We start from the raw sequence: 42,731 nt of genomic DNA on the forward strand, positions 1-42,731 counted from the left end.
TAATGTTTGTCGCCCACCCGCATAGCGGGTGGTTTTTTGTTTCGCACACTCGCTTCACTCGCGCACTCAACTAGGCCTAAAGGCACTAATAAAAGCCGCCGTAACCTCACCAAGTGAAGTTACGACGGTTTATTTATGACCCATTATTTAACTTCCATTCGCTTAAACATCAGGCCGGGAACCGCGTTGAGGTCCATACCAGCATGATCACCGTGCTGATAGTCAACGTAACCAGCAGCCCCAATCATGGCGGCGTTGTCCCCACACAGCTTCAGTGGGGCCTGGAGCATTCCCACTTCGGGATGGTACTTGGCCATGTCGTGGTCAAGCCGGGTCCGCAGGCCATGGTTAGCGGCCACCCCACCGGCCAGAATCAGCTGCTTGACCGGGTAGCGATCGAGAGCCCGCATCGTCTTCTCCGCCAGGACATCGACGACACTCTGCTGGAAGCTGGCGGCCAGGTCATACTTGTTCAGCTGCTCGCCCCGCTGGTCGGCATTGTGGACCGTATTAATGAAAGCACTCTTCAACCCGCTGAAGCTAAAGTCGTAATTGGCCTCCTTTTCCATTGCCCGGGGAAAGTGGAAAGTGTCATGACCCTGGGCTGCCCACTCGTCGATTGTCTTCCCAGCCGGGTAGTTGACCCCCAGCACCCGACCGATCTTGTCGTAAGCCTCACCGGCCGCATCGTCGCGCGTCTCCCCAATGATCTCATACTCATGTTCCTTAGGCATGTAAACAAGTTCCGTGTGCCCGCCGGAAACCAGCAGAGCCATCTGGGGATACATGAATTCACCGACGTAGCGTGCCGCATACAGGTGACCAGCCATGTGGTTAACCGGAATCAGCGGCAAGTGGTGGGCCCAGGCGACCACCTTGGCAGCGGTGACCCCGACCAGCAGGGAGCCGACCAGACCAGGACCATAGGTAACGGCCACGGCTGCGATGTCACCGTAGCCGACCCCGGCCTCTTCCAGAGACTGGTCAACACACCGGGTGATCCACTCGATATGGTGCCGACTGGCAACCTCGGGAACCACCCCACCGAAACGCTGGTGGCTGTCAATTTGGGTGGCCACCACATTGCTGAGGATCTTGGTGCCGTTTTCGACCACGGCCACGCTGGTTTCATCGCAACTGGTTTCAAACGCTAAAATGAGCGTACGTTCTGCCATAACTATCTCTGCTCTCCTTTACTCAATAGGTCCGCTTCCATGTCCACCGCGTCCTCATGGTTATCGAGGTAGTAGCGGTGTTTGATCTCTCGCTCCCGAAAGCCCAGCTGTTCGTACAGCTTCCGGGCAACCAGGTTGTGTACCCGCACCTCCAGACTCACCGAGTGCAGCTGGGTATGACGGGCGTAATTAAGGGCGGTACTGATCAGGTAAGTACCAATCCCCTTATGCTGGTAGCCAGGGGTAACACCGATATTGGTGATGTGCAGGTCGAGACGGTACCAATCGACCGCCATCCCGATGAAGCCGACGACCCGACCATCGTCGACGATCACCAGATAGAGGCGGTCGTGGGGTCGGCGTAATTCAATCTGAAAGGCGGCGTAGCTCCACGGTGCAGTCCCGTAGATGGCCCGTTCGATCTCAACCATTGTCTTGATGTCCTGCTCCGCTGCCATCCGAACGACGTACTGGTGACGCTTGATCATCACCACCCGGCGCGCGAAGTCCAGCATCGGCCACTTCCGACCGTTGATGTTAACCCGGCACCAGCTCTTAAACTTCTCGAACATAATTCTTCCTGGTAACTCCCGGGTGGAGCTTTTGCCAGTTAGCCTCCGCCTCAGTAATCCTTAGGTAATGTGGCACAAACGGGTCAATCTCCTTAACGGCCGGCTGGTCTACCCCCACTAACGCCAACTGGTAGGTCGATGGAATCCCGTAGGCCCGTGGTGCCAGGCTGACGTTTTGCGGCAGCTTTTCAAACTGATCGGCCAGCTTCTTCGTCACGTGCCCCACCATGATCACCTGCTGGTCAATCTTAGCTAACTGAGTGAGCAGGTCGCTCATCGCCAGGTGCTGGTCAGCAATCTGGCTGGTTAGCTGACCATCCTTCCACTGGTAGGCCCCCGCAAAGACGTTTCCTCGCCGGGTATCAAAGAACGGTACGATGATTGCCGTAGTCATCGGCAGGACGTTACGGGCAACCACCTCAAGGCTGGAGACCCCAACCAGGTCGATGTTGAGGGTGTCGGCCAGGACCTTAGCCGTGGTGGCCGCGATCCGAATTCCAGTATAGGATCCCGGTCCCTGGGCTACGACGACCCGGTCCAGGTCGGTCGGGGACCACTTAACCAGTTGACAGAGGCGATCGATCGTCGGCATCAGGTAGATGCTGTGGTTGCACACCATGTTAAGCGTGGTCGTCGCCAGGAGCTGGTCATCCTCGACCAGGGCCACACTCATCGGGTGGTTTGACGTATCAATTGCTAATACTTTCATTTTCCGTCCATCCTTTCAAATCACAACTAACATCTTATCACAACCGGTCCCATTAGTCCCGGGCATGAACCTATTGAACCTATTCATCGCGGTTCTGCACACCCAGCATCCGCCCTAGGGCCGCATAGTCGATCGGGGTCGCCTGGTTGAAGGCATCCACCAGCTGGTCCTGGTGACGAGGAAAATTGATGTACTGGTGATGCTGAATCGCCAAGAGCTGAAGAAATGTCTTAGTACTGCGCCCGTTACCCTCGCGGAAAGGGTGGTACTCGTTGATGTTGTCCAATAATTCAGCATAGGCGCTGGCGGGCGGACCTCCTGGTTGGCCTTAGATAGCAAGATATTAATCCACCGGGTCGTCTCACGGAAAGTATGGAAGTCCTGAAAGACGTGCCCGGCCTTGGCCAGGTTATAATTGCGGACCTCCCCCGCCCAGGCGTAGAGGTCGTCAAACAGGAAGCGGTGCACCACCGTCAGCTGATCAATCGTCTCAATCCGTGGAAACTGAGCCGCGTGCTGGAGAAGGGCGACCATGTTGGCATTGACCATTTGAAACTCAAGCCGGGCCAGCTCGGTCGCATCGGTAATCCCCCGCTTGTTCTTCAGGGTGCCGTTAGGGTACTTGAAACGGTCAAACAGTTCCTGGTCAGTCATTGAAACTCCTCCTTAAACTTCCGGTTGGCACGGCTAGCCGCGTCCTGGGCCTCCTGGGCTGCCCGTTGGACATCGCTGACGGTTGGCCGCCAGTCTTCGTAGACATTGAACAGCATCGCATCCCGCACACAACGGTAGCACTGCCGATCAGCAATAGCGACCCCCATGATCGTCTGTTGCTGGTTATCAAAACTAAACTGCACCTGCATTCCCCTCCTTACCATAAACAGCCCCATTATAGCAGGGATCCATACAAATAAAAATCTACCGGCTAACATTGTCAGCACGGTAGATTTACCAAATTAATTATCGTTGATTAGTCGCGATCATCATAGCCCTTTGGATGGGTTGAGTGCCACTTCCAGGCCGTGGCGATGATGTCGTGAACGTCGTCGTACTTCGGATCCCAGCCCAGAATCGTCCGGGCCTTGTCACTGGCGGCAACCAGTGAGTCGGGGTCACCGGGACGCCGTGGGGCCATCTTGGCCGGAATTGGCTTGCCGGTAACTTCCCGAGCAGCTTCCAACATCTGCTTGTTGGAGAAGCCAGTGGAGGAACCAAGGTTGAAGGCGTTGGACTTGTTGCCAGCCTTCAGGTACTTGATGGCCAGAATGTGAGCATCGGCTAGGTCCATGACGTGAACATAGTCACGAACGTTGGTACCATCTGGTGTGTTGTAGTCGTCACCGAAGATGCTCAGTTCCTTACGCTTACCCTGGGCAACCTGCAGGATAATTGGAACCAGGTGGGTTTCTGGACCGTGATCCTCACCAATCGTACCATCAGGAGCGGCACCGGCAACGTTGAAGTAGCGCAGGGCAACGAACTTGATGCCGTAAGCCTTATCCGCCCAGGCCATCATCTTCTCCATCATCAGCTTACTCAGGCCGTATGGGTTGATTGGCTTCTGTGGGTCAGTTTCCTTAATTGGCATGTGCTCAGGAACCCCATAGGTAGCAGCGGTCGAACTGAAGACGATGTACTTGATGTTGTGATCACGCATTTCCTCCAGGAGGGTGATCATACCACCAGTGTTGTTGTCAAAGTACTTCAGTGGCTTGCTCATTGATTCAGGAACAATTGAGAAGGCCGCAAAGTGAACCACGGCGGTGATGTCCTCGTTGTCAAAGACCTTGTCCAAGAACTTCCGGTCCCGGATATCCCCTTCGTAGAACTTTGCCTTCGGGTTAATGGCGTCCCGGTGACCTGTTGACAGGTTATCGGCCACGACCACGTCCTCACCGTGTTCGATTAAATCCTTGACCATGTGAGAGCCGATGTATCCGGCACCACCAGCAACTAAAATTGCCATACCAAATTCCTCCTTGTGTCGACTAGCTAAGCGCGAAATCGTTTACTTGATTTATCTTTCAATTGGCATTGTAGCACAGTTTACCCACCAGGGCGAGTAAATTTTAGTAAAAATTACGTAAAAATGAAACCGCTTCACTTGTGATCCTTATTGGGTGTCAGATCAAGAAGGTCCATCGCGTGTTCAAGGTACTTGACGAGGACCCCCTCCCGCAGGCCGCTATTACTGAAGCTAACCTCGTCGATGGCCAACTGGCGCATCAGAGCCAACAGGGGTAGTAGACCGCCGATTACAACGTCAGCCCGTTCCTTCATGACCCCGCGAATGCTGGCCCGGGTTGCCCGGTCGGCCTCAAGCAGCTGGTGCATGATGGCGAAGGCCGTTTCCGAACGCAGGGTCAGCCCCTGGACCGGTGCCGCCTTGCCATCAACCGCGTTACGCCAACGGTAGATCTTCGCTAGGGCCCGGTTACTACCGCCCAGGGCGATGATCTTGCTCCGCTGGAAACGGTTTAGCCAGCGTTGGTGGGAGAGGACCTCATCGACCTCAACCATAGCGTCAAACAGGTCGGCAGCATCGACTTGGTCCCCCAGGTGGTAACGCTGGGAGAGGGTCACCGAGCCGAGGGGAATACTGACCGTTTCCTCGGCAGCCCCATCCTCAACGGCGATCAGCTCCATGCTGGCGCCCCCGGTGTCAATGATGATCCCCCGCTTCAACGGCAGGGTGCTGGTAACCCCAACATAGTCCAGGTAGGCCTCCTGCTCACCGGAGATTACCTGGATGTCAAAGCCGCTCTCCTCCTTAACCTGCTGGAGAAATTCCTGCTGGTTCTTGGCTTGCCGGACCGCGGCCGTAGCCACCGCTACTACCTTTTTATCTTCATACTGATCACAGATCTGGCGGAACTCGCGCAGGGCGCTGAGGGTCCGCTGCATTGGCTCCTCCTTTAAGACCTTCTCCGTCCCCATCCCTGAAGACAGGCGAACATAGCGTTTCTCGTAGTGTTTGGTCACCGTCTGACCATCCGGCTGGAGCTCACTGATCTTGAGGCGGATCGAGTTGGATCCCAGGTCAATTACCACTAGGTGCTTATTCATGCGAATCACTCTTCTCGTCATTGAGGTGCAGGGACGGCACATGCTTGGACAGGGTCTCAAAGACCGAGGCCAGGTGGCGCTGGCTCTTGTGCTGGTGCCGCGTTTGGCGGTTCAACTTCTCCGCCTCCGCTACGAAGTACTCCTGGGCATTGAACGGAGCCGCGTCACCACGGTCAATCCGCTCGTAATGGTCGCCCTCCAGGATCCGGGCCTTGGTGTTATCCCTCCACATGATGTTAAAAATCTGAATGGCCCGGGCTTTGGTATCGGCCTGCTTGACCGGGTAAAGCTCCTCGACCCGCCGGTTAAGATTCCGGGTCATCATGTCGGCACTGGCCAGGTAGATTTCCTCGTTGCCATTACCCTTGAAGTAGTAAATCCGAGAGTGTTCCAGAAAGCGGCCGACGATCGAATGGACCTCGATGTTACCGTGGAGTTCCGGCAGGTCGTTGCGCAGGCAGGTGATCCCCCGGATAATCAGTTGGATTTTGACCCCGTTTGCTGCCGCATCATATAGGCGGGCGATGATCTGCTTATCGGACAAGGAGTTCATCTTCATCCGGATCAGGGCGGGCCCGCCGTTTTTTGTCACTGCGATCTGCTCATCAATCTTCTTGTTGATAAACTCCCGGATCCCATTTGGTGAAACCCGGAGCTGGTGGAAGTATGGCGGCCGGGCGAACCCGGACAGCATATTGAAGAGATTGGTCATGTCAATTCCTAGTTCGTGATCGCAGGTGAAGAGGCCCATGTCAGTGTAGAAGTGCGCCGTGACGTCGTTGTAGTTCCCGGTCCCCAGGTGCATGTAACGCCGGAGACCATCCTCATCCCGCCGAATGACCAGGGCAACCTTACAGTGGGTCTTCAGGCCAACCAAGCCGTAGATGACGTGGCAGCCCATCCGTTCCAGCCGTTGGGCCCAACGGACGTTGTTCTGCTCATCAAAGCGGGCCTTGACCTCGACCAGGACGGTGACCTGCTTGCCACGCTGGGCCGCCATCCCCAGGTACTTGATGATCGGGGAGTTCCCGGAAACCCGGTAGAGGGTCATCTTAATCGCCAGGACCTCGGGATCGACGGCCGCCTGGTGGATAAAGTTAACCACGGCGTTGAAGTTATCATAAGGGTGCTGGACCAGGTAGTCCTTCTCCCGGATCGACTGGAAAATATTATGATCCATGTCCAGTTTCGGGTTGAGGTAGGGCTTGAACGGCTTGTAACGCAGGTCGTCGTGGCCATCGACCATCCCCGACAGTTTCTTTAGGAAGGTCAGGTCGACCGGCCCGTCCACCCGGTAGAGGGAGCGTTCGTTGACGTGCAGGTTGTCGATCAGCTGGTCCTCCAGCCAGGGATCAATATCGTGCTCGACCTCTAGCCGCATAACCTGACCGTGTTCACGTTCACGAAGCTGGTGCTTAACTGCCCGGAGCAGGTCGGAGGTATCCTCCTCGGCCACGTCGAGGTCCATGTCCCGCATGACCCGGTAGGTGGCCGTCTCGATGATCTGATAGCCCGGGAAGAGCAGCGACAGAAACTCCTTGATCAGCTCGTCGATCAGGATGAAGTTATTCTCCCCCGGTAACCGGACCAGGCGTTTATAGATCTCCGGGACCCGGACCGTGGCGAATTTAATGTCGGCTTCCTTGGAGTCGTCGTGGGGCTCGTTCTGGTGGCGTTCCACCTCTTGGTCCCCCTCCAGGATCTCCTTGGTCTTCATCGACATGGCCCGCTGGGTAGGGTCACGCCGTAATTGGACCGCGATGTTTAGGGAATTGTTGGAGATAAACGGGAATGGCCGGGAGCTGTCATCAGCCATCGGGGTCAGGACCGGCATCAGCTCATCATTGAAGTAGCGGCGAATAAACTCGTACTGCTTGTCGTCGAGGTCCTTAACATGAAGGATCTTGATTCGCTGCTCAGCCAACTGGGGAATGATCTGCTGGTTATAGACCGTGTAGCGCTCCTCCACCATCCGGTGCTCCTTCTCGTTGACCGCATCCAGCTGTTCCTGCGGAGTCAGCCCGGACGCATCGGTCGTGGTGACGTTTGCCGCCGCCAGCTTGTGCAATGAAGCCACCCGGACCATGAAGAACTCGTCAACGTTACTCTGGGTGATCCCCAGGAAGTTGGCCCGTTCTAACAGCGGATTATCCATGTCCGTCGCCTCACCGAGGACCCGGCCGTTGAAGTCAATCCAACTGAGTTCCCGGTTCACATAATTTTCTGGCTTATAGAAATCCTTATACATAATATTAGTGTCCGCCCCTTTCAATCAATACTGGCTTGATGCCGAATACGTCGTTAAATAGCTGTGACTTCTTGCTAAACGACCACTTCTCAAGGACCAGGTCGTCGTTAGCACTCGCCTTGATCTTGAGGAGGTGATCGTCGGTCAGCTTGAGCTTGATCACCGAAATCTTCTGCTGGCGTGAGTCATCCAGGGAGTCGACCAGGCGGAGAATCGCCGCCAGCTTGGCCACAACCAGCTGGATATCATCATCCATTTGCCGGTAGTGTTCCTGGGCTGCCGTCGGGCTCTCAGCACTGTGGTACCGGGCCACCTCAGCAATGATCTGGTTGTCATCATCGGAGAGGCCAATCAGTGGGTTGGACTTCAGAATGTAGGCCGAGTGCCGGTAGTGGCTCTCCTGGTTGATAAAGTTCCCAATATCGTCGACCTTGCTAGCAATCTCCAGCAGGAGGCGGGCATGGTTGTCCAGCCGATGAATCGGCCGCAATTGGTCGAAAAACTGGAGGGCGAACCTGGTCACAAAGTCCTTGTGGGCCGGATCAACCCCGTAACGCTGGGCAAGATCATCGGCGGAGGTTCGGATCATCGTGTTGATCTGGCTCTGAGCCCGGTTATCCGCAAAGCCGTTGACCAGACCATCCATCATTGAGATGTCGGTTACGTAGATGCTCAATGGATGAACCAGGTAGGCCGTCCGGGCGATCACCAGGTAGTTGGGCACGACTAGGCGTTGCTCTTGTTCGGTGGTGACATCCTGCGCCCACGGCTGCTGGTCATTGATCTTGATCCCCAGGGTCTGGTTGGCTCGTTTCAGCGGCTCCTGAGGAATTTCCGCCAGGTGCTCCCCCTCCTTGATGTAGTGGTTGCTCAATACCGGAGCATTTTGGATCAGCAGGACGGTCCGCTTCTTACGCTTCAGCTCGGGTGAGATGTATTCCAGCTTGCTCGAGATGTAATCCTGGATAATTTCCTGGGGATTGGTGGTCGTCTGGCGCAGCCGCTGGACCAGCCGGCTGATCTTGGCCCCACCGAGGTCAATCTCCCACTGTTTCTCGAAATTGCCATGGTGGAAGAAGGCCAGGGTCATCGAGTCTAGCCCCAGCGTCAGCAGGTACAGGCAGTGCTTGCTCAATGCCTTGAACTCGGTCAGGTGGTTAACAACGCAGCCCATCGTCTTGGCCATCAGCTGGTTGTTGTTCAGCCAGTGAATTGTGAACCCAGTGCGGACCTCAAGCTGGTCGGCAACGTAGCGGGCATCAATCGGGGCCAGGTCCTCGATTGCCCCGTAGAAGTGCACGTCTTGGACCTGGTAGTCCTTCAGCTGCTGTTTGAACCCGTCGAGGTTGTTGACGATTGCGGCCATATTCTGGGCATAGTTGGCAATCTTGCCACTGCCTAGCGCCAGCGCTCCGGAATGAACGTCATTGATCACGCGGCCCTTTGGCAGTTCGATTATCCGCAGACTAACTTGGTCAGGCTCCAAATAGATCACTGCAGTCAATGAATTCTTCACACTAATCACTCCTCTTCTTCATAATTCTTTACTCATTGATAATTATAAAGCATTTGTCTAATGGTCAATAGTTAAAAAGAAAAAAATATGACTGGGAGAAATCATTTCTCCCCAGCCATTTATTGAATATTGTAATGCGGTTGCCAAAAGCCTAATCGACCTCGCATTAAGCACCCGGGCACCACGGAGCCTAGCCGTCTTAATTGTCGCCATCATTCATTTCGCGGACCCGGCCAGGATGACCATAAGCATAGCCCTGCCGAAGGTTAATCCCGAGCTGGTTAGCAAGTTCCACCTGTGTGTTATCCTCAACCTTACCGACAACTGGTACCACCCGATGTTCCTGGGCCCGCCACTGCCATTGGGCAATGGTAACGTCGATCCAGTGGTCAGCAGACTTATTGAAGGCCGAAGCATCAAACTTAAGGTAATCAATATACGGTAAGAAGCCCCTTAGGCGTCGCCACATCCGCTTTGACGAATCCACGTTTTCAATTGCTACCTGGATGCGTGCATGGTCGAGCCGCTTCAGGACGATCCGCATTCGTTGACGCTGGAGGAATCGCGCGCGACAGATATCCACGGCATTAAGTTCAACTGACAGGCGCCAGTCACCAACCATCCCCTGGGCCCATTTGAAAAAGTATTCCGCCCGGAAGTCACTAATCTGGTTAACCGTCATGTTTAGGGCTAACACCTTGATTGTCGAGGTAATATAGGGATCAATCTCACTGACCGCGTAAACCATCCTGCTTAACGGGAAGTCGATGACATCCGTCGGTAGGTACCAGCGATGATTTTGTGAGTCAAATGCCCGCAACAGTAGTTCATAGCCGTAAACTTTCCCCCGCTGATCATAGACCGGTTGACCAAAATATTCATACCGACTGTCAAAGCCCTGATCATCATCAATCCCACGCTTGGTCCGGTAACGAACGTGGGCCTCAATGCAAAAGGCAAGACAGATAATGGTGAAGGCCACGAAGACCCACCAGAGAAAAATCCGCAACTCAGTCATTGCTACCAGCCTTCCTTTCCGTGCTAACCCACTTACCATTTCCGTAACCCGCCACGGCCTTAACCGCCCTGAGGAAGGTCGTAACGATCGTCAGGGGGTTGACGATCCAGGTGAAGAGCAGGTAGATCGGCGAAAACATCAGGTAACGCAGCTTGGCACCGTTGAAGTCGAGGAGCAGTGCCGCCAGGACCTGAAACAGCCCCGCCACGAGCTGGAAGGTGACGAAGATCATACTCATCACGATCCCGTGCCAAATCCGCTCGTAATTGCCGACGACGGCAAAGTGAATCATCAGCAGGACAAAGATAATACTCGTAATCCAAAAGAAAAATGACCAGATGATCGAAAGAGTCGTGTCGGTAAGCATCGGGATGATGAAGCGGTATCGCCAAGGATGACGCAACACCTTGGTAAAGTTAGTTAGCCAGACTTCGGTTCCACCCTGTGCCCAGCGTTTACGCTGCTTATAGAGGTCGGCAAAGGATTCCGGCACATTCATATGGAAGACAATGTCGGGGGCAAACTTAGGGGTCACGTTCATGAAGGTATGATCCCAGGCAATGCTGATGTCCTCCGTCGCCCGATCCTGCCGAAAACCGCCGACGTTGATCAAAAAGTCACGGCGATACATCGTGTTGGCCCCACTATAGGCATACATGGTATTGTTGAGGGCCGTCTGACTGCGCTTGATGATCCCCACGATACTCGAAAATTCGACGGTCTGCGGCTTTCCCCAGAGGGTGGACCGGTTATAGACGTCCATATTAGCCGTGATGGCGGCGTAGTTGATCCCCTCCGGACTCGTGAAGTAGCGCATGTACTTCGTTAGGGCATCACGTTCAGGGATCGTGTCCGCATCGTTGCTCAGGATGTAGTCACCCTTAGCAAAGAAGATTCCGATGTTAAAGGCATGGGCCTTCCCCTGGTTTTCCTCAATCCGGATGGTCCGCAGACGGGGATATTTCTCCTGGAGCTCATGGATAATCTGCGGGGTGGCATCGGTACTGCCATCGTCCATCACCAGGATCTCGTAATTATGGTAGGTGAGCTCATTTAGGAGGTACTCTAGGGTCCCCTGGATAACGACCTCCTCATTGTGGGCCGGAATCATAATCGTGACCAATGGTTCCGTCGTCAGCTGGTTGTCTGTTGGTGCCAGCTCCTCATCGTGGCGAAAGGTCATGTAGGAGAGGGCCCCAAAGAACCAGAATAGGGCCCCGAGAATCGGGTAGAGACAGAGGATTAAGTTAATAACCAGTAGGAAGGCCATCCACGGTGATCTAGTCTGAAAGACCGTACTCATAATGTTAGAAACCATTATTCAGCCTCCTCACCATTGACAACCTGTTTCAACTGATTTTCCTTAGGTTCTGGTTGGCCTTAACCGTATAGTTTCGGCGGGCCCGGCGTTTCGCCTCACTATCAAAACGGGCCGTCATAAATAGCTCATCTCGTTCTCGCTCATGCCGATTTTTCGCCATATCAAACATCGGCCACTTCGTCATCAGCCCATGTGCCCGCTGCAACTGGATATAGCCCATGGCAAAGCAAAACACCGCAATAACCCCGAGTGCAAAGCTCAGGAAGATCATTAGAAAGTTTAGCTCCTGAAAGCCCTCAGCGTAGTGCCAGAAGAAGTGGCCATGCCGGCCATGTGTACGGTAAGCAACGTAGCTAGCAACCGTGATCGTGATGGGGACGATTAAGACCAACCAGCTCAGCACGACCACCACCGTCTGCCAAATCTTGGTCCCCCAGTGACCACGCATGAAGTAGCGATCTCGATAGCTTTTAGTTGTCGTATTTTTCATTTTTATCAATCTAATAATAGGGTCATATCCATCCCCTATTGTTTCTCCTTACTTTGCATATAAACAAATAATCTAAAAAAGTATAACATAAAAAAGCGTCATAACGAATCTTATCGGTAATTCGTTATTTTCTCACCCATCTTCATCCAGCTACTAATAACACCCCAATAATTTGTCAATTTACGACTGGATTTAATTCCCAATTGGCTGTAAAATTTGAAAGCCATTGCAAAATATATTGACGAGAAGGTGAAACTACTTTGGCCGCTAAAATATTTGACGCCGTTATCTATCTACCAATCATTGTAATCACAATGATTATCGCCCAGATTTACTTTGAAGACTACCGCAAAACGGTCCGCAGCCGCCGTCAGATTATCCTGACCCTGATCGTGGCCGTCAGTTACTTTGTCCAGGAGTACTGCCTCCTCCAGATCTCCCTGATCAATATCAACGAGGTGGCCTTCATGATGGTGGTCCCCTTCACGATGCTTTTCCGAAATAACCACGATAAGATTTGGTGGGGACTGCTCATCTAGACCCCGCTGTTCGCCAACACCGTCGAGGTCCTGACTAGAATCGAACCCCTGCACAACTGGTGGGTCGGCTGCCCGAGTCCGCCGTCTTCCTTATCATCTGTGCGGCTTTGACCACTTGGCAGTACTGGTCACTCCAGGTCCGCTATATTATGGCCATCAGCAGCCTGGGCCTAGTTGAGTTGGTCTCTCTGGCCATCAACAACCGTTTCACGATTGCCAATATCGCCGCGGCCACGTTTGGCCTGCTCCTCATTCTTATCTTCGAGGGCCAACGTTACAAAAACGAGATCAAGAACCAGCAACGCATCAACCTTCTACGTAGGGAAAGTGAACGTGATGACCTGACGGGACTTCTCAACTATCGGGCCCTCAGTCAGGAGATCAAGGCCCTAACCCAAAACCGGTCAATTCATAATATAGTGATCGGTGGGCTCGACATTGACCACTTCAAGAAGATTAACGATACGTATGGACACTTTGTGGGTAATGAAGTCTTAAACCATTTCTCGACCGTTCTTCGTAACCGAACCCACACCGCCTTTCCCAATCATGGCTACGTCTACCGCTTCGGGGGTGAGGAATTCTCGATTGTCGTCTCCAACCACTCCATCAAAGAGGTCTACAGCGGTCTCCAACTAATTGAGGAGGAGATGGCTGGACAGCCGATCACTACCAAGGAGGGTATCACTGTTTTCATCAGTTTCTCCGCCAGTTTGACTAATCATTTGAATGGTGAGCAGCTAGACGATACCTTGAAATGGGCAGATAAAATGTTGTATAGTGTAAAGAACAGCGGTCGTGGCTGGATCGTCACTGATCACCATACATCGGTAAAAAAAGTCCACCGAATTGATCGCTAACACGGGACCATAATTGAAAAAGAATTGTGTGAAGACAATCCTTAATGAGCAATTACAATTACACAATATTTTTCAACCCATTCTCCGGGTTGACCAGCAGCTCCACGCAACGGTCGACACTTACGAAATGCTAATGCGTGATGCGGCGGGAAACTTTCCAGGAACCGATTTTCTGACTAGTCTCACGACCCCCGGGGGGAATGAACGCTGGATCACAATTAGTCAGGCCTCCCTTAAGAATACCCTGATGGGCCACTCCCAACGGAAGATCTACATTAACATCGAACCCTGTCAGCTGGACTTTGCTAGTACCTGGAAATTTTTAAGTAACATTCACCAACAGTACGGCGCTCAGGTTGCCATTGAGCTAACCGAACGTCGTGAAACGCTTCATGATCCGGAATACCTGGATCATGAAATTACCCGCCTCCGTCGAATTGGCTTTGAGCTGGCAATCGACGACGTCTGTGCCGGTAGCAACAGCTACGCGTTCGTCGCCCGCCAACTTGGTACGATTCACCGCATCAAGCTATCCCTCCTCCTGTTTAAGAACGAGGACCAAACAACTAGGCAACACTTTGTCGATGCCTGGCTTACCTTCGCGGCTGAACACCAACTGGACTTTGTTATCGAAGAAATTGCCGATCGCAAGCTCGCCCGCCGCTTTGCCGGTAACCCCACCATCCTTCAACAGGGCTTCTACTGGGGAAGAGGCACCGCTAACATTTGAGTGCAAAAAAGAAGCTTCATAAGTCAATGACTTGTGAGGCTTCTTTTATTTACCCTATTTAATTGGTGTCCAGGTCAACTCCGCCGTCGCGCAATCCTGGCCGTCGACAACGATCACATGCCGACTATGCAGGCCGTTATCATCGACCAGCTGGTACTGACTAGTAACGCTCGCCCCCGCCTGAACCTCGTGCTCGTATTTAATCACCAGCTTAACCGGTCGATGGTGGCGAAGGAATTCACCACCGAGGGGGTCGAGTAACCAATCGAGGTAGCGGGCGTTATTCACGTGGTGGTTGACGTCAATGTCAAAGTAACGAACCCGGTACTGCTGACTCACTGGCGCTTCCGCCGTGATCGACCCGGGCCGCCCCAACCGGGGAAGCCGCTTTTCTTCCGGTGACTCAAAGGGGGTGATCAAAGCCGGTGGGATCGACATCAGCCGCCGCTTCTTTAGGTTCATGAAGACGAAGGTTGCACGCAGGTGGAGGTAACGGTGTGTGTGGTTGGCGTCATCCATCCAGAACTCCCGTAACGCGAAGAAACGATTATAAGCAACTGCTCGTGTTCCCAAGATAACCTGATCACCAAAGGTCGGTTGTTCAGGTGACAGGCGCCCATCGTATTCAGTAATCACCCAGGCTTCTCCAGTTGCCTGGATGGTGGCGGTATCCATCCCCAGAGCGATACTGTGGGCGTCGGAGACCATCGTCATCATACTAAGCAACATGCTCATGGTCGGGTGACCAGTATCGTCGCACTCATAGTAGGTCAGCCGGTGGGCGATCTCGTATACCTGCTTATCTTGCTGTAAGTCCATCCCGTGCCTCCTATAGGTTATGGTACTGCTTGTAAAGTTCCTGGCGCTTGATGTGGTTACGCTTGGCAACCAGTTTGATGGCCGCATTGGTGGAAAGGCCGTTGACAATCGCCTTGTCCACCTGTTCGGTCAGCGAAAGACCTTCATCGTTATCAACTGCCGCGGCCTGCGGGTTGGGGTTGCCAGCCACCAAAACGACAAACTCACCCCGGGCTTGGTGGTCGGTAAACCAGTCGCGCAGTTCACCCAGGTGTCCCCGGCTAAACTCCTCATAACGCTTCGTCAGTTCCCGGGCAAGGACGGCGGGCCGGTCATCGCCGAACGCCTCCGCCATCGTCGCCAGGGTCTTCTTCAGTCGGTGCGGAGCCTCATAGAAGATCATTGTCTCCGGTCGATTCACCAATTCCTGAAGGGCCGTCACCTGCTGCTGGTGCTTGCGTTCCAAAAAGCCGTAGAAGTAAAACGGCTGCGGAACCAGGCCCGAGGCAATCAGGGCAGTCAGCCCCGCGTTGGCTCCTGGCAGCGGGATAACTGGAATACCAGCCTGGACTGCCGCCGCCACCAGTTCCTTTCCGGGGTCAGAGATGGAGGGCATCCCCGCATCGCTGCACTGGGCAATGTCCATCCCGTCCTGGAGTTTGGCCAATAATTCGGGAATCCGCTGCTCGGTATTGTGCTCATGAAAGCTAATCTGACGAGTATCAATCTCGAAGTGGTTCAGCAACTGCTGGGTGTGGCGGGTGTCCTCCGCCGCAATCAGGTCAACATCACGGAGGGTCTTAATCGCCCGAAAGGTCATGTCATCAAGGTTGCCAATCGGGGTTGGCACCAGGTAGAGGTGTCCCACCTGCTGATTATTAAAACTGCTAATCTGTTGCATCATTTCACCTACTTTGCTTTGTCGGGATCATGGCCGAAGATGACGTCCGTACAAAAGGCACAGGATTCACCCGGGGCCAGACGCTTACCAAAGTACTCACTGCAAACGTGGAAGCCCTGCTGGTAGAGCTCCTTCAGGTTCTGCCGCGAGCCAGACAGCTTGGCCTCACCACTTTGATCCTTCATCTTCTTAATTGCCTTACGGAGGTGGTCATTCTCAATCGACAGTTCGGCGTTTTGTTCCAACACCTCCGTGATCTGGGCCTGAAGCTGCTCCATGTTAGCAACCAGTTCCCGGGTCTGTTTCATCACCTGGGCAAAACGGTCATAGATATTCTCATTTGCTTGTTTCTCACTCATTATTCTGCCCCCACTGCACGCAATGTCTGAACAATCCTGATGGTCAGCTGCTCGACGATGTTTTGGAAGTTAACGTTTTGACCGAGTAGGTGCCTGATCTCCAGGGTCAGCTGACTGACCGTCAACAGCTGGGCCATCGAATACTGGCCCGCCAGCGCCTGCATCTGTCCCTGCTCGTTGACGAAGTGCAGTCGATCCGGATCGCTGATGCCGTTGGCCACCAGTAAGGCGTCGCGCCAAATCAGGGTAATCAGGTCGAGTAAGACCTGCTGCTTATCACGGTCAGTGGCCAACTTGACTAGCTTGGTCTGGACCTCGACAAAGGCCAACATGTTCCCCTGACTGACACTATTGAACCACTGACTGACCCCAGTGACCGCCTGTGCGAACCAGCCGTCAGCACACCACTCCTGAACCTGCTGAACGGAATCGGTGAGGCCAATCGCCACCAGCCGTTGCCCCTTGGGAATTTCCAGGGCGGCCAACTGATCAAGCAGGTCAGCGCGCCTTAGCGGTTGCATCTCGATCACCTGGGTCCGTGACCGGATTGTCGGTAGAACTGCGCTCTTGTTGGTAGTCAGCATCAGGATGTAGACTCCGGGACCGGGCTCCTCAATGAACTTCAAAAGGCTGTTAGCCGCCCCGGTAGTCATCTTATCGGCATCCTGGATGATGAAGAGCTTCTGGCTCCCCTCCATGGCACTCTTGGTAAACTCGGCCTTCAGATGGCGAATCTCGTCCACCTTAATTTGCCGTCCTTCCGCCGCGGCAGTCACAATGTCCGGGTGGTTACCGGACAGAATCCGCTGACACTCGGCACAGGTCAGATCCGGCTCACCATCCTGCGGGTGCAGGCAAAAGAGGCGGAGGGCCAGCCAACGGGCCACCTCAAGCTTGCCGGATCCATCAGGGCCAACGAACAGGTAGGCATGGGCCAGTTCGTGCTTGTCCAAGATCCGCTTGAGCCGGGCAACAATCCGTGGTTGGAGCCTTTCGGCACGTTCTTGTGGTTCCTCAGCCAAATTGATCCCCCACTTACTTAAAACTTGATGAAGTCATCAACGGGCAGGACAAAGACCGTTGCCCCGCCGACCTTAACGTTAACCGGGAAGGCCGAGCCGCCTTCCACGTCCATGTGCATCTGTGATGTAATGTATTGCTCCCGTGACTTGGCATTCTTCTTGATGACGTTTAAGACGTCCTGAACCCGGTCATCCTGGATTCCGATCAGAAAGGTCGCGTTCCCCTCACGCAGGAAGCCCCCAGTGGTGGAGAGCTGGGTCACCTGAATGCTGGCAGCCGTGAATGCCTTCCGCAGACGGCTGCTATCCTTTGCTTGAACAATGGCCACAATCATCTTCATTATAATCACCTCTGTGTTTCGTTTGCGAATAGTTCTGGGTAGCGCTGGTTGATCACCCGTTTGACGTTGGCAACCACCTGGTCGAGGGGCTGGCTGGCGTCAACCAGCTTGATCCGGTCCGGGTCGTCCTTCTGGAGGTCCAGGAAGGCGTGGCGAACCATATGGTGGAAGGATAGCTTTTCCTTGTCCAGACGATTTACTTGGTCAGCACGGTGCTCGGCGATCCGACGCAGGCCGACCTCCGAAGGCACGTCCAGGTCAATCGTCAATCCCGGCATCAGGCCGTCAATCGCGTACTGGTTGAGCTTCCAGATGGTCTCCTCTCCCAGCTGACGTCCGGCACCCTGATAGACCAGCGAGCTGTCAACATAGCGATCACACAGGATCACCTTGCCGGCCGCCAGTGCGGGGCGCAGGGTGGAAACGACGTGTTGGCGCCGGGATGCGGCAAAAAGTAGGGCCTCGGTACGGGCGTCCATGTCCTTGTTCTCCGGGGCGAAGAGCACCTGCCGGATCTGCTCGGCAATCGGGCTGCCGCCCGGCTCCCGTGAGTATAACACCTGGTTTTCCCCCAGTTGAGCTATTAGGTCAGCCTTGATCTGGCGGATGACACTGGTCTTACCCGCACCATCGGGCCCCTCAAAAGAGATAAATTTTCCACTCATGCTTGCTTTCCCTTCTATTGGCTGACAATGCCATGGTTGAGCTGGCCGTGCACGTGGTAGCGCCGGGCAATCCGGTACAGGTAGAGATACTTCTGCTCCTGCAGGTGGGCCCGGTCCTGAAGCTCGCTGCTGACGTTGGCCTCATAGACGGCCCGCTCGGTCTCCCGGGCATGGTCCCAGCTGGCCTTGGTCTCATAGATCGTGGCCAATAGCCGCTGGTTGCGTTCTTGCGCTACCTCGTGCTTGGGTTGATGTCTGAATAGCATTTCTTACATCTCCGTTCGTCCTTGAACCGCCTTGAACAGGGTCATCTCGTCAGCATAGTCGATGTCGGCACCGACCGACAGGCCATGGGCCAGACGGGTCACCTTGATCCCCGCCGGCTTGATTAGCTTGGCAAGGTAGCCAGCCGTCAGCTCCCCGTCCGAGGAGGCGTTGGTAGCAATGATGACCTCCTTGACATCATCACTCTTCTGGAGCCGCTTCAGGAGGCTGGTGATGTTGATGTCCTCGGGACCGGTCCCGGCAACGGGCGAGATGACCCCCTGCAGGACGTGGTAGAGGCCATGATACTCATGCATTCTTTCCATGGCCATGATGTCTTGAGACTGTTCAACCACCAGGATCTTGGACCGATCCCGGGTCTTATCCCGGCAGATCGGACAGGGGTCATCCTCCGTGATATTGCCGCAGATGCTGCAGCTGTGGAGGTCGCGTTTAGCCGACAGGAGGGACTTGGCAAAATTGGTCACGTCATCCTCCTCCATCCCCAGGGTGTAGAAGGCCAGTCGGGTGGCTGTCTTCTGGCCGATTCCCGGTAGCTTGGTGTAGCTCTCGATCAGCTTGGCAAGTGGTTCTGGGTACTGCATCAATTACATCCCCATGCCGCGGGTGTACTTACCGAGGGTCTGCTGAGTGGCATCATTGACCTTGGTCATCCCGTCGTTGATGGCAGCCACCACCAGGTCCTGGAGCATATCAATGTCGTCGGGATCAACGGCCTCCTTCTTGATCTTCAGGTCGACCAGCTTGTTATCACCGGTGAAGGTCGCGGTCACCATATCGTCGGGTGCCTTGCCGATAAACTCTTGCTTGGCCAGCTCCTCGTGTTCGGCCATCATCTTTTTCTGCATTGCCTTAGCCTGCTTCATCATCTGTTGCATATTCATTCCACGCATCATAATTTCATCCATCCTTTACGTTTAGTTATCTTCTATTTTAACAATATCATCGCCAAAAAGCTGCTTTGCCGCGGTGACAGGATCCTGACTGGCGGCTGAGTGAGCTGGCTGATTATCAGCCGGGCCGTCATCATCACCATCAACCGGTGGTTCCTCCGGCAGGGGCGGTTCCGGGCTCGCCGGGACCGTTGGCTGGCTAGCTGGTGCGGCGGTCGTAGCTTGGCTTGGGGCCTGACTAGCAGCCGACTTCGGTGCCGCGCTGGCCGTTGTTTTGCCGGTAGCTGGCTTACGGCGGTCGAGGCCGTGTTCCTTAATATAATTTTGCCGAATCTGCGGCCACTTATTCTTTGGAACGAAGACCACCTTGTATTCGGTCCCCATCAGCTGCTGGAAGGCGCCCTCCATCGCCGCAATCAGGTTATCATCCGTTGTGGCCTCTTGGAATAGGAAGGCGTAATTAAAGGCAACGATTACCCCGGTAGCACTGGCCGCCACTGGCTTGGAGACGTGCAAAAGAGAACGCTGTGGGACCGTCAGATGGTTGAGCATATCCTCCCACAGGTTCTGAATGTTGACCAGGTCCTTACGGGTTGCTGCACCAAGAACCGGATAAATCTGCCCCAGGTTAACCTGGACCTTACGCTGTTTGACGCGCGGCTGGGCCGGCTTCTTAGCTACTGCCCCGCCACTGGTCTTAAGCTGTTGCACGGTCTGCTGAAGTTGTTGAACCTCCTGTTGAAGCTGCTTAATCGTCGCATCAGCCGCCGGACTCGGCTGGGCCGGTTGCGCAGTCGTATCCTGTTGGGGGACCGCCTGTGCATCTGCCGGGGTCGGCTGGTCCTTGATCTGACACAGCTTAACCGTCAGGACCTCCAGGTAGACATCCGGATGGGTGGTAAACCGCATCTCCTCCTGGATGTCGTTGAGTTCATCGATCATCCGGTAGAGGCTGGTGGCAGATACCGCCGCACTGAGGCTCTTGAAGTCCTCATCCTTGAGTCCGGTGGCCGCCACGCTGATCAGGTCCGGGGACTCCTGGTATAGGAGGACGTCCCGAATAAAAGAGATCAGGTCCTCGATGAAGCGCTGACCATCCTTCCCCTCGGTCAGGATGTCCTTCATGGTATCGAGGGCGTTGGCACTCTCGTGGTGGGCCAACTCCAGGAAATATTTCTTGAGCAGCTGCTTGGTCACACTGCCGGTCACCAGGAGGGCGTCATCAAGTTTAACCTCGTTGTCACTGAAGGAGAGGACCTGATCCAGGATACTCAAAGCATCCCGCATTCCTCCCTCGGCAGCGTTGGCGATCACCCACAGGGCCTTCTCCTCGTAGTCGACCTTCTTCTGGTCGAGGATGTACTTCATCCGGTCGAAGGCATCCTGGGCACTGATCCGACGGAAGTCGAAGCGCTGCACCCGGGAGATGATCGTCAACGGGATCTTATGCGGTTCGGTCGTCGCCAGGATAAAGATGACGTTCGCCGGTGGCTCCTCCAAGGTTTTCAGCAGGGCATTGAAGGCCCCGGTCGAGAGCATGTGGACTTCGTCAATGATGTAGACCTTGTAGTCGGCCTGGGTGGGCGCGTACTTGGCCTTATCACGGATATCACGGATCTCCTCGACCCCGTTGTTGGAGGCTGCATCAATCTCGATCACGTCATTGAGCTGTCCCTTGGTGATTGCCTGACAGATATCACACTGGTTGCATGGTTCGCCATCCTTAGAATGGTGGCAGTTGACCGCCTTGGCAAAAATCTTGGCCGCCGACGTCTTTCCCGTTCCCCGCGGTCCCGCAAAGAGGTAGGCGTGACTAATCTGGTTGGTGATGATTGCGTTCTTGAGGGTCTGGGTAACAATCTGCTGGCCGACCAGCTCATCAAAGCGCTGGGGCCGCCAAACCCGATATAAAGCCTGATAACTCACGCAAACTCTTCCTTTCTAAATAACAAAGTGCTAATAAATATTATACAAGCTTTCACGCTCAATTGGCGATCAATCTGTTTAGCATTTGAAGAAAATTACATGGGCGCGTGATCATACTTAATTTGAGTCCCCCCATTAGCTGGATAAAGTAAAAGGGTTACGACAAAATGGTGCTTTGTCGTAACCCAATGAGTTGATTATCAATAAAACTTAGAGCACAAGCTGCTTCATACTTAGTGCTGCTTCCTTCCGGACCTGACACGGTTCGTAAGTGCAACCTTGCTCTAAGGCCTTACGGCAATATTTATAGTACACTACTTCGCCGTGAAATGCTAGCCCCTTGCTCGACGTTTTTTCCGGGCGAGCTTCTTTCTTTTCCGGATCGCCCGAAAGAAGTCCTTCAGCATCTGACTACATTGGGTCCCCAGGATGCCGCTCTCAACATGCACCTGGTGGTTCAACCGCTGATCATTCAATAAGTGGTAAAGGCTGTCCACCGCCCCGGCCTTGGGGTCCTTGGCCCCGTAATAGACATTTTTGATCCGGGCATTGACAATCGCTCCACTACACATGATGCAGGGCTCAAGGGTGACGTAGAGATCGCACTCCTCCAGGCGCCAGCTTCCCATGGCGGCGCAGGCCTCCATGATCGCCAGCATCTCAGCGTGGTAGGTCACATCCTGAAACTTCTCCCGCATGTTGTGCCCACAGGCGATGATCTTACCATCATGGACAATCACTGCTCCGATCGGTACCTCCCCCAAGAGCTGGGCTTGGTGAGCCTCCGCAATCGCGGCCCGCATATACTTCTGATGTATTTGTTCCTCTGTCATAAAATTTCTCCGTAGATCAAAACACTTTTCTTCATTTCCAGTGTATAATAGTTAACTGATTTTTATCTAGTGATAGTCTAAAAAGTTTCACAAAGTTAATCGCCGTCATCATTACCGTATATCGTGTTTCACTAAATTTGAACCACAATATATGGTATTTTTTAATTGATTTTTACGCATTTCCCGCTATACTAGAAAACATCGACAGACGATTTCAAACTCAAAGGAGGGATTAGGATGGTAACGGTTTTTTCCAAAGATAACTGCATTCAGTGCAAGATGACCAAAAAGTTTCTAAAGCAACACCAGATCGACTTCATCGAACACAACATCGACGAGCAACCCGAATACGTTGACCAGTTGAAGGCTGAAGGGTTCATGGCAACCCCGGTTGTTAAGCTCCCCAACGGTAACGCATTTTCTGGCTTCCGTCCAGACCGCCTTTCACAACTGGCATAACGGTTGAACGTCACCCCGAGACCAGGGCAGCGCAGTGAGTCCCCTCACCCTTGCCCTGGTTTATTTATTGCAACTCAAAGTTAGAAAGCGAGCATCAGCATATGGCACTATCTGATATTGACCTGACTAAGGTCCGCTACTTCGACCTCAATAACGAGGTTAACATCCCCCGCAACGGACAGATCCAACTCGACAAGGACAAAGAGGCCCTGGCGGACTTCATCGAACACAATGTCAAGCCGAACACCAAGCAGTTCTCTTCATTAAAGGAACGCTTCGCCTGGTTGGAAGACCACGACTACATCGAACGCGGCTTCATGGACAAGTACAGTCTAAGCTTTTTGGAGAAGTTGTACGCCTACCTTAAGAGCCAGGATTTTCACTTCCACTCCTTCATGGCCGCCTACAAGTTTTACGCTCAGTACGCGCTGCGGACCAACGACAAGGAATACTACCTAGAGAACTACATCGACCGGGTTGCCATGAACGCCCTCTACCTGGCGGACGGGGATGAGGACCTGGCAATGGACCTGGCCGATGAGATCATCCACCAACGCTACCAACCGGCGACCCCGACCTTCCTTAATGTCGGCCGGAAGCGGCGGGGTGAGTTTATCTCCTGCTTCGCCATCCAAACGACTGATGACATGAACACCATTGGGCGGACAATCAACTCCGCCCTCCAGCTCTCCAAGATCGGTGGCGGGGTCGGCATCAACCTATCCAACCTCCGGGAGGCCGGTGCCCCGATCAAGAAGATCAAGGGCGCCGCCAGCGGGGTCGTTCCGGTCATGAAGCTCCTCGAAGATAGCTTCTCCTATTCCAACCAGCTCGGCCAGCGGCAGGGAGCTGGCGTGGTCTACCTGAGCGTCTTCCACCCCGACATCATCGAATTTCTCGGAGCCAAGAAGGAAAACGCCGACGAGAAGATTCGTTTGAAGACCCTCTCTTTAGGTGTTACCGTTCCTGACAAGTTCTACGAGCTGGTCGAGCGCGACGAAGACATGTACCTCTTCAGTCCCTACGATGTCGAGCGGGTCTATGGGGTCCCGTTCTCCTACGTTGACATCAGCAAGGAATACGACAACATGGTTGCCAACGACGAGATCCACAAGAAGAAGCTCAACGCCCGCGATCTTGAGGACGAGATCAGCAAGCTCCAGCAAGAATCCGGTTATCCCTACATCATCAACATTGACACCGTCAACCGGGCCAACCCGATTGCCGGCAAGATTGTCATGAGCAACCTTTGTTCAGAGATTGCCCAGGTCCAGGTACCATCCCGGGTCAATGATGATCAGACCTACACCGAGCTGGGCCAGGACATCTCCTGTAACCTCGGCTCGACCAACATTGCTAACATGATGGAAAGCCACGACTTTGGCCGGTCCATCCGGGCAATGGTCCGGGGATTGACCCGGATCAGTGATGTCGAACAGATTGACACCGTCCCGACCATCAAGCATGGTAATGCCCTCACCCACGCCATTGGTTTGGGGGCGATGGGCTTACACGGCTACCTGGCTAAAAACCATATCCAGTACGGCAGTCCGGTCGCCATTGAGTTCACCGGCATCTACTTCATGTTGCTGAACTACTGGTCCCTGGTTACCTCTAACGAGATCGCCAAGGAACGGTGCGAATCCTTCCACGACTTTGACAAGAGTGCCTACGCCGACGGTTCCTACTTTGATAAATACGTCAGCCAGGACTGGCGGCCCCAGTCCGACGTCGTCAAGGAGCTCTTCAAGGGCATCTTCATCCCCGGTCCGAATGACTGGAAGGCGCTCCGTGACCGCGTCAAGAAGGATGGTCTCTATAACGCCTACCGCCTGGCCGTAGCACCAAACGGTTCGACTGCCTACATCAATGACTCGACCGCCAGCCTGACCCCAATCGTCAACCGGATCGAGGAACGCCAGGAGAAGATGATCGGTAAGATCTACTACCCGGCCCCATACCTATCTAACGACACGATGCCATACTACAAGTCCGCCTACGATACTGACATGCGTAAGGTCATCGACACCTACGCGGCTGCCCAACAACACGTCGACCAGTCGATGTCTTTGACCCTCTTCATGCGATCCACCATCCCGGCCGGACTCTACGACTGGAAGGCTGGTCGGACCAACAAGATGACCACCCGGGACCTTAACCTTCTGCGCCACTATGCCTACAAGAAGGGGATCAAGTCGCTCTACTACATCCGGACATTCACCGATGATAACGACGAAATCGGGGCCAACCAGTGTGAGAGCTGTGTTATTTGATTTGCTGCTGGCCACCTGCTAAACTTAAAAACGCTAATACGATATTTGTTTAATTATGATAAAGGAGTCGCGCAATGAAGCTTGAAGAAGAATTTAAGCCACTGAAAAAATATAAGGCGATCAACTGGAACGAGGTTTCCGACATGATCGATAAGGCGACCTGGGAGAAGCTGACCGAACAGTTCTGGCTAGATACCCGGATACCGGTTTCTAATGACCTTGATGACTGGCGGGAACTAGATGACGACCACCGCTGGACAGTTGGTCATGTCTTCGGGGGATTGACCCTCCTGGATACCGTGCAATCTGAGGCCGGTCTGACCGCCCTCAAGCAGGACGTCAAGACCCAGCATGAAACTGCCGTCCTGAACAATATCCAGTTTATGGAATCGGTCCACGCCAAGAGTTATTCCACTATCTTCTCAACCCTGAATACTCCCGACGAGATCGACGAGATCTTCAACTGGTCCGATTCCGAGGAGTACCTCCAAAACAAGGCCACCAAGATTGCCAACATGTACCTTGATCCCGAAGAGGACCCCCTCAAGAAGAAGGTTGCCAACGTCTTTTTGGAGACCTTCCTCTTCTACTCCGGCTTCTACACACCGCTCTACTACCTGGGTCACAATAAGCTGAACAACGTGGCCGAGATTATCAAGCTGATCCTCCGGGACGAATCCGTCCACGGTACCTACATCGGCTACAAGTTCCAGGTTGGCATGCACGACCGGACCGAGAAGCAGCAGCAGGACATGAAGGACTTGGATGTACAACTTCCTCTATAATCTTTACAGCAATGAGGAAGAGTACACCAAGATTCTTTATGACCAGGTTGGCTGGACGAGCGACGTTTTGACCTTCATCCGCTACAATGCCAACAAGGCCTTGATGAACCTCGGGCAGGAACCACTCTTCCCCGACACCGCGGCTGACGTCAACCCCGTCGTCATGAACGGAATCTCCACCTCCACCTCCAACCACGACTTCTTCAGCCAAGTCGGTAATGGTTACCGGCTCGGTGAGGTTGAGGCGATGAGTGACGATGACTACAACATCAAGGACCCTAACGCCGGTAAAGACAAGAACTCACGTGAATAATTTACTTAGCCCTGCTCACCAGACTACTGGTCGGCAGGGCTTCTTTTGTTCGCCAATGTGAATCTTCTTTCAATCAATGAATGAAGCAAATTTTATGCACCCCGATGCAGTAAAAAATATACCAATATTTTTCCTAGTATGGTGCTCCTTGACAGAATAATATTGTAAGCGAATTCAGCCGAATAACCATTGTTCACAGTGTCACAAAGTGCTTGATTTCCGTTTGAGCGTATATTATTATTAACCATGTTCAAAGCGTAACAAACTTATTAAAGGTTAAAGGAGCAATTTGTTATGGCTAATCAAAAGAAGCAAACCATTGAATCAAAGGAAAGCAAGCAACAACAGGCTCAGGCAATGGTCGATGACCTGATGCAAAAGAGTCTGGATGCTTTTGAGAAATTACGATACTATTCACAAGAGCAAGTTGACAAGATCTGTCAGGCGATGGCCCTGGCTGCCGAAGAACATCACATGGACCTGGCCGTTGACGCCGCCAAGGAAACTGGCCGGGGGGTTGCCGAAGATAAGGCGATCAAGAATATCTACGCCAGTGAATACATCTGGAACAACATCCGTCACGACAAGACGGTCGGGATCATTGAAGACAACGATGAAGACCAAACCATCACCATCGCGGACCCGCTGGGTGTGATCGCCGGAATCGTACCGGTTACCAACCCAACCTCCACCACGATCTTCAAGTCCATCATCTCCGCTAAGACGCGGAATACGATCATCTTCTCCTTCCACCCACAGGCCCTGCAGTCCTCCATCAAGACCGCCAAGATCCTGCAGGAAGCCGCCGAAAAGGCCGGTGCCCCAAAGAACATGATCCAATGGATTCCACAATGTAGCCTGGAAGCCACAAACGCACTGATTACGAACCCGAACACCGCCACCATCCTGGCAACTGGTGGTCCGGCCATGGTCAAGGCTGCCTACAGTTCCGGTAACCCAGCCCTGGGGGTTGGTCCTGGTAACGGTCCAGCCTACATCGAAAAGTCAGCTAACATCGCCCGTTCCATCTACGACATCGTCCTCTCCAAAACCTTCGATAACGGGATGATCTGTGCCTCCGAAAACTCCGTTGTGGTTGATGATGAGATCTACGATCAGGTTAAGGAAGAATTCAAGAAGTGGAACTGCTACTTCATTAAGCCAAACGAGATCAAGACCTTCACTGACGGCTTCATTGACCCCGAACGTCACCAGGTTCGGGGCCCCATCGCGGGTCGTTCCGCCAACGCCATCGCCGAGATGTGTGGTTTGAAGAACGTACCAGCCAACACCAAGGTCCTGATCGCCGAATACGACGGGGTCGGTGACAAGTACCCGCTGTCCGCCGAGAAGCTGTCCCCAGTGCTGACCATGTACCGGGCCAGCTCCCGTGAGAACGCCTTTGATATCTGTCGTCAACTCCTGCACTACGGTGGTGAGGGACACACGGCTGCTATCCACACCTTAGACGAGGACCTGGCCACCAAGTACGGCCTGGAGATGCGGGCCTCCCGGATCATTGTCAACTCACCATCCGGGATCGGTGGTATTGGTAACATCTACAACAACATGACGCCTTCCCTGACCCTGGGAACTGGTTCCTACGGTGGTAACTCGGTTTCCCACAATGTTACTGACTGGGACCTCTTGAACATCAAGGTCATCGCTAAGCGGCGTGAGAACCGTCAATGGGTCAAGATCCCCCCAAAAGTATACTTTCAACGGAACTCATTAAAAGAATTGCGGGATATCCCAAACGTTGAGCGGGCCTTTATCGTTACCGGCCCGGGGATGAGCAAGCGGGGTTACGTTCAACGGGTGATCGACCAACTACGGCTCCGGCAAAACCGGACGGCCTACCTCGTCTTTGATGACGTTGAGGAAGACCCATCCACGAACACCGTTGAGAAGGGTGTCGCAATGATGAACGACTTCAAGCCGGACACGATCATCGCCCTCGGTGGTGGTTCACCGATGGACGCCGCCAAGGCAATGTGGATGTTCTACGAGCACCCCGAAACTTCCTGGTACGGCGTAATGCAGAAGTACCTCGATATCCGGAAGCGTGCTTACCAGATCAAGAAGCCGGTTAAGTCCCAGATGATTGCCATCCCAACCACCTCCGGGACCGGTTCTGAGGTGACCCCATTCGCGGTTATCACCGACTCCAAGACCCACGTCAAGTACCCACTGGCCGACTACGCCCTGACGCCAAACATTGCGATCGTCGACTCCCAATTCGTTGAGACGGTTCCGGCCAAGACCACGGCCTACACGGGTTTGGACGTTCTCTGCCACGCTACTGAATCCTACGTTTCCGTGATGGCAAGTGACTACACCCGTGGTTGGTCACTGCAAACCATCAAGGGGGCCATGGAATACCTGCCGAAGTCAGTCCGCGGCGATAAGCTCGCCCGGCGGAAGATGCACGACTTCTCCACGATGGCCGGAATGGCATTTGGTCAGGCCTTCCTGGGAATTACCCACTCCCTGGCCCACAAGATGGGTGGTGCCTTCGGTCTGCCTCACGGTCTGCTGATCGCCATTGCTATGCCACAGGTCATCCGTTTCAACGCCCAACGGCCACAGAAGCTTGCCCTCTGGCCACACTACGAGACTTACCACGCAACTAAGGACTACGCCGACCTAGCCCGGTTCATCGATCTGCAGGGTAACACGGACGAAGAATTGGCGGAGGCCTACGCCAAGAAGTACATCGAAGTGGCTCACGAATGTGGTGTCAAGCTGAGCCTTAAGGACAACGGCGTTACCCGTGAACAATTCGACAAGGTTGTTGACCAACTCGCTGTCCTGGCCTACGAGGACCAATGCACGACCACCAACCCGGTTGAACCGCTGGTTAGCCAACTAAAGGAACTCCTGGAGCGTTGCTACGACGGTACCGGTGTGGAAGATGTTAAATAACTTCAATTAAATTTGATTAGCTAATCAGGGACCACCTGGCAACCGCCGGGTGGTCCCTTTCGCGTCGATTATTTAAAAATTTTTCAAGGCCGTTATTCCCCGCCACACCGGGCTTGGCAGGGGTTGGGCGATCTGGTAAAATGATAGTATCAAATACTAACTAAAGGAGGAGCGTAACATGCTTAAAGAATTCAAAGAATTTATTGCCCGCGGCAACGTGATGGACATGGCCGTCGGGATCATCGTCGGTTCGGCCTTCACGACCATCGTCAAGGACCTGGTCGCCTACCTGATCAATCCACTGATCGGGCTCTTCGTCGGCAAGATCGACCTGTCCAACATCGTTTTCACCATTGGCGCCGCCCAATTCAAGGTCGGTTCCTTCCTAAACGCGGTGATCAACTTCCTGATCATCTCCTTCGTCGTCTTCCTCCTGGTCAAGGGAGTCAACCGCTTCCGTACCAAGAAGGAAGAACCAAAAGAGGCTAAGCCGAGTGCTGAAGTTCAATACCTCAAGGAGATTGCTGAGACCCTGAAACAGCAACAGGATCAGCCTTCCCCAGTGGCCGTTAAAAGCCAGGCGACGTCAACAACAAAATCTGAGTAGGCAAAAGCAGGTGTGCTCTCTGGATTGGCACACCTGCTTTTCTCATCTAATTGTCGTATTCATTATCCCCGGACTGGGTCACCAGCTCTAGGGTGTTGGCGGCCGTCATGTTCTCTTCAACCGCGTCCTGGTCATTATAGTCGTGACCATTGACGGTGTTGTCCCCGCTAGACGTCTGCAGACGGTAGCCATCGACTGCGGCCACATGGACCTCGTTATCTCCAGAGCTGTTTTTGACCCGGTAATGGCCCTCAATCCGCAGTTCGCGGGCCGTGAAGTCGCCGGAGTTAAGTTGAGCCTGTCCACCACTGACCATCAGCCGATTGAGGTCAGCATCGCCACTGACGACGGCCAATTTGGTATTGGTCAGGTTAACCCCGTCAACGACAAGGTTCCCACTCCACAGCTTGACGGTCCCGCCGTTAATTGTGACGTCTTGGGGTACGGTAATGATTAGGTGATCGTTGACCCCGTGCACGCTAAAGAAGAAGTGACCGACCGCCGTTTGGTTAACCGTCAGGGTCCCATCCTTGATCGTTACCCGGGGGCGGTTGCACCGGGTTCCCTGATAACTGACGCCAAACTTGGCCCCATGTCTGATTGTGACATCGGCGCTTGATACATCCAGGTCCAACCGGTCAAAGTGTTTGCTGGTTAACTGCCAACTGCCCTGGTGCTGCAGTTGAGGGCGGCCCCCGCTGAACTCAATGTTGCGGTCACCATGGTTGAGGTAGCCAACCAGTAGGGCGACCAGCCCAACCATTAGGACCAGCCAGCCAATCTTAAACATTCGTTTCATGATTAGTCCCCTTCCCTCGTGTCTGAATCTTCCGGTAGATAAACTTAGCAAAGTTAGCAACCGCCTGAGCCAGCAGGCGGACTAACCAGTAGAGCAGCGGCAGGCAGACCATGAAGCCACCGATTGCCGCCAAACCAATCCCACCGTAGTAAAGACCGGTCATCGGAGCCGTGAAAAGCATACTGATCCCGACATAGAGGGTCGCCCCTGCCGCCACGGCTAACGAGCCAACCACGGCGACCGCCCCCACTGCTAGGCCGAAGAGACAGGCAGCCATTGCGATCAGGATCACCACCGCCAAGCCAACCCCAAAGGTCAGCGGTGAGGTGATGATGGCAATTAATACCCACCAGAAGACTTGCCAGCTAGAATGGGTGCTAGCCGGGCGGCCATCCTGAGCTGACTGGTCATTAGCCCTGATTGAGTAGTCGGCCAGGATCTGCCGACTCAACTGCCGGGGCGTCCCCAGCTTCCCCTCGATTGCCTGGCGGCTGGTCAGGTCGCCGTCAGCAATAAACTCGTCATAAAACTCCAGCGCATCCTGGCGCTCCACATCCGTCAACGGACTGAGGTGGCTGGCCAGGTCCGCAATGTATCGTTCCCGCGCGTTCATTTTGCATCCCCTCCCCCATCTGGGTTAAATATCTGATCAAGAGTGTTCTTGTAGTCGTTCCAGAGTTGCCGAACCCGGGCCAGGTGGCTCTTCCCATCGGCCGTAATCTGGTAGTAGCGACGATTTCGTCCCTGGTAGGGCTGGTCGTAAGTGGTCACGTAACCGTCCTTCTTCAGTCGCCGCAGCACCGGGTACATCGTCGATTCTGAGATCGTGATGACCTCCTGGACACGCTGGGTCAGTGCATAGCCGTAGTAGTCATTACGCTCTAAGATGGCTAGCACAATCCCGTCCAGGAGGTCCGCCGTAATCTGAATCTTCATCAGAACCTCCTCCTTCATCTTATATTATATCTTGTATAGTATTATATACAGGCAAGTTTTTATTAGCAATACCTTTTTAACACAAAAAAGTGGCTAGTGAGAAAACCTTATTTTCTCACCAGCCACGATTAGTTTTCCGAATATTACAATGCAGTTACGGGAAACCTAATAGGCTATCGCGTCGTAAGCCACTTATACTAACCGAATTAACGACGAGCCATCGCTTCCTCGTAATCCTTGGTCCCGACAAATACCGGATGCAGGTACGGGTTGATGTGCATCTTCTTGGCCCGCTTCCAGATGATAGCGAAGACAACCACGTTGATCGCTAGCGAGAGGACCGCAATCATCCCCATCATGTGCGGATCGGCGGCCCCGGGGTGAACGGCCGGGTTCATCACCCCATCCTTGTATAGGACAGGTAGGACCGCAAACTTCCCGGTACCTTGGAACTCTGGTACCACCTGGGCAAACATGCACCAAATAGCCAGGGTGAAGGCCCGATTTTGGATCCAGCCACCCTTGTTCCAGAAGGCCGCGGCAAAGGTTGGCGCCAGCAGGAGAGCCACTCCACAGTACCAGGTGTGGGTCGGTAGGTTGGCGTAGGTGTACTCGAAGTTCCAGACATCGTAAGCTAAAATAAATAGCCAGGTCATATCCGGCCACAGCATGTCATCCTCGTTCTTGGACGAATAGATGCCGAACCAGCCGGTCATACAGAAGGCGTTGAGGATACCGGCTAGGCCGTTGAGGACGTTCCACCAACCACCATAGAGCCAGACACCCTCGGATGACAGCCACCACTGACTACCGGTGGTCTGGAGGGCGCGCATCCCCTGAATAGCCGATTCAAAGTCGCTCCCGACGGCGATAAAAATATTAATTGCAACAATAACAAACGGGAACATCTTGAACCAGTAGGCCTTGCCGAGGCGTCCCCGGTGGTACTTTAGGATCATGAAACCAATACAGCCGAAAGTGGCCGCGTAAAGCTTAGCATAGTGAAACCAGCTGTTCATGTGAACGTAGGTCTGGTTGTGCAACGCCCATGACTGACCATGGGCCGCGCAGACATAGATCGTGATGAAGTAGATGGTCAAACAGACCGGCAGGATGACGAAGAAGAGCAATCCCCCAAGTCTGCTCCGCCGGGCAATCTCGTTGGCGACAATCAAGCTAATGAAGACGAGAAACCAGCCGAGAAACTGCCAAGTCGCTTGGTCACCGTAAACCTGGAATAGCATTTTCATTACCTCCCCATCGTGTTGTTGAATGATTAGGAAAACGCTTTCTATCACGCCCTTATTGTACAATAGTGTATTTTTGACAAACAACGTTTATTTCTGGGCGATTGTGATTGGATTCTGGGTATACTACGGTGTTACCCACGACGTCAGCGGAATTGACGGCTGGTTCATCACCATGAACTGGGTCAACATCGCCGTCGCTGCTATTCAGGTCTACTTTGGCTACAAGAGCATGTCGAATGCTAACCACATGCACTATGCCGCTAGCTAAGTAGTAACTTTTCCCAATCTACTCCCCAAGGTTTTGACCTTGGGAGTTTTATTTTACTAAAAAGTTTATTTTGTCTAAGAAATCGCTTGTATTTTCACAATATCAGTTCTACAGTTAAGCTATAAGGTGATTGATTTATGTTTCGACCTTTCAATAAATTCAAACATTTTAATCATCTCAAGAAGAGGAGATGTCTTACAATGAAAGCTGCTGTAGTACGTGATAATTGTGATGGATACTTTGACGTTAAGGACGTCCAACTACGTGACCTCAAGGCGGGTGAAGCCCTGGTCAAGATGGAATACTGTGGCCTCTGCCACACTGACCTCCACGTCGCGGCTGGCGACTTTGGTAAGGTTCCTGGCCGGATCACCGGTCACGAGGGCATCGGCCGGGTTGTCAAGGTGGCACCCGGAGTTACCAGCGTCAAGGTTGGTGACCGGGTTTCTATCGCCTGGTTCTTCTCTGGCTGTGGCCACTGTAAATACTGCGTCAGCGGTAATGAATCGCTTTGCCGCCACGTCAAGAACGCCGGTTACAACGTCAACGGGGCAATGGCCGAATACTGCATCGTCGAGGCCAACTACGCGGTCAAGGTTCCTGAAAAGCTCGACCCCATCAAGGCAACGTCTGTAACCTGTGCCGGGGTCACCACCTACAAGGCCATTAAGACCAGCGAGATTCGTCCTGGCCAGTGGATCGCCATCTATGGGGCCGGTGGCCTAGGAAATCTCGACGTTCAGTGGGCTAAGAACGTCTTCAAGGCCCATGTTATCGCCGTTGACATCAACGACGAAAAGCTGCAATCCGCCAAGGAAAACGGCGCCGACATCGTCATTAACTCCGCCAAAACCGATCCAGCCAAGGAGATCCAGGACAAGGTTGGTGGCGTCCAGGCGGCCGTGGTAACGGCCACCGCCCCAATTTGCTACGACCAGGCCTTAGCCTCCGTCAAGGCTGGTGGCAAGGTGGTTGCCGTCTCCCTACCAAAGGGTAACATTGACGTACCGATATCCAAGACCGTCCTCGACGGGATTGAGATCGTCGGTTCCCTGGTTGGTACCCGGCAGGACCTGGCCGAGGCCTTCCAGCTCACGCCTGACGGGGGGATCGACCCAATCGTCCACACCCGGAAGCTCAGTGAGATCAATGATATTGTTGACGAGATGAAAGAAGGTAAGATCATCGGTCGGATGGTCGTCAACTTCACTCACGGTGCAAATTAAAGCAAATGGATAGCAAAGCAGGCTTGGGATGCAAATGTGTCTCAAGCCTGCTTTGTCGTTTAAAAAGAAAAAAGCCGCTAACCAGCGGCTTCTTCCTGTATTAATGAATGTAGGACTACTTAAGGGTAACAGTAGCACCAGCGGCTTCAAGCTTTTCCTTGATTTCGTTGGCTTCGTCTTCCTTAACGTCTTCCTTGATTGCTGAAGGAGCACCGTCAACCAGGTCCTTAGCATCCTTCAGGCCGACACCAGTGATGTCCTTAACAGCCTTGATAACCTTAACCTTAGCAACACCAGCTTCAGTCAATTCAACAGTGAAGCTGTCCTTAGCAGCAGCGTCGCCACCGGCAGCACCGGCAACAGCAACTGGAGCAGCAGCAGAAACGTCGAATTCGTCTTCGATTGCCTTAACAAGGTCGTTAAGGTCAGAGATTGATGCTTCCTTTAATGAAGCAATGATAGCATCCTTATCAAAAGCCATGTTTATTTCCTCCAATATTTAGGTAATTGATTTTAATTTGATATTTAATCTTAATACGGCAATTATGCGGCTTCGTCTTCCTTGTCGGCAACGGCCTTGACTGCACGGGCAATCTTCCGCATTGGATCTTGCAGTGCAGATGCAAGCATTGACAACAGGTCTTCGCGACTTGGCATAGTAGCGTATTCGTTGATTTCATCGAGAGTCTTAACGCTCTTTTCGATGAAGCCACCCTTGATTTCAAGAGCGTCGTGGTCATCAGCGAACTTCTTCAAGATCTTTGCTGGTGCGATTGGGTCTTCGTTTGAGAAAGCCACAGCAGTAGGACCAACAAAGGTGCTCTTCAGGTCTTCGTAGTCAGTACCTTCAACGGCCCGTTCAAGAATCTTGTTCTTGATAACTGACATCTTAACACCGGCGTCACGGAGTTGCTTACGCAAGTCGGTAACTTCGGCAACCGTCAAACCACGGTAGTCAACAACAATGGCTGATTGTGCATCGTTAAGCAGGACTTGGGTGTCCTTAACGATTTCAGCCTTCTTAGCAATAACTGCTTCACTCATGAATTTTCACCTCCTGCAATGTATTTTGATCGGATTTTATAAAAAAATCCCTATGACCGCAGACATAGAGAAGGAACTTACATTTCTTCCTCGGCAGGCAATGGATTAAGGCTTACGCCACCTGAGTCTTAGGCAGAGTCATATTTAATCAACTTAGTTAGTTTAACATGCTTCACCAATCCTGTAAAGGGATTTTTCTATTTTTCGCCTTCCTGGAGGCGAACTATCTTGGCGGAGTTGCTTGAGGATTGCCACAATTATCACTCCCTCTAGAGGAGTTTCTTATTATATGATGGTCAATCAGCACCTAATTATAAAATACTTTTCCCCAATACCCATCTCTTCGCCAGCCGAATGCACACGAAAAGCCCCGGGCACGTCACGATCGCGCCTGGGGCTTAGGAAACACACTTAAGATATTAATTTGAGAAACTGAGAATAATCACTACTTACCGGCAACGGCGTCTTGAAGGGCTTCGCCAAGCTGCTTCATGCCGGCCTTGATCTTGTCCTCCGGGGCGTTGGAGTAGTTCAGGCGGAAGGCCCCCGGCTGTGGTTTCCCCGCAAAGAACGGGTCGCCGGGCACGAAGGCCACATTATGCTTCAGACATTCCTTGAAGAGTTCGACGGTGTCGGCCACCCCGGGTACTTCGATCCAGAGGAACATCCCGCCCTCGGGATCGGTGTACTTAACCCCGGCCGGGAAATACTGCTTGATCCCGTCGGCCATCAGCTGTTTACGCTTGCCGTAGAGGTCACTGATCTCACGAACATGGGCGTTGACATCGTTGTCCGCAAAGAACTGGGCCACCGCATACTGAACCAGGTTATCGGTATGGAGGTCAGCCGATTGTTTCAGCACGGTCAGCTTGTTGACCACGTCAGCATCGGCAACCAACCAGCCCAGCCGGAAGCCAGGGGCCAGGGTCTTGGAGAAGGTACTCATGTAAAAGACATGGCCGGTCTTGTCAAAAGACTTCACCGCCGGCACGTGCTGACCAGCGAAGCGGATCTCACCGTAGGGGTTGTCCTCCAAGACGTAGACGTCGTACTTGGCCGCCAGCTCAGCCAACTTCTGACGGCGGTCGAGGGCCATCGTCCGGCCGGTCGGATTCTGGAAATTCGGCACCGTATAGACCAGCTTGGTGTTTGGATGGGATTTCAGGGCTTCCTCTAAGGCATCCATCTTCATCCCCTGTTCGTCCATCTCCACACCAGCAAAGTTAGCCCCGTAGGTCTTGAACACATCGAGGGCGCACAGGTAGGTTGGCTGTTCAACCAGGACGGTGTCGCCGGGGTTAACAAAGGCCTTGCCGACCAGGTCGAGGACCTGTTCCGAACCGGTGGTGACCAGGACGTTATCAAGCTCGGCATCGACGTTTTCCTTTTCCTTAACATGATGCTGGATCAACTCACGCAGGGCGGTAACCCCCTTGGCCGCGCCATACTGCATGGCTTCCTGGCCGTGGGTGGCGAAGATCTTGTCCACCGCAGCCTTCATTTCTTTGACTGGGAATAATTCGGGTGCCGGCAATCCCCCAGCAAATGAAATAATTTGCGGATCAGCCGCTGCCTTGAGAATTGCGCCCACCGCATCCGTTCCATCTGCCGGAACACGCTTTGAGAACTTAAATTGTGTCATTGTCGTCACTCCTTAAAAATTAATCTTTCTCATTGATTTTTAACAATCAACGTTGGTAAGCAGTATACACCACCCACCCGAACTTGTTAAGGGGTAATCTCAATTTTCAATCGCCATCAGCCAATCGACCACCGTCCGTTCGTAAGCGGCAGTCTGCTCGGCAAAGACCATGTGCCGGGCCCCCTGGAAGAGCTGCCAACGGGCCCAAGGCAGGTGGTCAAACATCGTCTTGGCTACCAGGGGCGTGCAAAGGTCGTTGGTCCCGTCGATCACCAGCGCCGGAATCTTAATTTGGTCAAGCTTGGCAGTGTACTCGTAGTCCTTGAGGTTGCCCAATGGGTTATACTCGTTGGGTCCCCAAGCAGTCAGGTAGGCCACCTCACCACCCCGCTTGACCCGGCGCAGCGGCTCCGGCGACTGGGGTGTCGCCGGGGTGGCCGCGTGCAGGGTCATGAAGGCCGCATTAGCCCGCTGGTAAACCGGACTAGTGAAGTCCCCCGTCTGTTCAGCCTGGCGAATGGCCGCCTGTTCTTCTTCCGGCATGAATTTGATCAGGCGGTGAAGTTCACTGGCCCACAACCGGGCCGATGACAGGGTGCTGGAGAGGATCACGCCCTCGACCCCCTGGGGCTGGTAATCGCAGAGATAGATGATTGCCAGCATTCCACCCCAAGACTGCCCCAGCAGGTAGACCTGGTCGAGCCCCAAATAGCGACGCAGGTTCACCAACTCGGCCACCCAGGTCCCTGCCGTGTAAAGTTCGGGCTGGTCATCGGGAATCGACGACCGACCGCAGCCCAGCTGGTCATACATAATCAGCTGGCGACCGGCCCGTTTCGCCAGTCCATCCAATAGTTCAAAGTAGTTATGGGTCGAACCCGGGCCACCATGCAGGAGCAACAGCGGTGGGCGGTCACTGGGCGCCCCGGCGATCCGACAATAGGTGTGGAAGTGACCAAAGGGAATGTTAAGCTCGGTTACGTTCATTTTATTCTCCTCCTCGTTCCCACCAATTTTAACATTTTTATCAAACGGGGGTTGACAGATTAAAATTCAGTGAGTATGATGAGAACAATTTAAGACAGAAACAGCAATGCTCAGGACAGTAGGTTAGACGACCGGTCACAGAGACTTGGTGGTTGGTGTGAATCAAGCGACGTCGCCGAACCGAACATCACCTGAAAGCTGGGGGCTGAAGATAGTAGGTTCCCCTGGCCTCGTCCACCATTACCCGGACCACAGATTATCATGTCTGGTTGAGATGGATTTTCCATGAAGAAAAGGTGGTACCACGAGCTATTCGTCCTTTAAGCGTCACAGCGATGCTTGAAGGGCGTTTTTTGTTTCCCTAAAGGAGGTGAGGGACATGAACGAAAGCGACATTAGCGACATCAACATTCTGAACAACTGCCAAACGAATAATTATCATGATCCTCATCCGTGTGGGTAAACGATTGGGGATGGGGTCATGGTCAAATACGAACGGAGGAATTGATTATGACTGCCTTAAACGAACAACAAACGAAATTTGCCCAAGCATTATTCGACGCTTACACCTCGGGTAACCCCCTCCATGAGGCGGACTGGGATGACACCGTCACCGATGACAACACCGCCTATGCCGTCCAGGACCAGGTGATGAAACTCAAGGGGGTCCCAGTCGGCGGCTACAAGGTCTCCCTGACCAGCAAACAGACCCAGCAGATGTTTGACGCTGACTCCCCGCTCTATGGTCAGCAGGTCGACAGCCACTTCCTGCCGTCACCAGCCACCGTCAAACTAGCCGACCAGATGGAACCGCTGGTGGAGGTTGAACTCGCCTTCCGGGCCACGGAAGACCTCCGTCCCGACGATCGTCTTGACGACCTAATGCATAAGACCACGGTCGCCGGGGCGCTGGAGGTCCCTGACTCCCGCTTTGCCGACTGGTTCCCGGACCTCAGCAAGTACAACGTGATGGCCGATTGTGCCGTTGGTGGACTGGTCGTCTACGGCCAGGAGCACCCGACCGCTTCCCTCTTCAAGAACGTTGACGAGCTCGCGACGGTCAACGCCCAGCTCTTCCTCGGCGACCGTAAGCTGGATGAAGGCGTCTCAAGAGAGGTCCTCGACAACCCGCTGTATTCCCTGCAATGGCTGGTTAAGAAGCTGGCCAGCCAGGGAAAGGTCTTCCGGCAAGGGCAACTGGTTTCATCAGGGACCTTCGTCTTGCCGCCAAAACTGGTCCAGGGCCACTGGTTGGTCCGCTTCGGCCATGGGCTGGGCAACGTTGAGTTAACCGTCCAGTAGTTATTTTGCCATTAATGAGTACCATCATCCCTTAAAAGCAGCAAGGCCACGCACCCCGGCCGCGCTGCCTTTTTCAGTACAAAAAAGCCACGAGCAAAAACTCGCGGCTTTTTTTCCTCATGTCTTAAATTAGAATGAAGTCAGATCAAGCGTAACGCTTGGGCCAAAGGTTGAGGCGATTGAAGCGTGCTTGATGTAAGTTCCCCGTACTGAAGCAGGACGAGCCTTAGTGACGATGTCTTCCAACGTCTTCAGGTTTTCAACCAGCTTGTCGGTGTCGAAGGAAACCTTACCGAATGGTACAGCAACGTTACCATCACGGTCAGTCCGGTAGGTAACTTGGCCGGCCTTGGCGTCAGAAACAGCCTTAGCAACGTCCATCGTAACCGTACCAGTCTTTGGGTTTGGCATTAAGCCCTTAGGACCAAGGATCCGACCCAGGCGACCTACCTTAGGCATCATGTTTGGTGTTGCGATGGCAACATCAAAGTCGAGCCAGCCGTCTTGGATCTTTTCTACCAAGTCGTCGGAACCAACAAAGTCAGCACCGGCGTCTTGAGCAGCCTTGGCGTTTTCACCGTCAGCAAATACGATCACGGTTTGGTCCTTACCAGTACCGTTTGGCAAAACAACGGCACCACGTAATTGCTGATCAGCTTGCTTAGTGTCAACGTTTAAGTTAAATGCAACTTCAACGGTTGAGTCGAAGTTAGCAAAGTCAATATCTTTTACTAATTGAACCGCGTCGTTAACAGCGTATTCCTTCTTGCTGTCAACCTTTTTAAGCGCGTCTTGGTACTTCTTACCACGATTCTTAGCCATCTTGTGTTTTCCTCCTTGCAAATGTGGTCTAGCGGAGTTAATACCTCCCACGGAGACGCATTACTTTGATAATGCGTCCGGACTGCTTAACAACTAGTCTTCAACAGTGAAGCCCATGCTGCGTGCAGTACCTTCAATCATGCGCATAGCTGCTTCTACGTCAGCTGCGTTTAGATCTTGCATCTTAGTTTCGGCGATTTGCTTAACTTGGTCCTTGGTTACAGAAGCAACCTTGTTCGTGTTAGGTTCACCGGAACCGTGTTCAACACCAGCGGCCTTCTTCAGTAAGACAGCAGCAGGTGGCGTCTTAGTAATGAAGTCAAATGAACGGTCCTCGTAAACGGTAATTACAACTGGGATCAGCATACCCTTTTGGTCTGCAGTCCGTGCGTTGAATTCCTTAGTGAAGCCCATGATGTTAATACCTGCTTGCCCAAGTGCTGGACCTACTGGTGGAGCTGGGGTAGCCGCACCGGCAGGAATTTGCAACTTGACAACGTTAGCTACTTTCTTTGCCACGAGACAAAACCTCCTTAGTCCGTGTTGTGGTCATGATGAGGCAGAAAATTTACCTCTCCCACAGTATGTCGAATAGCATACCATAGAAACATACCACAGTTATCCTATAATTTCAAGTTTGTTTTCGACGATCAGTCGACCGTGGTGTCAACCTGGTCAAAACCCAGTTCAGCAGAGGTTTCCCGGCCAAACATCTCCACGTTGACCTTGAGCTTCTGCTTTTCGTGATCGACCGCGGTAACCTTCCCCGTCAGGTCGGCGAACGGTCCGGCAATGACCTTGACCGTGTCACCTTCCTTGACGTCCAGGTCGCTGACAGTGATCACGGCACCCATCCGCTTCATGATCCGTTCCACTTCTTCAGGAAGCAGCGGGGTTGGCTTGGAACCCCCACCGTGAGAACCCAGGAAGCCGGTAACGCCTGGCGTATTCCGAGCGATGTACCACGCTTGGTCGGTCATGATCATCTCAACCAGAACGTAGCCCGGGAAGGTATTTTCAACACCCTCCTTGGCCTGGCCATCCTTCACCTGCCGTACCGTCTCGTTTGCAACGACGACCCGGAAGATGTAGTCCTGCATTCCCATTGACTGCGCCCGTGATTCCAGGTTGCTCTTCACCCGGTTTTCGTAACCGGAGTAAGTATGCAAGACGTACCAACGTTTTTCATGCGATTCCACGATAAATCCTCCTTAAAGATTAATGCTTTTCAAAGTTTTTGCCAAAATAAAAAACCTCGCTCGTCACGAAGTTCACCAAATTCAGTATAACAGACAACCCACCGTTTGACCATATCTTAGACAAACAGTTTCATTAATAATTGAATCAACCAGTCGAACAGGGCAAAGAAGAGGACGAAGAACAACGTCAGTGAAATGACAATTGTCGTGTCGCGCCGGTTCTCCTTTGCGGTTGGCCAAACAACCAGCTTCATCTCATGGTTAACACTCTTGATAAATCGAATTAAGTGCATCCTTGCCTCCACCTACTTGCTCTCACGGTGGAGCGTGTACTCACCGCAATGCTTACAGAATTTACGTAGCTCTAATCTTGATTGTCGCTGCGGATTTGCGGTGACCGTGTAGTTACGCGCACCGCACTTGGTACATTCCAAGGCTACTTTTCGTTGGGACATACGACCGCCTCCATTCATTGAATAGGTTAGCACGAAATTCGCGTTTAAATCAACTGGATTGTCAATACCAATAAAACGGCCGGATAGCGATTGTCCGCTCGCCCGGCCGTTTCATCATAAATATTATTTTTGTCGCAGCTCGGCGACCAGTTTACGCCGGCCCCGGGTCAGGGCACTGCGGATCTTACGCTCGTCGCAACCAAGCTGCCCCTTTAACTCCGTGATACTGGCTCCCTGGTGCAGGCGGCTGATTACCTGCCGTTCAAACGGTGAGCACCGTTGCATGAAAGCCTCCAGGCAGAACTGGCAGTAGATAATGTCTTCCGGACGGTTGTGGTGACCATCCACCAGCCGGTCAACATCCTCTTCTCCCAATGAAGAAAGCTGACTAGCAGGAATCCGCTTGTAGGCCTGGCGTGCCCGGTACAAGTCTAACAAACGATTGATCAGGCTTTGCTTGTAAAAGCCCGCAAACCTGGTGAGTGATCCTCCTTGATACCGGTCCAGGGCGCGCATCATTACAAGCTCGGCCTCCTGGCGCCAGTCTTCTAGTTCCAGATCCGTGACGTAGTACTCCTGCCAAAGGCGGCGAACCAGTGGCCAATACTGGTTGAATAGCGCCTGGAACTCCCGACCCTTGCCTGCGCGGGCCGCAGTCAGCAGCCTCAGTTCATCATCATCATTTAAAAAGTACCTATTATTGTGAGTGCAGTGCATGCTTGCATGCTCCTTCCTCGTTTACTTGACTCGTTACGATTTCAACTAGTGCTTATAGCACGCCTAGTTTCCGTCCAGCCTGGTATTTACCTTCCCCAGGCGGACGCCGAAAAGCGCTTTCAAAAAATAGCATCATTTTCGTAAAACCCCCGTGTCTGTTTCTAATCTAACAGAGCACCGCAAATGGTAACAGGTATTTACTAGTTTGACGGAACGCCTAATCGAACGTTAATATCCCATTTTAAGTAGACAAATATTAGTAAAATTAAAAATTATAGCGCTTTCTTTTAGAAATTAAACTTGTCTTGTAAAGAAACGATAAGTGAAAACTGTCAAACAACCTGGGAAATAAGCTTCTCGGTGCCCTGTACGGCTAGTCTAGAGCGGAGGCTGACGCTGGAGGCGTCGGCCTTCGTTCGTAGTCAAATAGACTTGCTACGCTGCGCTAGACGCTA

The 42,731-nt window shown here is 53.1% G+C and carries 48 protein-coding genes, 1 other RNA gene, 1 pseudogene and 2 other annotated features; of the genes and pseudogenes, 12 read left to right on the forward strand and 38 right to left on the reverse strand.

What is annotated here, in order from left to right; all coding sequences use genetic code 11:
• Nucleotides 1-143: 143 nt before the first annotated feature.
• From tsaD to FD34_RS05095, 4 genes are all read right to left on the reverse strand, one after another.
• On the reverse strand, nucleotides 144-1,175 hold the full coding sequence (gene tsaD / locus FD34_RS05080) for a tRNA (adenosine(37)-N6)-threonylcarbamoyltransferase complex transferase subunit TsaD (protein WP_057807402.1): 1,032 nt from the start codon (nucleotides 1,173-1,175) through the stop codon (nucleotides 144-146).
• Between the two features lie 2 nt (nucleotides 1,176-1,177).
• Nucleotides 1,178-1,747, reverse strand: coding sequence for a ribosomal protein S18-alanine N-acetyltransferase (rimI, locus tag FD34_RS05085; protein ID WP_057807405.1), 570 nt, complete (start codon nucleotides 1,745-1,747; stop codon nucleotides 1,178-1,180).
• On the reverse strand, nucleotides 1,731-2,456 hold the full coding sequence (gene tsaB / locus FD34_RS05090) for a tRNA (adenosine(37)-N6)-threonylcarbamoyltransferase complex dimerization subunit type 1 TsaB (protein WP_057807407.1): 726 nt from the start codon (nucleotides 2,454-2,456) through the stop codon (nucleotides 1,731-1,733). Before tsaB ends, rimI begins: the two co-directional genes overlap by 17 nt.
• Before the next feature lie 79 nt (nucleotides 2,457-2,535).
• Nucleotides 2,536-2,742, reverse strand: a complete 207-nt coding sequence (locus FD34_RS05095; protein ID WP_057807409.1) for a hypothetical protein — start codon at nucleotides 2,740-2,742, stop codon at nucleotides 2,536-2,538.
• Between the two features lie 86 nt (nucleotides 2,743-2,828).
• On the opposite strand from FD34_RS05095, the gene FD34_RS08605 reads away from it, so the two are divergent.
• Nucleotides 2,829-3,113: a hypothetical protein gene (locus tag FD34_RS08605; RefSeq protein ID WP_057807411.1), complete on the forward strand. Its 285-nt coding sequence runs from the start codon at nucleotides 2,829-2,831 to the stop codon at nucleotides 3,111-3,113.
• On the opposite strand, the gene FD34_RS05105 is transcribed toward FD34_RS08605, so the two are convergent.
• The 8 genes from FD34_RS05105 to FD34_RS05140 form a co-directional block, all read right to left on the reverse strand.
• Nucleotides 3,107-3,313, reverse strand: a complete 207-nt coding sequence (locus tag FD34_RS05105) for a hypothetical protein (RefSeq protein ID WP_057807413.1) — start codon at nucleotides 3,311-3,313, stop codon at nucleotides 3,107-3,109. The two genes, FD34_RS08605 and FD34_RS05105, sit on opposite strands and share 7 nt — an antisense overlap.
• Before the next feature lie 113 nt (nucleotides 3,314-3,426).
• Entirely contained in the window at nucleotides 3,427-4,422 is a 996-nt protein-coding gene (gene galE / locus FD34_RS05110; RefSeq protein WP_057807415.1) for a UDP-glucose 4-epimerase GalE, read from the reverse strand.
• A gap of 134 nt (nucleotides 4,423-4,556) precedes the next feature.
• The gene (locus tag FD34_RS05115) at nucleotides 4,557-5,522 is read right to left on the reverse strand and encodes a Ppx/GppA family phosphatase (RefSeq protein ID WP_057807418.1); all 966 of its coding nucleotides are present in this window, start codon (nucleotides 5,520-5,522) and stop codon (nucleotides 4,557-4,559) included.
• Nucleotides 5,515-7,770 (reverse strand): RNA degradosome polyphosphate kinase, encoded by a 2,256-nt coding sequence (locus FD34_RS05120; protein ID WP_057807420.1) that lies wholly within the window; start codon nucleotides 7,768-7,770, stop codon nucleotides 5,515-5,517. Before FD34_RS05120 ends, FD34_RS05115 begins: the two co-directional genes overlap by 8 nt.
• A 4-nt stretch (nucleotides 7,771-7,774) precedes the next feature.
• Entirely contained in the window at nucleotides 7,775-9,286 is a 1,512-nt protein-coding gene (locus FD34_RS05125) for a hypothetical protein (protein ID WP_057807422.1), read from the reverse strand.
• A 199-nt stretch (nucleotides 9,287-9,485) separates the two neighbouring features.
• Nucleotides 9,486-10,304, reverse strand: a complete 819-nt coding sequence (locus FD34_RS05130) for an EAL domain-containing protein (protein WP_057807424.1) — start codon at nucleotides 10,302-10,304, stop codon at nucleotides 9,486-9,488.
• Complete coding sequence (locus FD34_RS05135) at nucleotides 10,297-11,622, reverse strand: glycosyltransferase family 2 protein (protein ID WP_057807426.1); 1,326 nt, start codon at nucleotides 11,620-11,622, stop codon at nucleotides 10,297-10,299. Before FD34_RS05135 ends, FD34_RS05130 begins: the two co-directional genes overlap by 8 nt.
• A 31-nt stretch (nucleotides 11,623-11,653) precedes the next feature.
• The gene (locus FD34_RS05140; RefSeq protein WP_057807428.1) at nucleotides 11,654-12,115 is read right to left on the reverse strand and encodes a hypothetical protein; all 462 of its coding nucleotides are present in this window, start codon (nucleotides 12,113-12,115) and stop codon (nucleotides 11,654-11,656) included.
• 260 nt (nucleotides 12,116-12,375) lie between these two features.
• Between FD34_RS05140 and FD34_RS08780 the strand changes: the two genes are divergently transcribed.
• From FD34_RS08780 to FD34_RS05150, 3 genes are all read left to right on the forward strand, one after another.
• The gene (locus tag FD34_RS08780) at nucleotides 12,376-12,654 is read left to right on the forward strand and encodes a hypothetical protein (RefSeq protein WP_235805992.1); all 279 of its coding nucleotides are present in this window, start codon (nucleotides 12,376-12,378) and stop codon (nucleotides 12,652-12,654) included.
• 107 nt (nucleotides 12,655-12,761) lie between these two features.
• Nucleotides 12,762-13,514: a GGDEF domain-containing protein gene (locus tag FD34_RS05145; RefSeq protein WP_235805993.1), complete on the forward strand. Its 753-nt coding sequence runs from the start codon at nucleotides 12,762-12,764 to the stop codon at nucleotides 13,512-13,514.
• A 28-nt stretch (nucleotides 13,515-13,542) separates the two neighbouring features.
• The gene (locus FD34_RS05150) at nucleotides 13,543-14,244 is read left to right on the forward strand and encodes an EAL domain-containing protein (RefSeq protein WP_191980204.1); all 702 of its coding nucleotides are present in this window, start codon (nucleotides 13,543-13,545) and stop codon (nucleotides 14,242-14,244) included.
• Nucleotides 14,245-14,298: 54 nt separating this feature from the next.
• Here the strand turns inward: FD34_RS05150 and FD34_RS05155 are convergent, their stop codons facing one another.
• From FD34_RS05155 to tadA, 12 genes are all read right to left on the reverse strand, one after another.
• A complete protein-coding gene (locus FD34_RS05155; RefSeq protein WP_057807430.1) occupies nucleotides 14,299-15,063 on the reverse strand; it encodes an acyl-[acyl-carrier-protein] thioesterase in 765 nt (254 codons plus the stop codon).
• A 10-nt stretch (nucleotides 15,064-15,073) separates the two neighbouring features.
• Complete coding sequence (gene rsmI, locus FD34_RS05160; protein WP_057807431.1) at nucleotides 15,074-15,943, reverse strand: 16S rRNA (cytidine(1402)-2'-O)-methyltransferase; 870 nt, start codon at nucleotides 15,941-15,943, stop codon at nucleotides 15,074-15,076.
• An 8-nt stretch (nucleotides 15,944-15,951) separates the two neighbouring features.
• Complete coding sequence (locus FD34_RS05165; RefSeq protein ID WP_057807433.1) at nucleotides 15,952-16,302, reverse strand: DNA replication initiation control protein YabA; 351 nt, start codon at nucleotides 16,300-16,302, stop codon at nucleotides 15,952-15,954.
• Complete coding sequence (gene holB, locus FD34_RS05170; RefSeq protein ID WP_057807435.1) at nucleotides 16,302-17,324, reverse strand: DNA polymerase III subunit delta'; 1,023 nt, start codon at nucleotides 17,322-17,324, stop codon at nucleotides 16,302-16,304. Before holB ends, FD34_RS05165 begins: the two co-directional genes overlap by 1 nt.
• A 17-nt stretch (nucleotides 17,325-17,341) precedes the next feature.
• Nucleotides 17,342-17,665 carry a cyclic-di-AMP receptor gene (locus FD34_RS05175; protein WP_057807437.1) on the reverse strand — a complete coding sequence of 108 codons (324 nt, stop codon included), beginning with the start codon at nucleotides 17,663-17,665 and terminating at the stop codon, nucleotides 17,342-17,344.
• A gap of 5 nt (nucleotides 17,666-17,670) precedes the next feature.
• Nucleotides 17,671-18,330 (reverse strand): dTMP kinase, encoded by a 660-nt coding sequence (gene tmk, locus FD34_RS05180; RefSeq protein ID WP_057807440.1) that lies wholly within the window; start codon nucleotides 18,328-18,330, stop codon nucleotides 17,671-17,673.
• Between the two features lie 14 nt (nucleotides 18,331-18,344).
• A complete protein-coding gene (locus FD34_RS05185; RefSeq protein ID WP_057807442.1) occupies nucleotides 18,345-18,596 on the reverse strand; it encodes a YaaL family protein in 252 nt (83 codons plus the stop codon).
• A 3-nt stretch (nucleotides 18,597-18,599) separates the two neighbouring features.
• Nucleotides 18,600-19,202, reverse strand: a complete 603-nt coding sequence (gene recR / locus FD34_RS05190; protein WP_275453075.1) for a recombination mediator RecR — start codon at nucleotides 19,200-19,202, stop codon at nucleotides 18,600-18,602.
• Nucleotides 19,203-19,511, reverse strand: coding sequence for a YbaB/EbfC family nucleoid-associated protein (locus tag FD34_RS05195; RefSeq protein ID WP_057807447.1), 309 nt, complete (start codon nucleotides 19,509-19,511; stop codon nucleotides 19,203-19,205).
• 21 nt (nucleotides 19,512-19,532) lie between these two features.
• A complete protein-coding gene (gene dnaX, locus FD34_RS05200) occupies nucleotides 19,533-21,434 on the reverse strand; it encodes a DNA polymerase III subunit gamma/tau (RefSeq protein WP_057807449.1) in 1,902 nt (633 codons plus the stop codon).
• Between the two features lie 199 nt (nucleotides 21,435-21,633).
• An RNA gene (gene ffs / locus FD34_RS08450) (signal recognition particle sRNA small type) lies at nucleotides 21,634-21,731 on the reverse strand.
• 35 nt (nucleotides 21,732-21,766) lie between these two features.
• Nucleotides 21,767-22,267 (reverse strand): tRNA adenosine(34) deaminase TadA, encoded by a 501-nt coding sequence (gene tadA / locus FD34_RS05205; protein WP_057807451.1) that lies wholly within the window; start codon nucleotides 22,265-22,267, stop codon nucleotides 21,767-21,769.
• Nucleotides 22,268-22,504: 237 nt separating this feature from the next.
• Here tadA and nrdH point away from each other — a divergent pair, with 237 nt between their 5' ends.
• The 5 genes and pseudogenes from nrdH to mscL all read left to right on the forward strand — a co-directional run bounded on the left by nrdH (nucleotide 22,505) and on the right by mscL (nucleotide 29,629).
• Complete coding sequence (nrdH, locus tag FD34_RS05210; protein WP_057807453.1) at nucleotides 22,505-22,726, forward strand: glutaredoxin-like protein NrdH; 222 nt, start codon at nucleotides 22,505-22,507, stop codon at nucleotides 22,724-22,726.
• 101 nt (nucleotides 22,727-22,827) lie between these two features.
• The gene (nrdE, locus tag FD34_RS05215; protein WP_057807455.1) at nucleotides 22,828-24,999 is read left to right on the forward strand and encodes a class 1b ribonucleoside-diphosphate reductase subunit alpha; all 2,172 of its coding nucleotides are present in this window, start codon (nucleotides 22,828-22,830) and stop codon (nucleotides 24,997-24,999) included.
• 74 nt (nucleotides 25,000-25,073) lie between these two features.
• Nucleotides 25,074-26,097: pseudogene (gene nrdF, locus FD34_RS05220) on the forward strand (class 1b ribonucleoside-diphosphate reductase subunit beta).
• Between the two features lie 294 nt (nucleotides 26,098-26,391).
• Nucleotides 26,392-29,022: a bifunctional acetaldehyde-CoA/alcohol dehydrogenase gene (adhE, locus tag FD34_RS05225; RefSeq protein WP_057807457.1), complete on the forward strand. Its 2,631-nt coding sequence runs from the start codon at nucleotides 26,392-26,394 to the stop codon at nucleotides 29,020-29,022.
• 178 nt (nucleotides 29,023-29,200) lie between these two features.
• Complete coding sequence (mscL, locus tag FD34_RS05230; RefSeq protein ID WP_057807459.1) at nucleotides 29,201-29,629, forward strand: large-conductance mechanosensitive channel protein MscL; 429 nt, start codon at nucleotides 29,201-29,203, stop codon at nucleotides 29,627-29,629.
• 46 nt (nucleotides 29,630-29,675) lie between these two features.
• On the opposite strand, the gene FD34_RS05235 is transcribed toward mscL, so the two are convergent.
• The 4 genes from FD34_RS05235 to FD34_RS05250 form a co-directional block, all read right to left on the reverse strand.
• On the reverse strand, nucleotides 29,676-30,428 hold the full coding sequence (locus tag FD34_RS05235) for a DUF4097 family beta strand repeat-containing protein (protein WP_083479882.1): 753 nt from the start codon (nucleotides 30,426-30,428) through the stop codon (nucleotides 29,676-29,678).
• Nucleotides 30,412-31,041 (reverse strand): DUF1700 domain-containing protein, encoded by a 630-nt coding sequence (locus tag FD34_RS05240; protein ID WP_057807463.1) that lies wholly within the window; start codon nucleotides 31,039-31,041, stop codon nucleotides 30,412-30,414. The genes FD34_RS05235 and FD34_RS05240 overlap by 17 nt, the downstream gene beginning before the upstream one ends.
• Nucleotides 31,038-31,364 (reverse strand): PadR family transcriptional regulator, encoded by a 327-nt coding sequence (locus FD34_RS05245; RefSeq protein ID WP_057807465.1) that lies wholly within the window; start codon nucleotides 31,362-31,364, stop codon nucleotides 31,038-31,040. Before FD34_RS05245 ends, FD34_RS05240 begins: the two co-directional genes overlap by 4 nt.
• 206 nt (nucleotides 31,365-31,570) lie before the next feature.
• The gene (locus tag FD34_RS05250; protein ID WP_057807467.1) at nucleotides 31,571-32,608 is read right to left on the reverse strand and encodes a DUF5692 family protein; all 1,038 of its coding nucleotides are present in this window, start codon (nucleotides 32,606-32,608) and stop codon (nucleotides 31,571-31,573) included.
• A 79-nt stretch (nucleotides 32,609-32,687) separates the two neighbouring features.
• Here FD34_RS05250 and FD34_RS05255 point away from each other — a divergent pair, with 79 nt between their 5' ends.
• A complete protein-coding gene (locus FD34_RS05255; RefSeq protein WP_152936714.1) occupies nucleotides 32,688-32,882 on the forward strand; it encodes a hypothetical protein in 195 nt (64 codons plus the stop codon).
• Nucleotides 32,883-33,082: 200 nt separating this feature from the next.
• On the forward strand, nucleotides 33,083-34,108 hold the full coding sequence (gene adhP / locus FD34_RS05260) for an alcohol dehydrogenase AdhP (protein WP_057807471.1): 1,026 nt from the start codon (nucleotides 33,083-33,085) through the stop codon (nucleotides 34,106-34,108).
• Nucleotides 34,109-34,223: 115 nt separating this feature from the next.
• Here the strand turns inward: adhP and rplL are convergent, their stop codons facing one another.
• From rplL to pepI, 4 genes are all read right to left on the reverse strand, one after another.
• The gene (gene rplL, locus FD34_RS05265) at nucleotides 34,224-34,589 is read right to left on the reverse strand and encodes a 50S ribosomal protein L7/L12 (RefSeq protein ID WP_057807473.1); all 366 of its coding nucleotides are present in this window, start codon (nucleotides 34,587-34,589) and stop codon (nucleotides 34,224-34,226) included.
• 62 nt (nucleotides 34,590-34,651) lie between these two features.
• Nucleotides 34,652-35,152, reverse strand: a complete 501-nt coding sequence (rplJ, locus tag FD34_RS05270; RefSeq protein ID WP_057807475.1) for a 50S ribosomal protein L10 — start codon at nucleotides 35,150-35,152, stop codon at nucleotides 34,652-34,654.
• A gap of 32 nt (nucleotides 35,153-35,184) precedes the next feature.
• Nucleotides 35,185-35,303 (reverse strand) — a sequence feature (ribosomal protein L10 leader region).
• 294 nt (nucleotides 35,304-35,597) lie between these two features.
• Nucleotides 35,598-36,794, reverse strand: coding sequence for an aminotransferase-like domain-containing protein (locus FD34_RS05275; protein WP_057807477.1), 1,197 nt, complete (start codon nucleotides 36,792-36,794; stop codon nucleotides 35,598-35,600).
• Nucleotides 36,795-36,893: 99 nt separating this feature from the next.
• Complete coding sequence (pepI, locus tag FD34_RS05280; RefSeq protein ID WP_057807479.1) at nucleotides 36,894-37,781, reverse strand: proline iminopeptidase; 888 nt, start codon at nucleotides 37,779-37,781, stop codon at nucleotides 36,894-36,896.
• A 97-nt stretch (nucleotides 37,782-37,878) separates the two neighbouring features.
• Nucleotides 37,879-38,105: a binding site (T-box leader), on the forward strand.
• 186 nt (nucleotides 38,106-38,291) lie between these two features.
• Between pepI and FD34_RS05285 the strand changes: the two genes are divergently transcribed.
• A complete protein-coding gene (locus FD34_RS05285) occupies nucleotides 38,292-39,083 on the forward strand; it encodes a 2-keto-4-pentenoate hydratase (protein WP_057807482.1) in 792 nt (263 codons plus the stop codon).
• Nucleotides 39,084-39,212: 129 nt separating this feature from the next.
• Here FD34_RS05285 and rplA read toward each other — a convergent pair whose 3' ends face one another.
• The 6 genes from rplA to FD34_RS05310 form a co-directional block, all read right to left on the reverse strand.
• Nucleotides 39,213-39,905, reverse strand: coding sequence for a 50S ribosomal protein L1 (gene rplA, locus FD34_RS05290; RefSeq protein ID WP_057807484.1), 693 nt, complete (start codon nucleotides 39,903-39,905; stop codon nucleotides 39,213-39,215).
• Nucleotides 39,906-39,998: 93 nt separating this feature from the next.
• On the reverse strand, nucleotides 39,999-40,424 hold the full coding sequence (rplK, locus tag FD34_RS05295) for a 50S ribosomal protein L11 (protein ID WP_057807486.1): 426 nt from the start codon (nucleotides 40,422-40,424) through the stop codon (nucleotides 39,999-40,001).
• A gap of 131 nt (nucleotides 40,425-40,555) precedes the next feature.
• Nucleotides 40,556-41,104 carry a transcription termination/antitermination protein NusG gene (gene nusG / locus FD34_RS05300; protein ID WP_057807488.1) on the reverse strand — a complete coding sequence of 183 codons (549 nt, stop codon included), beginning with the start codon at nucleotides 41,102-41,104 and terminating at the stop codon, nucleotides 40,556-40,558.
• A 116-nt stretch (nucleotides 41,105-41,220) separates the two neighbouring features.
• On the reverse strand, nucleotides 41,221-41,397 hold the full coding sequence (secE, locus tag FD34_RS05305) for a preprotein translocase subunit SecE (protein WP_057807490.1): 177 nt from the start codon (nucleotides 41,395-41,397) through the stop codon (nucleotides 41,221-41,223).
• A 12-nt stretch (nucleotides 41,398-41,409) separates the two neighbouring features.
• Entirely contained in the window at nucleotides 41,410-41,559 is a 150-nt protein-coding gene (gene rpmG / locus FD34_RS08455) for a 50S ribosomal protein L33 (RefSeq protein WP_083479884.1), read from the reverse strand.
• A 123-nt stretch (nucleotides 41,560-41,682) separates the two neighbouring features.
• Nucleotides 41,683-42,276 (reverse strand): RNA polymerase sigma factor, encoded by a 594-nt coding sequence (locus FD34_RS05310; protein ID WP_057807491.1) that lies wholly within the window; start codon nucleotides 42,274-42,276, stop codon nucleotides 41,683-41,685.
• Nucleotides 42,277-42,731 lie beyond the last annotated feature (455 nt).

The organism is Limosilactobacillus pontis DSM 8475 (assembly GCF_001435345.1).
In the GTDB taxonomy this organism is placed as follows: Bacteria; Bacillota; Bacilli; order Lactobacillales; family Lactobacillaceae; genus Limosilactobacillus; species Limosilactobacillus pontis.

Excerpts from the sequence above, each read along its gene's own strand:
- tsaD (WP_057807402.1), bottom strand. The coding sequence starts at position 1,175 with ATGGCAGAACGTACGCTCATTTTAGCGTTTGAAACCAGTTGCGATGAA.
- rimI (WP_057807405.1), bottom strand. The coding sequence starts at position 1,747 with ATGTTCGAGAAGTTTAAGAGCTGGTGCCGGGTTAACATCAACGGTCGG.
- tsaB (WP_057807407.1), bottom strand. The coding sequence starts at position 2,456 with ATGAAAGTATTAGCAATTGATACGTCAAACCACCCGATGAGTGTGGCC.
- FD34_RS08605 (WP_057807411.1), top strand. The coding sequence starts at position 2,829 with ATGGAAGTCCTGAAAGACGTGCCCGGCCTTGGCCAGGTTATAATTGCG.
- galE (WP_057807415.1), bottom strand. The coding sequence starts at position 4,422 with ATGGCAATTTTAGTTGCTGGTGGTGCCGGATACATCGGCTCTCACATG.
- FD34_RS05115 (WP_057807418.1), bottom strand. The coding sequence starts at position 5,522 with ATGAATAAGCACCTAGTGGTAATTGACCTGGGATCCAACTCGATCCGC.
- FD34_RS05120 (WP_057807420.1), bottom strand. The coding sequence starts at position 7,770 with ATGTATAAGGATTTCTATAAGCCAGAAAATTATGTGAACCGGGAACTC.
- FD34_RS05130 (WP_057807424.1), bottom strand. The coding sequence starts at position 10,304 with ATGACTGAGTTGCGGATTTTTCTCTGGTGGGTCTTCGTGGCCTTCACC.
- FD34_RS05135 (WP_057807426.1), bottom strand. The coding sequence starts at position 11,622 with ATGGTTTCTAACATTATGAGTACGGTCTTTCAGACTAGATCACCGTGG.
- FD34_RS05140 (WP_057807428.1), bottom strand. The coding sequence starts at position 12,115 with ATGAAAAATACGACAACTAAAAGCTATCGAGATCGCTACTTCATGCGT.
- FD34_RS05155 (WP_057807430.1), bottom strand. The coding sequence starts at position 15,063 with ATGGACTTACAGCAAGATAAGCAGGTATACGAGATCGCCCACCGGCTG.
- rsmI (WP_057807431.1), bottom strand. The coding sequence starts at position 15,943 with ATGCAACAGATTAGCAGTTTTAATAATCAGCAGGTGGGACACCTCTAC.
- FD34_RS05165 (WP_057807433.1), bottom strand. The coding sequence starts at position 16,302 with ATGAGTGAGAAACAAGCAAATGAGAATATCTATGACCGTTTTGCCCAG.
- FD34_RS05175 (WP_057807437.1), bottom strand. The coding sequence starts at position 17,665 with ATGAAGATGATTGTGGCCATTGTTCAAGCAAAGGATAGCAGCCGTCTG.
- tmk (WP_057807440.1), bottom strand. The coding sequence starts at position 18,330 with ATGAGTGGAAAATTTATCTCTTTTGAGGGGCCCGATGGTGCGGGTAAG.
- FD34_RS05185 (WP_057807442.1), bottom strand. The coding sequence starts at position 18,596 with ATGCTATTCAGACATCAACCCAAGCACGAGGTAGCGCAAGAACGCAAC.
- FD34_RS05195 (WP_057807447.1), bottom strand. The coding sequence starts at position 19,511 with ATGATGCGTGGAATGAATATGCAACAGATGATGAAGCAGGCTAAGGCA.
- tadA (WP_057807451.1), bottom strand. The coding sequence starts at position 22,267 with ATGACAGAGGAACAAATACATCAGAAGTATATGCGGGCCGCGATTGCG.
- nrdH (WP_057807453.1), top strand. The coding sequence starts at position 22,505 with ATGGTAACGGTTTTTTCCAAAGATAACTGCATTCAGTGCAAGATGACC.
- nrdE (WP_057807455.1), top strand. The coding sequence starts at position 22,828 with ATGGCACTATCTGATATTGACCTGACTAAGGTCCGCTACTTCGACCTC.
- adhE (WP_057807457.1), top strand. The coding sequence starts at position 26,392 with ATGGCTAATCAAAAGAAGCAAACCATTGAATCAAAGGAAAGCAAGCAA.
- mscL (WP_057807459.1), top strand. The coding sequence starts at position 29,201 with ATGCTTAAAGAATTCAAAGAATTTATTGCCCGCGGCAACGTGATGGAC.
- FD34_RS05235 (WP_083479882.1), bottom strand. The coding sequence starts at position 30,428 with ATGAAACGAATGTTTAAGATTGGCTGGCTGGTCCTAATGGTTGGGCTG.
- FD34_RS05240 (WP_057807463.1), bottom strand. The coding sequence starts at position 31,041 with ATGAACGCGCGGGAACGATACATTGCGGACCTGGCCAGCCACCTCAGT.
- FD34_RS05245 (WP_057807465.1), bottom strand. The coding sequence starts at position 31,364 with ATGAAGATTCAGATTACGGCGGACCTCCTGGACGGGATTGTGCTAGCC.
- FD34_RS05250 (WP_057807467.1), bottom strand. The coding sequence starts at position 32,608 with ATGCTATTCCAGGTTTACGGTGACCAAGCGACTTGGCAGTTTCTCGGC.
- adhP (WP_057807471.1), top strand. The coding sequence starts at position 33,083 with ATGAAAGCTGCTGTAGTACGTGATAATTGTGATGGATACTTTGACGTT.
- rplL (WP_057807473.1), bottom strand. The coding sequence starts at position 34,589 with ATGGCTTTTGATAAGGATGCTATCATTGCTTCATTAAAGGAAGCATCA.
- rplJ (WP_057807475.1), bottom strand. The coding sequence starts at position 35,152 with ATGAGTGAAGCAGTTATTGCTAAGAAGGCTGAAATCGTTAAGGACACC.
- FD34_RS05275 (WP_057807477.1), bottom strand. The coding sequence starts at position 36,794 with ATGACACAATTTAAGTTCTCAAAGCGTGTTCCGGCAGATGGAACGGAT.
- pepI (WP_057807479.1), bottom strand. The coding sequence starts at position 37,781 with ATGAACGTAACCGAGCTTAACATTCCCTTTGGTCACTTCCACACCTAT.
- FD34_RS05285 (WP_057807482.1), top strand. The coding sequence starts at position 38,292 with ATGACTGCCTTAAACGAACAACAAACGAAATTTGCCCAAGCATTATTC.
- rplA (WP_057807484.1), bottom strand. The coding sequence starts at position 39,905 with ATGGCTAAGAATCGTGGTAAGAAGTACCAAGACGCGCTTAAAAAGGTT.
- secE (WP_057807490.1), bottom strand. The coding sequence starts at position 41,397 with ATGCACTTAATTCGATTTATCAAGAGTGTTAACCATGAGATGAAGCTG.
- rpmG (WP_083479884.1), bottom strand. The coding sequence starts at position 41,559 with ATGTCCCAACGAAAAGTAGCCTTGGAATGTACCAAGTGCGGTGCGCGT.
- FD34_RS05310 (WP_057807491.1), bottom strand. The coding sequence starts at position 42,276 with ATGCACTGCACTCACAATAATAGGTACTTTTTAAATGATGATGATGAA.